This is a genomic window from Streptomyces macrolidinus (assembly GCF_023887685.1).
GTDB lineage: Bacteria > Actinomycetota > Actinomycetes > Streptomycetales > Streptomycetaceae > Streptomyces > Streptomyces macrolidinus.
In genome coordinates, this window is sequence record NZ_JAMWMR010000003.1 from 114,699 (window position 1) to 172,369 (window position 57,671).

Below are 57,671 nucleotides of genomic sequence, written 5' to 3' on the forward strand. Positions count from 1 at the left end.
GCTGCTCGATCTCCTCCCGGAGGGGCGCGGGCACGTGCTGATCACCACGTACCGCACCGACTGGGGCGCCCACGCCGAGACCGTCACCATCCCGGTGTTCGAGCGCCAGGAGAGCGTCGCGTTCGTGGGGCGTCGCACCGCGCGGCTGACCGACGAGCAGGCCGAGCGGCTCGCCGAGGCCGTCGAGGACATGCCGCTGCTGCTCGACCAGACCGCCACCTGGCTGGACCTGAACCCCGCCGTGCCCGTGGACGCGTATCTCCGGGACATCCGGGACGGCCGACCCGACCGGTTCGGGGTCATGGCCTCCGGCCAGTACCCGCAGAGCTTCGAGGTCGCCTGGGCCAAGCTGGTCAACAGCCTGCGCGAAGGGGCCGAATCCGCCTGGCAGTTGCTCAACCTGCTGGTCTGCTTCTCCCCGGACGTCGTCCCCGTGCGGCTGCTGCAGACGGCCCGGCACGGCGATCTGCCGCCCGAACTGGCCGAGTTGGTCGCCGAGCCCAGTAGCTGGAACACCGCCCTGCGCAAGCTGTCCGAGATCACCTCCATGCGCATCGAGTACGAGCAGAACCCTCGGATGGACACGCAGACCGTCGGCACGCTGCGCATGCACCGCCTCTTCCACCGGTTCGTGCGCTCCATCCAGTCGCCCGACGACGTCGCGCGCTACTCGGCCGCCGCCCGCAGGGTCCTGGTCTCCGCCGACCCGCGCGACCCCGCCTCGGCCGCCAACGGGGCCCGGTACGCGGCGCTCATCCCGCATCTGGAACCGTCCCGGGCCCTGGAGTCGACCGACGACGACCTCCGCGAACTCGTCCTCAACTGCATCGAACACCTGCGGATGCGGGGCGAGTACCACGACGGCTGGTGGCTGAGCCGCATGGCCGTGGAGAACTGGAGCGCCACCGCCGCGCCCACCGACCGCCACGTCCTCGTCGCCGTCCACCAACTCGCCAACATGCTCCGCAGACTGGGGAAGTACGCGGAGGCCGAGAGCGTCGGCCGCGACATCCTCGGGCGGCTGGAGACCGCCGGGAACACCCGCCCCATCGAGCTGATCCGCGCCAAGGACGGCCTCGGCGGCACGCTCATGGCGCTCGCCCGGTACGACGAGGCGGGCGCCCTGTTCGAGGAGGCCGCCGCGATCGCCGCCGCCGAACTCGGCGACGAGCAGGTGCCGCGCACCCTCGCCCTCCGCAGCAACCTCGCGGTCGCCCTCGGCCTCCAGGGCCACTACGCCGACTCGCTCTCCCTGCATCTGAAGGTCTTCGAGGCCCGTGTGGAGGTCCTCGGCGGCAAGCATCCGCTCACCCTCAACTCCGCGCTGGGCACGGCCTGGATGCTGCGGCTGCTCGGCGACTACCGCGAGGCACTGGCCATCCAGGGCCACAACTCCCGCGCCCACAGCCAGGCGTTGGGCCGCAACCACAGCCAGACCCTGCTCGCCGAGCACAACCTCGCCCTGTGCGCCCGCCGCGTCGGCGACCTCCAGTTCGCGGAGGCCATGATGGGCGCGGCCCGGCGCAGGCTGCTGGGCCGCCGCGGCCCCCAGCACCCCGAGTCCCTGATGGTCACCTGCGACTACGCGATGCTGCTGCGCGACCTGGGCCGTATCGAAGAGGCCCGGGAACTGGCCGAGTTCAGCGCCGGCCAGTACGCGGCCCAGCTCGGCGACCATCATCCGTACGCGATCGGGGCGCGGGACAACGTCGCCGTCCTGCTGCGCGAGGCGGGTGAGAGCCAGGAGGCGCTCGAACTGTCCCGCGATGTCCGCGCCCGGATGGAGCGGGCGGTGGGCGCCGACCATCCCTGGGCCATCGGCTGCGCCAAGAACCAGGTCGCCGCGCTCGCCGCCGACGGCGACACCGAGGCCGCGGTCGCCCTGGGCCGCGAGACCGCCGAGCGGGCCGCGCGCACCCTGACCGACGCGCACATCCTCACCATCAGCCTGCGGGCCGGACTCGCGGTCGACCTGGCCGGGCTGGGTGAGCACGCGGAGGCCGAGGCGCTGCGCCGGGACGCGGCCACCCGGCTCACCTGGCTCCTCGGCGCCGATCACCCGCACATCCGCCGCATCCTCGAACGCCACCGCCCGCACTGGGACTTCGAGCCCCAGCCGATCTGAGCGGCGACGGCCGCCGAGCACGCCGAGCACGCCGAACGGTCGAACATGCCGAAGGGCCCGGTCCCGGGAAGAACTCCCGGGACCGGGCCCTGTCGTCAGCCGTGCTCAGTGGCTCAGGCCTCGAACACCTCGCGCACGAGCTGCTCCTGCTCCGCCTGGTGCCGCTTCGCGGAACCGACGGCCGGGGAGGAGCCGTGCGGACGGGAGATACGGCGCAGCCGCTCGCCCGCCGGGATGTCGGCGCCGACCGCCAGGTCCAGGTGGTCGATGAGGTTCAGGGCGATGAACGGCCATGCGCCCTGGTTCGCCGGCTCTTCCTGGGCCCACAGGTATTTCTCGGCGTTCGGGTACTTCGCGATCTCCGCCTGGAGCTCGGCACCCGGCAGCGGGTACAGGCGCTCGAGCCGGATGATCGCCGTGTCCGTCACACCGCGCTTGCGGCGCTCGGCGTCGAGGTCGTAGTAGACCTTGCCCGCCGTGAAGACGACCTTGCGGACGGCGGCCGGGTCCACCGAGGCGTCCCCGATGACCGGACGGAACTGGCCCGTGGTGAACTCCTCCGCCTTGGACGCGGCGGCCTTGAGGCGCAGCATCGACTTCGGCGTGAAGACCACCAGCGGCTTGTGGTGCGGGTTGTGCACCTGCCACCGCAGGAGGTGGAAGTAGTTCGACGGGAGCGTGGGCATGGCCACCGTCATGTTGTTCTGGGCGCAGAGCTGGAGGAACCGCTCCGGGCGGGCCGAGGAGTGGTCCGGGCCCTGGCCCTCGTAGCCGTGCGGGAGCAGGAGCGTGACGCCGGACGTCTGGCCCCACTTCTGCTCGGCCGAGGAGATGAACTCGTCCACGACGGTCTGCGCACCGTTGACGAAGTCACCGAACTGCGCCTCCCACATCACGAGCGCGTTCGAGCGGGCCAGCGAGTAGCCGTACTCGAAGCCCATCGCCGCGTACTCGGACAGCAGCGAGTTGTAGACGTTCAGCCGCGCCTGGTCCTCGGCCAGGTACTGCAGCGGCGTGTACTCCTCGCCGGACTCGCGGTCGATGATGACCGCGTGGCGCTGGCCGAAGGTGCCGCGCTGGGAGTCCTGGCCGGACAGCCGGACCGGGACGCCCTCGAGGAGCAGCGAGCCGATGGCGAGGGTCTCGCCCATGCCCCAGTCGATCGTGCCGTCCTCGACCATCACCGCACGGCGCTGGAGCTGCGGCAGCAGACGCGGGTGGACGGTGATGTGGTCGGGGATGTTGACCTGGGACTCGGCGATCCGCTTGACGACCTCGGCGGACACGGCCGTGTCGACCGCCACCGGGAAGCCGTCCAGCGGGCCGGGCGCGGCGGCCTCGGCGGGCTGCGAGGTGGCCTCGCGGACCTCCGTGAAGACCTTCTCGAGCTGGCCCTGGTAGTCCTGGAGGGCCTGCTCGGCCTCTTCCAGGGTGATGTCGCCCCGGCCGATCAGCGACTCGGTGTACAGCTTGCGTACCGAGCGCTTCTTGTCGATCAGGTCGTACATCAGCGGCTGCGTGAAGGCCGGGTTGTCCGACTCGTTGTGACCGCGGCGGCGGTAGCAGATGAGGTCGATCACCACGTCCTTGTTGAACGCCTGGCGGAACTCGAAGGCCAGGCGCGCGACGCGCACGACCGCCTCCGGGTCGTCGCCGTTCACGTGGAAGATCGGGGCCTCGATCATGCGGGCCACGTCCGTGGCGTACATCGAGGAGCGGGACGACTCCGGGGCCGCCGTGAAGCCGACCTGGTTGTTGATGACGATGTGGACCGTGCCGCCCGTGCGGTAACCGCGGAGCTGCGACATGTTCAGGGTCTCGGCCACCACGCCCTGGCCCGCGAAGGCCGCGTCGCCGTGGATCGCCACCGGCATGACCGTGAAGTCCGTGCCGCCCTTGTTGATGATGTCCTGCTTGGCGCGGGAGACACCCTCGAGGACCGGGTCCACCGCCTCCAGGTGCGAGGGGTTCGCGACCAGGGAGACCTTGATCTGCTCGCCGTCCAGGCCCGTGAAGGTGCCCTCGGCGCCCAGGTGGTACTTGACGTCGCCGGAGCCGTGCATCGACTTCGGGTCGAGGTTGCCCTCGAACTCACGGAAGATCTGCGCGTACGACTTGCCGACGATGTTGGCCAGCACGTTCAGCCGGCCGCGGTGGGCCATGCCGATGACGACCTCGTCCAGACGCGACTCGGCAGCGCTGTCGATCACCGCGTCCAGCAGCGGGATGACGGACTCGCCGCCCTCCAGGGAGAAGCGCTTCTGGCCGACGTACTTGGTCTGCAGGAACGTCTCGAAGGCCTCGGCGGCGTTCAGGCGGCGCAGGATGCGGAGCTGCTCCTCGCGCTCCGGCTTGGAGTGCGGGCGCTCCACCCGGTCCTGGATCCACTTGCGCTGCTTGGGGTCCTGGATGTGCATGTACTCGATGCCGGTGGTGCGGCAGTACGAGTCGCGCAGCACACCGAGGATGTCGCGCAGCTTCATCATCGACTTGCCGGCGAAGCCGCCGACGGCGAACTCGCGCTCCAGGTCCCACAGGGTGAGGCCGTGCTCGGTGATGTCCAGGTCGGGGTGCTTGCGCTGCTGGTACTCCAGCGGGTCGGTGTCGGCCATGACATGGCCGCGGACCCGGTAGGAGTGGATCAGCTCGAAGACCCGCGCGGCCTTGGTGACGTCGTCGTCGTGCGAGGCGTCGATGTCCTTGAGCCAGCGGACCGGCTCGTAGGGGATGCGCAGGGCCTTGAAGATCTCGTCGTAGAAGCCCTTCTCACCGAGGAGGAGGTTCGCGACGACGCGCAGGAACTCGCCGGAGGCGGCGCCCTGGATCACCCGGTGGTCGTAGGTCGACGTGAGCGTCATGACCTTCGAGATGCCGAGCTTGTTCAGGGTGTCCTGGGAGGTGCCCTGGAACTCCGCCGGGTAGTCCATGGAGCCGACGCCCATGATCACGGACTGGCCGGGCATCAGGCGCGGCACGGAGTGGACGGTGCCGAGGCCGCCGGGGTTGGTGAGGGAGACCGTCACGCCGGTGAAGTCGTCCATCGTCAGCTTGCCGTCGCGGGCACGGCGGACGATGTCCTCGTAGGCCTGCCAGAACTCGAAGAAGTTCAGGCTCTCGGCCTTCTTGATCGCCGCGACGACGAGCTGCCGGTCACCGTTCGGCTTCACCAGGTCGATGGCGAGGCCGAGGTTGATGTGCTCCGGCTTGACCAGGGTCGGCTTGCCGTCCTTCTGCGCGAACGACCAGTTCATCGACGGCATGGCCTTGATGGCCTGCACCATCGCGTAGCCGATCAGGTGCGTGAAGGAGATCTTCCCGCCCCGGGCGCGCTTGAGGTGGTTGTTGATGACGATGCGGTTGTCGAAGAGCAGCTTCACCGGGACCGCGCGCACGGACGTGGCCGTGGGCAGCTCCAGGGAGGCGTTCATGTTCTTCGCGACGGCGGCGGCGGGGCCGCGCAGCGTCAGCAGTTCGGGGCCAGCGGGGGCCTCGGCCACGGACTCGTCCTTCTTCGGCTTGGCGGGTGCCGCGGGCTGCGCGGCGACGGGCTTGACGGGCGCAGGCGCGGCGGGCTGCGGGGCAGCCGGCGCCGGGGCGGCCGGGGCCTGCGGCACTGCGGGGGTCGCAGGGGCGGCGGGGGCCGCCGCGGTGGACGCGGCCGGGGCCGTCGTGGTGGCAGTGCTCGCCGGAGCCGCGGAGGCGGCGGCAGCCGCTCCCGGCTTGTAGTCGGCGAAGAAGTCCCACCAGGCACGGTCTACCGAATTCGGGTCCTGGAGGTACTGCTGATAGATCTCGTCGACGAGCCACTCGTTCGGACCGAACGCGGCTGCCGGGTTCTTCCCGGTTTGGTCGTCGGTCGAGACGCTCGAGTTACTGGGGGACTGTGGCGACACGGCGGCAACCGCCCTCTTCCGCTTCTTCGCAAGGTGATGGACAGCGGGGATTAAGGCTACGCCTCCCTGACCGGGAAGGTCAGGCCGGACCGTGTCATCGTCGTGTATGTCACATCGGAGAGCGCGTTTCGGGGGTGTAAATGGCGGGAAACAAGCGAGGTTCCGGTCTGTGACGGGTACGGCGACGCCGACCCGACGCGCAGAGTGCGCGGGCCACTGCCTGATCAACCAGGGTGTCCGTCCCCGGGGCGGACAAGGATCTTGTTCTTCCCTTTCGAACTTTACGTCAACTTGGGACGGAAGGCTCTCCCGGAAGGGTGACCCGAATCCGGCATCCGCGTGCGGATTCGGCCACGCCGATCCGGCCACCGTGCAGGTCCACCGCCCAGCGGGCGATCGCGAGGCCGAGACCCGTACCGCCGTCGCTGCCCGGCCCGTGCGGCCGGCTCACCGCGCCGCGGTTGAAACGCTCGAAGACCCGGTGCCACTCCGACTGCGGGATGCCGGGGCCCTCGTCCACGACCTCCAGCACCAGCGACTCCTTGGCGGGGCCGCTCCGGGCCTTCACGGTCACCCGGCCGTGCGGGGGGCTGTGCTTGACCGCGTTGTCCACCAGATTGGCGACGACCTGGTGCAGACGTTCGGGGTCCGCGCGCGCCGTCAGCTCCGGCGGGGAGACGTCGAGGCGCAGATGGACGTCCGTACGTGTGTGACTGCCGGAGCCGGAGGCGAGGCCCGCGCGCGCGGAGGACACCATCTGGGCCTCCTTGAGCACGCCCGAGAGATACGGCCACACCTCGAAACGGCGCCTGGTCAGCGGGACCACGCCGTTGTCCAGCCGGGAGAGGTCCAGCAGCGTCTCCACCAAGCGCCCGAGGCGCTCCGTCTGCTTCAGCGCCGTGCGCATGGTCTCGGGGTCGGCCTGCGTGACCCCGTCCACGATGTTCTCCAGCACCGCGCGCAGAGCCGCGGTGGGCGTGCGCAGCTCGTGCGAGACGTTGGCCACCAGCTCCTTGCGCTGGCGGTCCTGGGCCTCCAGCTCGTCGGCCATGAGGTTGATCGTGTGGGCCAGATCGCCCAGCTCGTCCCGGCGGTGGTCACGGACCCGGCGCGAGTAGTCGCCGTGCGAGATGGAGCGCGCCACGGCGTTCATCTCGTCCAGCGGCGCGGTCAGCGAGTGCGCCACGAACTGCGTGATCAGCAGGGTCGCGATCATCGAGAACACCGTGATGAAGCGCAGCTCGGTCGCCGTGCGCACCGCGATCAGCAGCAGACCCGTGGTGATCAGCACCGAGATGACGACCAGCGCACCCAGCTTGGTCTTGATCGAGAACGGGCGGACACGGCCCCAGGAGTCCTCGGGGCTCTTGCGTCGGTCCGGCCCGCCGCTCATGGCGTCGGTGTCTCCAGCGCGTAGCCGACGCCGTGCACGGTACGGATGCGCTCCGCGCCGATCTTCCGCCGCAGGGCCTTGATATGGCTGTCCACGGTGCGGGTGCCGGAGGCGTCCGCCCAGTCCCACACCTCCGCGAGGAGCTGCTCGCGCGAGAGCACGGCGCGCGGGGTGTTGGCCAGGCACACCAGCAGATCGAACTCGGTGGGCGTCAGATGGACGTCCTCGCTGCGCACCCGGACCCGGCGCTGCGCGTGGTCGATCTCCAGCTCGCCGAGGCGCAGCATGCCGCTGCGCGGCGTCGCGGCGGCCAGCGCGGCCCGCTCCATCCGGCGCAGCAGCACATGCACCCGCGCCGCCAACTCCCGCATGGAGAACGGCTTGGTCATGTAGTCGTCGGCGCCGACGCCGAGCCCGACCAGCATGTCCGTCTCGTCGTCGCGCGCGGTGAGCATCAGCACCGGTACCGGGCGCTGCGCCTGCACCCGGCGGCAGACCTCCAGGCCGTCGAAGCCCGGCAGCATGATGTCGAGGATCAGCAGGTCGGGCTGCCAGGCCTCGGCCGTGTCCACGGCCGCCGGACCGTCCCCCGCCGTTTGCACGAGGAATCCCTCCGCGCGCAGGCGGGCGGCGATGGCGTCGACGATCGTCGGGTCGTCCTCGACCACGAGGACCCGCCGTTGGGCGCCCGGGGTCGCCGTCGTGCCGTTGTGCGAGGTGTGTGTCTGCTCCATCGCCCGCCCCTGAGTGTGCTTTCCGGAATCCGTGGGGTGATCCCATGACTGCGCCTGACGCATGAGTGATCCGCGTCAGGGAAGCAGCGTACGGGGAGTCACCGCGAGTCGGCTATCCAGGTCTGACCGCCAGGTGCACGACGTCGGGAACGCCCCGGGCAACGCGGACCTCTTCGGTACGCACCTGCTGGAACCCGGCATTCCGTAGGGTTCCTTCGAATTCCGGAGAGGGCTGCGCGGACCACACCGCGAGGACGCCACCAGGCCTCAACACCCTTGCACAGCTTGCCAGTCCGGTCCCCGAGTACAGGCTGTCGTTGTCCTGGGTGACCGTCCAGTCGGGCCCGTTGTCGATGTCGAGGCACAGGGCGTCGTACGTGTCCGAAGTCTCATGGAGATGGCGGACGAGATCGGCTTCGAGGATGTCCGTACGGGGGTCGGCGAGGGCCTCGGCGGAGAGCGCGGACAGCGGTCCGTCGAGGTGCCAGTCGATGATGGCGCGCTCGCGTTCGACCACGGTGATCCGGCCCCAGCGCGGGTCGGCGGCGGCGTGTGCGAGCGAGAACCCGACTCCGAGGCCGCCGATCAGCACGTGGGGCCGCGGGCGCCCGGCGAGGGCGTCGCAGGCGAGGTCGACGAGCAGCCGCTCCGAGCGTCCGTCGGACGTGTCCATCAGGAAGCAGCCGTTCGCGATGATCTGGAGCAGTTCGCCGTGGCGGCGCAGCACGACTTCGCCGTGCGGGCCCTCGCGGCGGTCCAGGATCCGGGGGGCGTCGTAGGTGTGGTCCGGATGAGGCATGGGTCCCATTGTGGTCAAGCGGGACGCGACGGGACCACCGCAGGGGGAAGGCCCGGGGCTCCGCGAGGGAGCCCCGGGCCTTCGCCGTCTGTCGTGGGTCAGCCGTTCGCCAGGGCCTGGACCCGGTCCAGCGCGCCGTTGAACTTGTCGTGGTCACCGACCGTCGGGCCGGACGACGTGTACTGCCACATCGTGTAGTACGACCACCCGGCCGGGAGCGTGCCCGGGTCGGAGGCGTAACGGGCGATCCACAGCGGGTTCTTGGCGGCGAAGCCGCTGTAGTTGCCGGTGCACTGGGTCCACCAGCTCGTGGCCGTGTAGATCACGGCGTCCCGACTGGTGCGCGCCTTGTAGGTGTTCAGGAAGTCGGTGATCCAACTGACCATCGCGCTCGCCGACTTGCCGTAGCAGGCGTCGCCGTACGGGTTCCACTCGATGTCGAGCACGCCGGGCAGGGTCTTGCCGTCCTTGGACCAGCCGCCCCCGTGGTCCACGAAGTAGTTGGCCTGGGTGGCGCCGCTGGTGGTGTCCGGGGTCGCGAAGTGGTACGAGCCGCGGATCATCCCGACGTTGTAGGAGCCGTTGTACTGCTGGGCGAAGTAGGGGTTCGTGTAGTACGTCCCCTCGCTGGCCTTGGTGTAGGCCCACTTGACCCCGCTGCCCCACAGGGTCGACCAGGCCACGTTGCCCTGGTAGCCCGCGACGTCGACGCCTTCGGTCTGGGTGGCGTCGGCGCCGCTGGGCCTGCCGTCCTGGCCGTCGTGCGCCAGGACGCCCATCCCCATGGTGGCGGAGCCGCGCGCGGGCGTGTCGGCGGCGTGGGCCGGCAGGGAGAACAGGAGGGAGAACGCTGCGAGCAGGGTTCCGGCCGCGAACAAGCGCGGGCGCCGGACCGGTCCGGGTCTGTGCACGGGCATGACGTGCCTCCGAGTCGCTCGGTGGGAGCTCGGTGGAGCTCGGTGGGGGGAATGCTCGGTGCGGCGGCACACCCGCGCCGGACGCGGGGAGGGTCGGGGTCCTCCGCGCTCCGTGATGGCGTGGGCATGCCAGTGTCTGACAAGGAAGCTGACACGTGGAGCGCGGGCTTGAGAAGAGGGGCCGGGGTCTGCCGTTGGTCTAATCCTGCGAAATACTGGCCTAGCTGCGGCAACGGCGATGCCCGGCGGAAACTTTCAGGATCGGGAAACCAGGGCAGGGGTGCTGACGTGCGCGAGGACGGAAACGGCGAGGAGCGTCCGGTGCCCTCCGGCGAGCCCGGCGACGGCAGTGGTCACGGCTGCGGTCGCGACAGCGGTCACGGTGTCGGCCACGGCGTCGCCGACCAGGAATTCCTGTCCCTGGAGCGCGAGTTGACGGTGTTCCTGCGCCGGGCGCGGGCCAGCCAGGGCGAGATGGCCCGCGAGGTCCACCCCGATCTGGAGTCGGCCGCCTACGGACTCCTGGTCCGCCTCGACGAGTGCGGCGGGCAGCGCGCGACCGACCTCGCGGCCTATGTCGGCGTCGGCAAGGCGACCATGTCCCGCCAACTGCGCGCCCTGGAGGAGCTGGGCCTCGTGGCCCGCGAACCCGACCCGGCGGACGGCCGGGCCTGGCTGGTCCACCTCACCGAGGAGGGCAGCGACCGCGTGGGAAGCGTGCGCGAGGCGCGCCGCGCGCGGTACGTGCGCCAGCTCTCCGACTGGGACCGGCACGAGGTGGCCGAACTGGCGCGCCTGATCCGCCAGTTGAACCTCGTCATGGAGAAGTAGGGCAGGCGGCGCGGTCCGCCGCTCAGGGCTCCACGTACACCACTGTCGCGTCGTCGTGCGTCTTGCTGCGGCCCAGATGGACCCGCGCCGTACGGTCGGCCGTCTCCAGCGCGCGGACGCGCGCCACCAGTGCCGCCGCGCCCTCCGCGCGGACGACGCGGAGCAGATCCCCCCAGTCGCCCGCGCGGAACTTCTCCGTCCAGCGGGCCGCGCCGTCCGTCAGCGCCGCGAGCGAGCGCACCGCGGCGCGCGGCACCTCGCCCGCCACCGCGCGGTCCGCCACGGCGGGGTCCGCGGCGGCCGTGAAGAAGCCGCCCTCCTTGTTGCGCACCGTGGCGTCGACGAGCGCGTCCGTCGCCAGGCTCGCGCGCGGCAGGCGGGCCAGCCGGTCGTCCACGAAGGCCGTGACCGTGCCGTCCGGAGCCTCGCAGAGCAGGGCCGAGTCGGCGAGGACCAGGTACTCCACCACGGTCGCGGACCAGCGGGCGAGGGCCACTGTCGCCTGAGGGGTTCGCGGGTGAGAAAGGTCACAGGTGAACGCGTGGGAGTCGGCGGTACGGAGGATGGCGTGGGAAAGGACCTCTCGAAGCGTCAGATCCCTGCGGGAACCGGACAGTTCGGTCAGCGCGCCGCCGAGGCGTGCACAGAACCAGGGGACGGAGTGCACACAGCCGCCGTTGTCCTCGGGGGGCGTCACCCCGTCCAGGACCACCAGCGCTCCGCCCTGTCCTGAGGCCGGAAGCGCGAGTGCGGCGAAGTCCTCGTCGGGGCGCGCCGGGTCGCCGGGCTCGGAGATGAGTTCCGTACGCATCCGGCCAGTCTGCACGACCTCTTCACCGGCCCACAACGGCCTGCATCGATCGCCGCCACAGCGCGACCGGGCAGGTCAGGTGACTGATTTGGGACGGAATGATCAATTCCAGGGAAGCGTGGCGGCGAATCCTGCCAAAGTGTGCCGCCGACGTCCAACCGGCCCGCCGCGCAAGGCCCTGGCATGGGCCACAGGGACTTGCCCGCCAACTCCCCGCCGAGGTTCACTCCTTCGGGTGGCGGGACAGGGGAAGCGGGATCGCCGCCCACCGGCACTGGGAGGGTCGGAAACCGTCGTACCGGGGAGGCGGCCCAGTTGACGGCCCCTCACCCCGGCCCATGGGTACACGAGTCAGGATGGCGAGCACCGGTGCAGAAGATGCGGCCTCGGCGCGCAGACAGGAAGACGGCTCCCGCACAGGGCGCCCCGTCGAAGTCCACGGGCAGCGGCCGGACCGCCCATGTCCGCAACCGTCTGATCGTCGCGGTGGCCGTGGTCGCCGCCGCGGTCGCCGGGGCCGGGGCGCCGACCGTCATCGCCGCCTCGGGGCAGCTCAACGACTCCCAGAACCTCGTGACGCTCGCCGAGCAGACCCGTGACGCGCTGGTGCTCGCCCACGCGCTGGCCGACGAACGCGACGGGGTCACCTCGTACGTGGCCGCCGGGCGCCCCAAGTCCAAGGCACCCGCCGAGCAGCAGAGCGCCCGGGTCGACCGGCAGATCGAGGACCTGCGCGCCCGTACGGACCTGCCCGCCGGGCTGCGCAAGGGACTTGAGGACGTGGCCACCGCCCGCAGAGCGGCGCTCACCGGGAAGAGCACCGCTCTGGAGGCTCATCGCGAGTACTCCTCCGCCATCGCCGAACTCCACGCCGTCGCCGTGGACCTGGCCGAGCAGATGCCGCCCCGCGCGGGCGCGGGCGCCCATGCCCTCGCCGAACTCGACAGCGCCGTCCAGCAGTCGGCCGCCGCCCGCGGACTGCTCCTCGCCGCCCTGAACGTCCCGCGCGTCACCCAGACCACCTACGACCCGGTCACCGGCCTGCCGACCACCACCAACAGCGCCTCGGAGGCCGACGCCAAGCGCCGCGACGCCCTCACCGCCGCCGCCCAGCAGGCCGCCGTCCGCTCCGACGCGGCGATCGCCGCCTTCCGCGAGACCGCGCCCACGGCCGCCCGGAACTCCTACGACTCCACGGTCACCGGCCCCGAGGTCACCTCCGCCGAGAAGTACCTCGCGGACCTCACCGACCAGCCCACGCTCTCCGACGCCGAACTCGGCTACAGCACCGAGAAGGTGGGGGCGGCCCTGTCCGCCCGCGTCGACCAGATGCGCGGCGCCGAGTCCTCGCTCTACGAGGCCCGCAGCAAGCAGCTCGCGCAGCTCCGCGACGACGACGTCACCGCGCTGGAGATCCGGGTCGCCGCCCTCGGCGTCCTCCTGCTCGTCGCCCTCGGCATCGCCACGGCGATGGCCCGCAGCCTCACCCGTCCGCTCGCCGTCCTGCGCCTCGGCTCGGCCCGCGTGGCCGCCTCCCCGGCCACCGAGGAACCGGTGAAGTTCACCGGCCGCAACGACGAGTTCGCCCAGGTCGTCCGCTCCGTCAACGCCCTGCACGCGCACGCCGTCGCGCTCCAGGAGCGGCTGTCCACCCTGGAGTCCGACCGCAAGCATCTCGTCGGCCAGCGTCAGACCATGGCCGACGAGCGCGAGAAGCTGCGCACCGAACTGGCCGACGCCTCCGCCAACCTGGGGCAGGTCCAGCACAGCATCCACGCCACCTTCGTCAACCTCGCCCTGCGCACCGTGGGCCTGGTCGACCGCCAACTGGCCCTCATCGAAGGCCTGGAGGAGCGCGAGCAGGACCCCGAGCGACTCTCCACGCTCTTCCGCCTCGACCACTTCGCCACGGTCATGCGCCGCCACAGCGAGAACCTCCTCGTCCTGGCCGGTGCCGAGCATGTGCAGCAGCACGCGGGGCCCGTACCGCTCGTCGACGTCGTGCGCGCCGCGGTCAGCGAGATCGAGCGGTACGAGCGCGTGCGCGTCGGCGCGCTGCCGCCGCACGCGCAGGTGGTGGGCTTCGCCGCCGACGACCTCTCGCATCTGCTGGCCGAACTCCTGGAGAACGCCACGTCGTTCTCGCCGCCGGAGTCCGCCGTCGAGATCTCCGGCTGGCTCCGGGAGAACGGCGAGCTGATGCTCTCCGTCCACGACGAGGGCATCGGCATGTCCGGGAAGCGGATGAGCCGGCTCAACGCCCGCCTCGCCGACTTCGATCCGAGCGCGCCGTACGACCAGGACGGCGGCGAGGGGCTCGGGCTCGGCCTGTACGTGGTCGCCCGCCTCGCCCACCGGCACGGCATCCGCGTCCAGTTGCGCAAGCAGAAGGAGGGCGGTGTCGCGGCGGTCGTCACCCTGACGAAGTCGCTGCTCGCCGCCGCCCCGAAGTCGGCCGCCCCGAGCGGGGGTTCGCCGTCCCTGCCCGGCGCCGACGCCGAGGTCAACTCGAACGTCCTCAAGGCCCGCACCCGGATCACCATCCAGGAACCGCGCGGCGACGAGGACCCGTTGATCGCGGCGGCGGAACAGGCGCTGCGGGAGCACGCGGCCACCGCGGACTCCGAGGACGGCCCGGACGCGCCGGAGACCGGCACCGAGGCGCCGGAGACCGGCACCGAGGCGCCGGAGACCGGCACCGAGGCCCCCGAGGAGGCTCCCGCGGAGCCCGAGGTGTCCCCCGAGACCACCATGGAGCTCTTCGCCCCGGTACTGGACGCGGACCCCGCGCCCGCCACCGAGGACAAGGACTCCGAGGGCAATGACTCCGAGGGCAATGACTCCGAGGACAAGGACTCCGAGGACAAGAACCCCGCCGCACACGCGGACACGGACACGGACCACGCCCCCCTGACCGAGGACGAGGCCCCCGCCGCCCGTATCCCCGCCCAGAGCACCACCGACCCCGACCCGTACGCGATCGGCCCCGACACGCACGAACGCACCCCCGACGAGAGCGCGTCGCGGCCCACCGCACCGGACCTTCGCCCCGAGGAGCCCCCGACCTCCCAGCAGCCCGAGACCCCCCGGCGCACCGCCAAGGGTCTCCCCAAGCGCACCCCCAGGATCTCCGCGCCCACGCAGACCCCCCGGCCCCGCGCCGGCGGCGTGGACGCCGAGGCACTGCGCCGCAGGCTCGGCGGGTTCCACCGGGGCGCCACGGAGGGCTACCGCCACGTCGAGGCGGAGAACGCCGAGAGGACGGGGGAGACGGAGGCAGTCCCGCCCCGGTCCACGACCCCACCGTCCACCGCCGCACCAGGGACCCCAGCAGACGCAGAAGCATCGGGGGGCACCGTCGAGGAGGCAAGCAGTTGACCGCGCCCAGTACCTATGGACTGAGCAGTGAGGCACGCAACCTGCACTGGCTGCTGACCAACCTCGTCGAGGAGGTGCCGGGACTGCTGTCGGTCGCGGTGGTCTCCTCCGACGGCCTGCTCCTGCTGTCGTCCGACCCTGGCCGCAACGCCGAGGCCCGCTCCGGTCAGCGCGGACCGCGCGGCCCCAAGGGGTCCTCGGCCGACCTCGCCACCATCGTCTCCGGCATCGGCAGCCTCACCGTCGGCGCCGCGAAGCTGATGGAGTTCGGCGGGGTCAAGCACACGATGGTCGCGATGGACGAGGGCAGCCTGTTCGTCATGTCCATCAGCGACGGCTCACTGCTGGGCGTGCACGGCTCCGCGGACTGCGACATGAGCGTGGTGGCGTACCACATGGCGCTCTTCGTCGGCCGCGCCGGACACGTCCTGACCCCCGAACTGCGCAGCGAGCTACGCCGGTCCCTGGAGACAGAGGCAGCGGGGAGCGCGCGATGAGCGGAACGCCGAAGAAGCTTCCGGTGCGCGGCAGTGACCGCAAACCGGCCCGAGTGCGCCCCTACTCCCTCACCGGCGGGCGCACCCGCTTCGGCCATGTCCTCCTCGTCGAGACCTTCGTGGCGGCCCTGGAGGCCCCGGAGGAACGCCGCGAACTGACGAACCGCCCGTCCGGCGCCCGGGTCATGCCCGAGGCGCAGGCCATTGTCGAACTCTGCCGCCGTATGCGCACGGTGGCGGAGATCGCCGGACTGCTGCGTATGCCGCTCGGGGTGGTCCGCGTCCTCCTGAGCGACCTCGCGGACCAAGGAAAGATCCGTGTGTACGGAACCGGGCACGGCCCCGGACAGCCGGACCGCGCTCTGCTGGAAAGGGTGCTGAGTGGACTCCGCCGTCTCTGACGTCTCCCGGGACGTCTCCCCGCTTGCCGTCGACCCGGAACAGCAGGAGGACCTGCGGGCCTGGGAGACGGACCGCACCCGCCCCCCGATCGCGACGAAGATCGTCGTGGCCGGCGGCTTCGGCGTCGGCAAGACCACCCTGGTGAGCGCCGTCTCGGAGATCAAGCCTCTCCAGACGGAGGCGATGATGACCGCGGCCAGCGAGGGCACCGACGACCTCACCGAGACGCCGGACAAGCTCACCACGACCGTGGCCATGGACTTCGGCCGCATCACGCTCGACAACGACCTGGTGCTCTATCTGTTCGGCACGCCGGGCCAGCAGCGGTTCTGGTTCATGTGGGACGACCTGGTCCGCGGCGCGATCGGCGCGATCGTGCTGGCCGACACCCGGCGGCTTGAGGACTGCTTCCCGGCGCTCGACTACTTCGAGAGCAGCGGGATGCCGTACGTGGTCGCGGTCAACCACTTCGACGGCACCGAGCGGTTCGAGCCCGAGGACGTGCGCGACGCGCTCACGATATCCGAGGACATACCTGTCATGATCATGGACGCGCGCCGCCGGATGTCGGCGGTCGAGACGCTGCTGGCCCTCGTCGGCCACGCACTCGACGTCACCCCCGAGTGAAGGGGGCGCGTACGGGGCAGGCGGGACTCTCGAAGCACGCCCGTGATGTCCGCGCGCAACCATGGGCCCGCACCTCGCCCTGTTAGGAGCACCACCCCCCCATGCGGAAGATACTCGTCGTCGGAGCCGGTCAGTCCGGACTCCAGCTCGCCCTCGGCCTCCAGTCGCACGGGTACGAGGTCACATTGATGTCCAACCGGACCGCGGACGAGGTCCGCACCGGCCGGGTCATGTCGACGCAGGTTATGTTCCACACCGCCCTCCAGCACGAGCGTGACCTCCGGCTGAACTTCTGGGAGTCGCAGGCCCCGAGGATCGAGGGGCTCGGCGTGTCCGTCACGGGACCGGAGTCGCGGCGCGCCGTCGACTGGGTGGGCATGTTCGAGGGCGGGTACGCGCAGTCCGTGGACCAGCGCGTGAAGATGGCCGGCTGGCTGGAGACGTTCACCCAGCGCGGCGGCCAGTTGGTCATCCACGGCGCGGCGGTCTCCGACCTCGACTACTTCTCCCGCGCCTACGATCTGGTGCTGGTGTCGGCGGGCAAGGGCGAGCTGGTGTCGATGTTCGCCCGTGACGCCGCGCGCTCCCCGTACCGCGAGCCGCAGCGCGCCCTCGCGGTCGCCTACGTCCACGGCCTCGGCCCCCGCCCGGAGCACCCGGACTTCGACGCCGTGCGCTGCAACCTCGTCCCGGGCGTCGGCGAGCTGTTCGTCATGCCGACGCTGACCCTCTCGGGGCGCGCGGACATCCTGTTCTGGGAGGGCGTGCCCGGCGGCCCGGTCGACGCCTTCCGGGGGATCAGGGACCCCGAGGAGCACCTGGCGCTGACGCTCGCGCTCATGGAGCGGTACACGCCGTGGGAGCACGCGCGCGCATCCGAGGTGGAGCTGACCGACGCGGGCGGCACGCTCTCGGGGCGGTACGCGCCCACCGTCCGTCAGCCGATCGGGCGGCTGCCCGGCGGGGGACTGGTGCTGGGCGTGGCCGACGTCGTCGTCACCAACGACCCGATCACCGGCCAGGGCTCCAACTCGGCGTCCAAGTGCGCCGCTTCGTACCTCGCCTCGATCCTCGAACACGGTGAGAAGGAGTTCGACGAGGCCTGGATGCGGCAGACCTTCGACCGCTACTGGGACACGGCCCGGCACGTCACCAAGTGGACGAACGCGATGCTCGACGTGCCGCCGGACCACGTGCTGAAGCTGATCGGCTCGGGCGGCGCCTACCAGCCGGTCGCCGACCGCTTCGCCAACGGCTTCGACGACCCGTCCGACTTCGAGAACTTCTTCTACGAGCCCGAGAAGACCGAGGCGTATCTGGCGGCGGTCGCCGCGCGGTGACCCGCCTCTGACCGGGCGGTCCACCGCCCGAGACGATCCGCCCCGGACGAGCCGAGCACGGCGCGTCCGGGGCGGATCGCGTTCCTGCCGCGGGGCAGGCCCCGCGGGCTCAGCTCTTGAGCTGCCGGTCGTCCAGCGCCGACCTGACGTCCGGCTGCGTCGGGATCGCCGAGAGCGTGCGGACGGCCATGGCCGCCCGGTGCGCGTCGGCCTTCGTGCACAGCGCGCGGGCCGCCTCGTTGAAGCGGACGACGGACGGCGGGTCGGAGGGGCCCAGCAGATGGCGCTTCAGCTCGGCGCGCGCCTCGACGTAGGTGTCCTTCGCGGGGTCGCGCACCGACTCCAGCAGGGCCGGGATGCCGGAGGCGTCCGGAGTGAGCACGGCGCCCGCGCGGACCGTGGGGAAGGCCTCGCGGAAGTCCTGCTCCAGCAGGCCGCTGGTGTTGGTGACGGCGTAGGGCTTCTCGCTCGCCAGGTAGTCCGAGATGACGCTGGAGACGTCGCTGAGCAGCAGGTCGGCGGCGTTGAAGCAGGCGTAGACGTTCGGCCGGGCCCCGGTGACGATCTGGTGCTCCCACGCGGGGAACGAGGCCCAGTACGCACTCTCCCAGGCGGCGGTCGCGGCGGCCACGGCCTCGGCACGGCCGGGCTCCGGGGTCGTCTGGAGCAGCATCCGCTCCGTGTCGTCCGCGTTCGCCCGGAACGAGGACGTGGTGAGCCGCTCGAGTTCGGCGGTCGTGCGGGCCAGCTCCGCCGCGGCGGCGGGCGCGGGCCGTCCGTCGGTGCGCTCCGCGGCACGGGCGGCGTTCGCGGCGCGGATCATCTCCTGGATCCGGAGGTTCGCGGCGCCCGCCTGGGGCACGACCGAGCCGGTCAGCGGGTGCGGCTTGTACAGCAGCCGGACCAACGGATCGGCCAGCAGGGTACGGACGATGTTCTCGCCCGCCTCGATGATCGAGGTGTTGCCCGGGTTGCCGTCCCAGCCCTCCCAGGTGGGGGCGTAGAGCACCGTGGTGTACGGGCCCGCGGGCGCGCCGGCGTACGGCGTGATGGCGTCGAGCTGCGGGCGCCCGATCTCCACGATGTCCTTGTCCTCGATGCCGACGTCCGCCAGGGCGTAGCGCTCACGCGCCGCGGGCCCGGCCACCCACACCTCGTCGTACGCCTTCGCGTACGGGTTGCAGCTCGACAGCTTGTCGCTCTCGCCGTGGTTGACGAACGCGTGCTTGATGGTGGGGATCCGCAGCACCTGCGAGGTCTTGCCCGAGTTCGAGGGGTGGATCAGCATCTTCAGCGTGGAGTGCTCGAGACGCATCAGATCGGCGACCTTGGGCAGGCACACGATCGGGATGTCGGTGGACGTGATGTGCTTCACCATGAAGCGCTCGCGCAGCACGATCAGCGGGCGGCCCTCCAGCTTCGCCAGCGGCTCCAGCCACATGTTCGCCTGGTAGGCGGAGGAGGTGCCGCCGGAGAAGTACATGCCGACCGTCGGCCGGTACTCCGTGAGCCACTCCTCGAACCACTCCAGCGCCTGCTCGCTCGTGACCGGCCGGCGGCCGGGCAGCAGCCGCAGCAGCAGCATGGCGACGGACACGACCGCGAGGGCGGCGGACAGGGCGATCCCCGCGACGGCCCACCAGGCCGAGCCGGTCACCGCGGTGGCCAGCAGACCGGCCGTCGAGGGCAGGCTGAAGACCAGGAGCCGCTGCCCGGTGCGATGCGTCAGCAGCGCGGGGAGCGCGGGGCTCAGCCGCAGCGCGGAGGCGTCGATGTTCCGGGTGAGCACGGGCAGGGTGCGGGTGCGGCGCACGAGGATGGCGACCGCCCGGCATGCGAAGTGCAGGCCGTAGAAGACCAACAGGCCGCAGACGAAGGCCAGATACCTCGTCTCGTGGCTCTTGTCCTCGAGGCGGACCAGACCGATCACCAGCAACAGGTCCCGGACGACCTGACGGACCGTCACGGTCGCGTGCAGTCTCCCGAATTTGGCGACCGTCTTCCGCTGCCAGCGGTGCAGGGCGATGTCCGCCGCCAGCCCGACGGCGGTGGCGGCCACCAGCAGCGGGACGCTGGGGAGGAAGGCGCCTACCGCCTGACCGGCGAACGACAGGACGATCACCGTGGGTAGCAGGAGACGTGCCGCGGCGGTACGCAACCGAGCGGGCAGGGGCGATGCTGACACTTCGCGGGCTCCAGGCAACTCAAACATCTCGGGTACGGCCGTGCTGACGGTCGCGGTCAGAAGCCGCGGGCCGAAGCCGGAGCGTACAGATGTTCTCTCATGATGCAGTGGTCGGACTTTACCTGGTTGCCGGTCGCTTGTTACCTGGCGGGTGGCCGCAGGTCACGCGCGCGGAGCGTATGTCGACGGGCCTGTCAGGCGCCGCCCGCGGGCGCGGCGGCGGAGTAGCCCGTGTCCGAGCCCTGCGAGGCCCCGTGAGGGAGCGGCGGCGGCGCGTAGGAGCGCAGGGGCCGGCCGCCGGGGTCCGGGCGTACGGCGCCGAGGACGGGGTTGGCCGCGATCGGGGAGACCTTGATACGGGTGCCGGGGCGGGGGGCCTGGACGACCATGCCGTCGCCCAGGTAGAGGGCGACATGGGTGGCCTCGGGGAAGTAGATGACGAGGTCGCCGGGGCGGAGCTGCCGCAGCGGGACGTGCGGCAGGCGGGCCCACTGCTCCTGGCTGGTGCGCGGGATGGCCCGGCCCGCGTGCACCCAGGCCTGCGAGGTCAGCCCCGAACAGTCGTACGACCTCGGGCCCGCGCCGCCCCACTGGTACGGCTTGCCGATCTGATCGACGGCATAGCGCACGGCCCGGTCGCCGCGCTCGGTGGGGGGACGGGTGTCGCTGAGGGCGCCGGACGCCAGGAACCTCTTCTGCGCCGCGGCGACGCCGTCGCGTTCCAGCTCGGCCAGCTCGGCGCGCCGCCCGGCACTGAGCGAGGCGAGCAGCGCCTCCACGTCCTTCAGCCGCCGCTGGACGTCGTCCCGCTGCCGCTTCTGCCGCCCGGTGAGAGCGATCTGCTCGGCGAGGGCCCGGCGCGCCGTACGGGCCAGCGTGTCCGCGCGCCGCTCGGCGCCGGTCAGCCGGGCCACGCTCTCGGCCCGCTCACGCGCGAGCTGCTCGATGACCTGGCTCTGGTCGAGCGCGTGCTCCGGATCGGGGGAGAGCAGCAGGCGGACGTACGGGGACAGCTCCGTGCTGCCCTGGTACTGCTGCCGGGCCAGCCGCCCGACCGCGCTGCGGCTGCCGGCCAGGGCGCGCCGGGCCCGTACGAGCTGCCGGTCGAGCCGGGCGACCTCGGCGCGCTGCCGCTTCAGCTTCTCGGCGGTGCCGTTGTAGGCCTCGGTGGCCTGCTCCGCCTGCCGGTACAGGGTCTGGAGGTCCCGCAGCAACTGGGGGACCGAGCGGGTGTCCACCGGCTTCGCCGAGGCGCTGCTCGGGGCCGTGGCGGCGACGGCGGGGGCGGGGACGAGGACGGCCGAGGCGGTCACCGCCGCCGTGCAGACCAGGCGGAGCAGCACGTCCGACATACATCACCTCCGTGCGGCGGGTGGTCCGTCCACCTCGCACCGGAATGATGAACGGACCGAGCCCCGACGCCTCGCCGAGTGGTCGGGTCGGCCCAAGGACCTCACTCGTCGGCGGAGTCCTGCGCGCCCCCCGGCGTGGCGCCTGGCGTCCGGCGCGGCTTGGACCACGGCCACCGCGGGCCGCCGCTGTCCCCCTCGGGGTCGTACTCGTACCGCCAGCCCAGATGGAGGCCGAGCCGCCTGCTCCGGCCCGCCTCGACGCGCCGGTAGACGAGGACGGTGGGCGGGCCGCCGGCCGCGTCGGGGACCGGGACGCGGTAGGTCTTCGGCGGGTGGCCGGTCGGGCCGACCAGGACCGGCAGCACCCGCCCGTCCAGGGGCCCGCCGACGAACGGGGTGTCTTCGCTCTTCACGGCAGCAGTGTCTCCCGCACCGGCTCGGCGGCGTCGGGGAGTGGCAGCCGGTCGTGCGCGCCGGGCACCGGCAGGACGCGCGCCAGCAGCGCGCCGAACGCCTCGCCGCTCTCCAGGCCCAGCGCGTCGCGGACCACCGCGGCGGTCTGCGGGTCGCGCCCGGCGGTGGCCACCAGACCGGCCGTGAACTGGTCCACGAGCCAGTCCCGCAGGTCGTCCACCGGCGGCTGCTTGTCCTCGTCGAGCCAGATCAGGGAGGCGGCCTCGACAGCGGTGATCCAGGTCCGCACGGTCATCCGCAGCCGCGGGCCCGGCTCCTCGACGCCGAGATGGCCGAGGATGTGCGCGGCGGCGGCCCGGCGCACCCCGTCCACGATGGCCGTGGTGCGGGACGTCTCGACCACGCTGCCGCCCCGCAGCAGCGCGCTGAAGCCGGCATCGTGCCGGGCGACGAAGGCGAGATAGCGGTCCAGGGCCCGGCTCAGCCGCCCGGCGAGCGGCCCGCGCGCGGGTTCGGCGAAGCACTGCCGCAGCTCGTCGGCGGCGGAGCGCAGCGCGGCCTCGTACAACTGCTGCTTGCCGCCCGGGAAGTAGCGGTACACCAGCGGTCGGGAGACCCCGGCCGTCTCGGCCACGTCGTCCAGCGAGACCTCCTCCGGGGCGCGGTGCGCGAAGAGGGACAGGGCGGTGTCGAGGAGCTGGCGGCGCCGCTCCTCGACACTGAGCCTGCGGTACGAGCGGGTGGGCGCCTCGGGGGTCATGCTCCGCAGCGTAATCGCGCCGCCGCGGACACGGGCACCCGGCGCCGGGGCCCCTAGGGCCTTTCGTTTGGATCATGCCGGGCTCGCGGGGTCTGGCACCGTGCCTCGCCGCGTTGTCGTCGGTTGGCAGGGCTCCGCCCTGCCGCCCTCCTCCGCCTTGCGATCCACGGCACCAGACCCCGCTCCCTGATCCGGCCTGATCCAAACGAAAGGCCCTAGCTCACGCCAGCAACCCCGACGACTGCCACAGCCGGCGGCCGGCACCCCTGAGCACCCCTATGTCGTCCAGGAAGTCCGTCAGCTTCTTCGCGCCCGACTGCATGACCTCCCGGCGGTGGCCGCTCGCCTTCACCTGCGCCATGGCCTCCCGCTTGTCCAGGCCCACGTGCGCGTAGACCTCGGGGCTCACGAAGGCGACCGAGAAGACCCGGGCGAACTCGCCGGAGGTGATGCGCGTGAACTCCCGCGACCAGCGCGGCGCGGTCAGCATCTGGCGGCGCAACTCCTCGCGGGCGTACCGGACATGGCGGGACTCCTCGATCACATGGATCCGGGTGACCCCGCGGATCAGCGGCTGCACGCGCTCGTCGGGGAACGTCAACCGCTGCATCCAGTCCAGCACCTCCTCGCCGAGGAGCGTGGCCGTGAAGGAACCGGGCGTGGTCGAGATCGTCTTGAAGAGGCGGCCCAGGTGCTGATGGGTCCGGCTCACCGGGTACCAGGGCGTCCCGCCGTGCGCGATCAGCCGCGCGAACATCTTCGAGTGGCGGCACTCGTCCTCGATCTCGGTCAGCGCGTACCGCACGTGCGCGCTCGTCGCCGCCTTGTCGTACACGTGCCGGACCAGCAGTTGCATCAGGATCAGCTCGAACCAGATGCCGAGCGAGGCGAGCGCCGCGGCCTCGTGCCGGGAGAGCAGGATGCGCTGTTCCTCGCTCATCCGCCGCCACAGCGGGGTGTCGTAGAGCGACACCAGCTCCGGCGGCCAGAACCACTTGCCGTCCTCGTACGGCGCCTCCCAGTCCAGCTCCTTGTCCGGGTCGAAGGAGTGCTTGGCGGAAGCGTCGAGCAGTCGCTCGGCCACCTGCTCCCGGTCCTTGAGCAGACCGAGCGCGTCGCGCAGCACATCGGCTTCCGTCACGGTCGTCATCGCTGTCCCCACCTTGTCGAACGGGACGCCGGTCACCGGCGGTCACCCGTTATGAGACTGCCTGTCAGTAAGCGCGTCAAGAGCCCCTGCGCGACTTGTTGACGGGGCGTCTACCTCGTGTGAGCGTGGCTGTATGCCGAGCTACGAGCTGTATGCCGATGACCCGGGAAGCCCCGGCTGGCAGGTGCCCGCGACCGGTGCGGCACGGTTGAGCTGGGAGTACGACGACGGACGCGACCGACTGCTCGCCCTCTACCAGAAGGGCAAGGACAAGCAGTGGGACGGACAGAAGCGGATCGACTGGGACCTGGAGGTCGATCCGTACGACCCCCTCGGCACCCCGGACGAGTCGCTGGCCCTCCACGACACCCCGTACTGGGCGAAGATGACCGACCGCGACAAGGGCGAGCTGCGCCGCCACTTCGCCTCCTGGCAGTTCAGCCAGTTCCTGCACGGCGAGCAGGGCGCGATGGTGTGCGCGGCGCGGATCGTGGAGTCCGTCCCCGACCTGGACGCGAAGTTCTACTCCGCGACCCAGACCATGGACGAGGCGCGGCACGCGGAGATCTACGCCCGCTTCCTGCACGACAAGGTCGGGATGCTCTACCCGATCGACGACAACCTGAGCGCGCTCCTCGGCGACACCCTCCGCGACAGCCGCTGGGACATGCCCTACCTCGGGATGCAGGTGCTCATCGAGGGCCTGGCGCTGGCGGCGTTCGGCATGATCCGCGACACCACGGACAAGCCGCTGCCGAAGCAGATCCTGGCGTACGTCATGCAGGACGAGGCCCGGCACGTGGCGTTCGGCCGCATGGCCCTGCGCGACCACTACCGGCAGCTCACGGACGCGGAACTGCGCGAACGCGAGGAGTTCGTGATCGAGGGCTGCTATCTGATGCGGGACCGGCTGCGCGGGGAGGCGGTGCTGGAGAACTTCGGCATCCCCCGGGCGGAGGCCGAGGAGCTGTGCGAACGCTCGCCCTTCCTCCGGCTGTTCCGGCAGTTGCTGTTCAGCCGCATCGTCCCGTGCGTGAAGGACATCGGCCTGTGGGGCGAGCGCCTGCAGCGGGCGTACGTCGACATGGGCGTCTTCGAGTTGGGCGACTCGAACCTGGACCTGCTGATGGCCCAGGACGAGGAGCTGGCCGAGACGCTGGACGCGGAGCGCTTCGCCGCGGAGGAGAGGGCGCGCGTCGCGGAGGTGACCGAGGCGATCGAGGCCGGGGGAGCGGGCTGAGGGCCGCAGGAGGCGCCGGCTCAGCGGGCGAACGCGCCGCCCCAGCAGGCGGGTTCGGAGCAGTGGCGCGGGTGCTGGGGTGAATTGAGCGGATGGGGCCGGGAGTTCAGGACCGCCTCCATCACTGCCCGCGCGATCGGCGCCGCGTTCCCGCCCCCGCTGATCTCGCCGCGCTCGCCCGCCGCGTCCTCCACCACCACCGCGACCGCCACCGCGGGCTGCGGCGCGTCGTCCGCCTGTGCCCAGGAGACGAACCAGGCGTACGGCTTCCCGGAGTTGCCGACCCCGTGCTGGGCCGTGCCCGTCTTGCCGCCCACCGTGGCGCCGTCGATCGCCGCGTTGCGGCCCGTGCCCTCCTCCACCACGTTCCGCATCAGCTCCCGCAGCCGGGCCGCGGTCCCCGCGCTCATCGCCCGGTGCAGGGCGCGGGGTTCGGCCGTCGAGACCGTCCGGCCGCTCCGGGTCGTCGTCCGCTCCACGAGGTACGGCGCCATGATCGTGCCGTCGCCCGCCACCGCCGACGCGACCATCGCCATCTGCAGCGGTGTCGCCCGCGTGTCGAACTGCCCGATGGAGGACAGCGCGAGCTGGGACGCGTCCGGCTTCCGGGCGAAGGTGCTCGGCGCCACCGCGAACGGGATGCGCAGCGCCGGGTCGTCGAAGCCGAAGGCCGTCGCCGCGACCCTCATGTTCCGCAGCCCGATGTCCACGCCGAGCTTCGCGAACACCGTGTTGCACGACCAGGTGAAGGCATAGCGCAAGGACGCGTCCGCGCAGCCGGAGGCCTCGTTCGTCAGCCGGGTCCGCGTGCCCGGCAGCAGATAGGGGTCCGCGGACGACGTCGCGTCGTCGGGATCCGTCACCACCCCCGAGTCCAGCGCCGCCGCGGCCGTCACCACCTTGAACGTCGAACCGGGCGGATACGTCTCCCGGATCGCCCGGTTGAGCATCGGCCGCGCGGCGTCCGCGTTCAGCCGGGCCCAGGCCCGGGTCACGGACGCGCTCGTGCCGGACAGCTCCCCGGGGTCGTACGACGGCGCGGACACCAGCGCCAGGATCCGCCCCGTGGCAGGCTCGATCGCGGCGACTGCGCCCGTGCGCCCCGCCAGGCCCTGGTAGGCCGCCCGCTGCGCCGCCCCGTCGAGGGTGGTGACGACAGCGCCGCCGGGACTGCGCCCCCGTACGGCGTCGTTCCACGCGGGCATGGGCGCGAGCTGCGGGGCGGTGCCCGCGAGCACGCCGTCCTGCGCCGCCTCCAGCAGCGTCGTCCCGTACACCTGCGAGGCGAAGCCGGTGACGGGCGCGTACAACGGGCCGTCGCGGTACGTGCGTTCGTAGCGCAGCAGCCCACCGGTGTCCCGGGAGCCGGTCACCGCCCGGCCGTCGACGAGGATGTCACCGCGCGGCTGGCCGTACCGGGCGATCATCGGGCGGCGGTTGGCGGGATTGTCCCCGTAGCGCGAGGACTCGACGATCTGCACCCGCGCCGCGTTCACCAGCAGGGCGATCAGCAGCAGGGCGTACAGGGCCGCCGCCCGGCGGATGGCGCGGGTCCCCTTGCGCCGGGCGAAGCCGAGGTCGCGGGGCAGGCTCATGGGGCCGCGCTCCCGTCGTACTGGCTGCGCGCGACGTCGCTGATCCGGATCAGCAGCGCCACGATGATCCAGTTGGTGACGAGCGAGGAGCCGCCCTGCGCGAGGAACGGCATCGCGAGGCCCGTCATCGGGATCAGGCCCGTCACCCCGCCCGCGATCACGAACACCTGCAGCGCGACGATCGACGCCAGCCCGATGGCCAGCAGCCGCCCGAACGGGTCGCGCAGCGCGAGGCCCGCCCGGTAGCCGCGCTCCACCAGCAGGGCGTACACCAGGAAGAGCGCGGACAGCCCCGCCAGGCCCAGCTCCTCGCCCGCCGTCGCCAGGATGAAGTCCGACTTGGCGGCGAACCCGATGAGGATCGAGTGCCCGAGGCCGAGCCCGGTGCCGAGGGCGCCCCCGGCGGCGAACGCGAAGAGGGACTGGGCGATCTGGCCCGCCCCCTGGCCCGCGTCGATCGAGGCGAAGGGGTGCAGCCACTCATGGACCCGGCTGTGCACATGCGGTTCCAGCCGGGCGACGGCGAGCGCGCCGAGGGACGCGAGCAGCAGCCCGACCGCGATCCAGCCGGTGCGGCCCGTGGCGATGTACAGCAACACGATGAACAGGCCGAAGAACAGCAGCGAGGTGCCGAGGTCCCGCTCCAGCACCAGCACGGCGACGCTCAGCAGCCAGATCGCGACGACCGGGCCGAGGACGCGCCCCGCGGGCAGTTGCAGCGGCCCGATCCGGCGGCCCGAGAACGCCAGCGCATGGCGGTTGGCGGCCAGATACCCGGCGTAGAAGACGGCGAGGAGCACCTTCGCGAACTCGCCCGGCTGGATGGAGAAGTCACCGATCCTCAGCCAGAGCCGGGCCCCGTTCAGCGGCGGGAAGAAGATCGGCAGGACGAGCAGGACCAGGGCCGCGACCCCGCAGACGTAGGTGTAGCGCTGGAGCAGCCGAGGGGCGCGCAGCAGCACCACGACGGCGACGAAGAGCGCCACCCCGACCGTGGACCAGTAGAGCTGGGCCGGGGCCTCCCTCTCGCCGGGGGTCTCCAGGTCCAGGCGGTAGATCAGCACCAGGCCCACGCCGTTGAGCAGCACGGCGATCGGCAGCAGCAGCGGGTCCGCGTACGGGGCGCGCAGCCGCACCGCGCCGTGCGCCAGCAGCGCGAGCAGGCCGAGCCCGGCGCCGTAGTGGACGGCACCGGGCGGCAGGGTGCCGTGCTGGGCGAGGCCGACCGCGCAGTAGCCGTACACGGAGATCAGCACGGCGAGCAGGATGAGCGTGAACTCGATGCCACGGCGCCGGGGCAGCCGCGGGGCGGGAGCGGGGGTCTCCGCCGCCGTGCTCGTCCCTGGCGTTCCGGGCTGGATCATGTGCGGAACGTAACAAGCGCCCGACCGTGATGCCCCGTTATGAGCGACAATCGGGTCGCGGGCGAGGGCTCGCCCGAGGCCGCGGGCGAGGGACCTCGGAGCCGTCGTCGGCCGCGGACCGTACGCGCTCGGGGAGCGTCAGCACGGCCACCGCGCCACCGCCCGGTGCGTTGGCGAACTCCAGCCGGGCGCCCAGCACCTCCGACTGGCCGAGCGCGATCGTCAGGCCGAGCCCGTGCCCCTTCCCGCCGCTCTCGGTACGGAAGCGCTGCGGCCCGTGCGCCAGCAGGTAGTCCGGGTAGCCGTCCCCGTGATCCCGTACGGTCACCCGCGGACCGTCGACCGTCAGCATCACCGGGCCGCGCCCGTGCCGGTGCGCGTTCGCCACGAGATTGCCGAGCACGCGCTCCAGGCGCCGCCGGTCGGTCTCCACGCGGGTGTCGCGCACGACCCGCACCTCGGTCCGCGCGCCGCAGGCCCGCACCACCCGCTCGGCCAGCGGCACCAGCCGCTCACTGCCCAGCTCCAGCCGCTCCCGCCGGGTGTCCAGCCGGGAGATCTCCAGCAGGTCCTCGGTGAGCGTGCGCAGCGCGGCCACGCGGTCGCGCACCAGCTCGGTCGGGCGTCCGGGCGGCAGCAGTTCGGCCGCCGCGTGCAGCCCGGTCAGCGGGGTGCGCAGCTCGTGCGCCACGTCCGCCGTGAACCGCTGTTCGGTCAGCAGCTTGCCCTGCAAGGTCGCCGCCATCGTGTCCAGGGCACCGGCGACCGCCGCCACCTCGTCCTGCGGGCGCGCCCGGTCCGCCGCGCGCGGGTCCGCCACACGCGCGTCCAGGTCGCCCGCGCTGATCCGCCGGGCCACCTGCGCGGTGTCCTGCAGCCGCCGGGTCACCCGGGTCACCGCGAACGTCCCGACGAACAGGGTCGCGCCGATCGCCAGGGCCGAGGACCACAGGATCGCCCGGTCGAGCCCGGCGATGATGTCGGCCCCCTGGGCGTAGTCGACCTGCGCGGCCAGCGCCCGTCCGCCGTCGGCGGGGCCCGCCGCCCACATCGCGGGCCGCGGGCCGGCGGTGCCGACCATCGTGCCGCGCTGCCCGTCCTCGGCCAGCTCCCGCAGCCGCTCCGGCAGCCCCGGCAGATCCACCCCCGTACGCCGCGGCAGCCGCGCACCCGCCTCGTACGCCCGGGTCGCCTGGGTGAGCCGGGCGAGCGCACGGCTGCGGGCCGCGCCGACGGTCTGGTCGGTGACCTGGACATGGACGAGCATGCCGAGCACCGCGGCCAGGCCGCAGCACATCACGGTGATGAAGGCCGCCGCCTTCCAGGTGAGCGTGGCGGTCCAGCGGGACAGCCGCCCCAGCGTCTGCCACGGCGGGGTCACCGAGGACGCTCCTCGGGGGCGGGCGCGGGCGAGTCCGGGCGCCCGCGGAGCGCGGTGCGCACCCGCAGGATCTCCTCCCGGCCGGCCAGTATCGCGTGCTGGTGCGCGTCCCAGGTCCACACCGTGCGGAACTCGTAGCCGGGAAGCGTCGACGGCGAGCGGATGATCACGTCCCGGCCCGCCAGCTCCACACTGATCACACTGTCCGCGGTGCCCATGACCTGCACCAGCCGATGAGCCTCGAACGTGTAGACGCGGACCGCGAGTTGGTTGCCGGGGAAGCGCATGCCGAGCACCATGTCGTCCTTGCCGTCGCCGGTGAGGTCCCGGTAGTACGCCCGCAGCAGCGGGCACTTCGCGCCGCGCGCCCCCCGCCTGCCGCAGTCCGCGAGCTGATCGTGCGTCTGCCCGTACACCGCGTGCGGGTCCGAGTACACGTCCGGGTGAGCGGCGACCTCGGCCCGTACGACATCCAGCGGGTCCACGCGGTGGATGTCGTCGTCCTCGGCGGTGATGCCCTTGACGGTCTCGTGGGCCGCCATGCCGAAGTCGAGTGCGGGGGTGGCGGCGGGCGGCAGTTGGGGCCACAGCTTCACCGGGCCGACGGCGGTGGCGGTCGGACCCGCGCTGCGCAGGGCACCGGAGTCACCGCAGCCCGTCAGCAGCAAGGCGGTGGCGGCGAGGGCGAGGGTTGCGCGCGCACGGCGGCTGGGGAACACGGCCACGTCCTTGGGGTCACCTGAGGGCAGGTTGCTCACTCTATGACCGAGGTGACCGAGTTGTTCGCTGTTGTTCGCTTCCGGGCAGATGAGGCACACGGACGGTGACGCGGGGCCGGGCGGCGACGCGAGGTGGGTGGCGACACGAGGCCAGGTGACGAGGCGGGGCCGGGCGGCGGACGGTCACTCCGCGAGTTCCTCCAGCAGCCGGGCCGTGTCCAGACCGGCCCGCAGATACTCCACGAACAACTCGTTGTGCAGCGCCCAGGGCCCGCGCCGGGAGCGGATCATCCCGATCGCCTCGTCGGCGGTGTGACCGGCCCGGATCAGCGCGTGGGCGACGACCAGGCCCGAGCGGTTGTAGCCGTGGAAGCAGCGCACGAGGACCCGGCGACCCTCCTCCAGAGCGTCGTCGGCGGCCTGCGCGAGCCGCATCACCCCGGCGAGCTGCGTGCCGTCGAGCGGCCCGTCGGGTATCGGCCACACATGGTGCTCGACGCCGTCGTCCGGCCCGTGCCCCGGCAGCCGCAACAGTGTCAGCACCAGGTCGAACTCACGTCGTACGACGGCGAATTCCGGCTCTCCGGCATGCCGCACGAACTCATGGCCGCCCATCCACAGGCCGGGCACGATCTCGCTCCACGGACTGTCCGGAGCGGGCACATCGGGTGGTGTTCCGCGGGTTCGCAACGAGGCCTCCCACTGACGTCCCAGGCGCTCACCAAGGTAACCGGGTTCTTGCCCGTACAGCACCCTCCCTGTTCCCATGGTCGAGGGGGTATTGCCATATGAGCGGAATGAGCGCACTGCGCGTCGTACCGACCCGGCGGCAGGGACAGGAACACCTGTACGTGTGCGGCACCGACGGATCCACCGTCGCCTGGTACGACCGCGAGGCGGGCCGGGTCAACCTGATCCGCGAGGACCGGCGGCAGGAGGTGCTCGACGCGCTCCAGCCGTTCCTGACCGGCCCGGTGGCGGTGGGCCCGCCGCCCGTCCCCACCCCGGCCGAGCTGGCGCGGCTCTCCCTGCACCCGGACGACGACCTGGCGCCGAACCGGCCCGGCGAGGCCCTGCTGATCGCCCTGGACCGCGCCCCGGCGCCCGCCCACCGGCTGCGCCCCGACCCGCGCCGCCGCGCGCTCGCCGCCGAGCAGGCGGTCGGCGAGGCGCTGGACCGGCTGGAGGGCGCGGGCTGGCACACCCTGCACTCGGTGCCGCTGCCCGGCGGGGACCGCGTCCACCACCTGGTGATCGGCCCCGGCGGCCTGTTCGCGGTGCGCTCGCTGCCCGCGCGCGGACAGCGGGTCGTGCTCGCCGACCCGATGGTGCGGGTGGGCCGCCAGGAGCCGCAACCGCTGCTGCGCCGGGTACGGGCCGACGCGGGCCGGGCCTCGTACGCGCTGACGGCCGAGATCCACCCGGTGCTGGTCCTGGTGGACCCCGCCCGCGTGGAGACCACGACCGCGCCCCGCGAGGTCCGCGTCCACACCGTCACGGACCTCGCGGACCTCGCCCGCCTGGGTGGCGTGCTCAAACCGGCGGACGTGGAGGCGCTGCACGCGATGGCACGGGATCGGCATACGTGGGCGAGGGTGTGACTCCGGGCCTCGCACTACGTGACGTCCGCCCCCGCCCTATGTGACCCCGCCCCCGCCTATGTGATCCCGGACCCGCCCTATGTGACCCCGGACCCCGCCCTACGGATGCCGGACGACGGCCTCGGTGGTCAGGGCAGCGACCCGGCGTGGGCGGGGTCGAGGAGCGGGGCCAGGAGATCGCCGTACGCCTCCAGGCGGGGCGCGAGGTCCGGGGCGCGGAAGACGAGCGCGTCGGGTGAGGCGCAGTCGGCGACCTCCTCCCAGGTCACCGGTGTCGACACGGTGGGTTCGGTGCGGGCCCGCAGCGTGTAGGGCGCCGCGGTCGTCTTGCGGGCGGCGTTCTGGCTCCAGTCCACGAAGACCTTCCCGGGGCGCAGGCTGCGGGTCATGCGATGGACGACGAGCCGGGGCAGCGCCTTCTCCGCCTCCACGGCCAGGAGCTTGGCGTACTCCGTGGTCCGCCGCGCGGGCGTCCGCTCCACCGCGGCCAGCAGATGCAGCCCCTTCGAGCCGGACGTCTTCGTGTACGCCTCGATGCCGTCGGCGGCCAGCCGCTCGCGCAGCCACACCGCGACCTTGCAGCACTCGACGACCGTGGCGGGCGGGCCAGGGTCGAGATCGAAGACCAGCCGGTCGGCCTCGTCGGGCGCGTCGACGCGCCACTGCGGGGTGTGGAACTCGGTGACGAGGTTGGCCGCCCACATCAGGCTCGCCAGATCCTGGATCACCACCATGCGCGCGGTGCCCTCCGAGCGCGGCACATGCGCCGTGGTGACCCAGGTGGGCGTACCCGGCGGCACGTTCTTGGCGAAGAAGACCTGGCGGTCCGGGCCGTCCGGATACCGCAGGAAGGACAGCGGGCGGTCGTGGAGGTGGGGCAGCAGGGCGTCCGCGGTGGTCGCGTAGTAGTGCAGCAGCTCGCCCTTGGTGAAGCCGGTCGCGGGATGGACGACCTTCTCCAGGTTGCTGAGCGCGAGCCGTCGCCCCTCCACCTCTGTGATCGGCGTCATACGATGAGAATCCCACGAAACGCGTAGGTATCAGTGGGTACTGGTCGAAACCGGTCTGAAAGGGGCGGCACGTGCGATCCATCTGGAACGGCACCATCTCGTTCGGCCTGGTCAGCATCCCGATCAAGTTGGTGAACGCGACCGAGAGCCACTCGATCTCCTTCCGGCAGATCCATCTGGAGGACGGCGGCCGGATCCGCTACCACAAGTACTGCGAGCTGGAGGACCGCGAGGTCGCGTACGAGGAGATCGGCAAGGGGTACGAGGACGCGGACGGCTCGATCATCCCGATCACCGACGAGGAGCTGTCCCATCTGCCGATCCCGACGGCCCGCACGATCGAGATCGTGGCCTTCGTACCGGCCGACCGGATCGACCCGCTCCATATGGAGAGCGCCTACTACCTGGCGGCGAGCGGCGCCCCGGCCGCCAAGCCGTACACCCTGCTGCGCGAGGCCCTCAAGCGCAGCAACAAGGTCGCCATCGCGAAGTTCGCGCTGCGCGGCCGTGAACGGCTGGGCATGCTGCGGGTGATGGAGGACGCCATCGTCCTGCACGGGCTGCTGTGGCCCGACGAGGTCCGCGCCCCCGAGGGCGTCGCCCCGGACACCAAGGTCACGGTGAACGACAAGGAACTCGACCTGGCGCACACCCTCATGGACACGCTCGGCGAGGTCGACCTCGACGACCTGCACGACGAATACCGCGCGGCCGTCGAGGAGTTGATCGCCGCGAAGGCCGCAGGCGAGGCACCCCCCGAGGCTCCCGAACCGGCCAAGGGCGGCAGGGTCCTCGACCTGATGGCCGCCCTGGAGAACAGCGTGCGCGCGGCGAAGGAGTCGAGGGGCGAGGAAGCCGCCGAGGAAGGGGAGAAGGGTGCGGAGGCCGAGGTCAGACGGCTGCCGACCCGTAAGAAGAGCACCCGGCGGGCGCCGAAGGAGGGCGAGGGCCGGAAGACGGCGCCGGCCGGGCGGAAGTCCACGGCCAAGAAGACCGCGTCGAAGAAGACGGCAGCGAAGTCGGGGTCCACGGCGGGGAAGTCGGGGACCAAGAAGACGGCGTCGTCGAACGGGAAGAAGACAGCGGCACGCAAGCGCACGGCGTGAGCGGCGGGCTGTCGTCCAACCTCCCTTCCCTGCCAACGGATTGAAGCCCCTGGCCTGCAAGCATGGCCCCATGCTGCTAGCTCCCGAGAACACTCTGTTCGTCTGCGGTGCCACGCCCGTACTCCTGCTGGCCGACGCGCCCGTCCATGCCGTCCTGCCGCCCCTGATCGCGCCCGACGGTGCGGTGCCGTTGTGCGAGGGGTGGAGCGTCGTGCCCCGGCTCACCCTGTGCGTCGTGGACGGGCCGGGCGAACAGGGCGTCGTGGTACCGGCGTTGGCCGCGCCCGTGCTCGGCGCCGCGGCATCGGACGACGGCGGTACGACATCGGCCGACATGGCCGACTGGTGCACGGCGGCCGAGCAGGCCGGTGGAGCCGTGGTCCTGTCCGTCGACCGACTGCCCAAGTCCCTCGACTGGTCTGCCCTGTTGACGTCGGGCGTCGCGCACGGCGGCTTCATGCGCGCGGTGGCGTGAGCGGCCCTTCGCCGAACATCCATGACGGCCGATGAGGCTCGAACTCCTGTCTGTCCAAGGCGACTTGGAACGCCACGGCTCCGACATCCCGGACTCCGCGACCTGCGACGGCATGCGAGAGTGGGCCCATGACGGTGCCAGAAGCCACGGTCGTGGCCCTTGAGGAGGTCGAGCAACTCGCGCTGGACGGACTGCGGTGGCTGACCGCGGCGGCGCGGGACACTCCGGGCGGAGGGCTCGCCTGGCCGGCCAGACTCTCGGACGACGAGTCGGAGCCCATGCTCTACAGCGGCACGGCCGGAGTCGTTCCCGTACTCCTGGAGGCCTGGCGTCACTTCGGCGACGACACGTACGCCGACGCGGCCCTGCGCGCGGGCCGCAGCCTCGTGGACGCCGTCGACAGCACCGAGGACGACTCCCTCTACTTCGGCCGCACCGGCATGGCGCTCGTCCTGCGGACCCTGCGCGAAGAACTCGGCGACGAGGCCGCGGGCGCCGCCGCCGACCGCGCGCTGGACCTCGTACGGTCACACTTCGACGGCACCCGCTGGGGCGAACTGTTCGAACTGCTGGGCGGCAACGCGGGGATCGGCCTCGGGGCACTCCTGATCGGCGACCCGGGTCTGGCCGTCCTCGCCATGGAGCCGTATCTGCGCACGGCGGAGCGGACCCCGGCGGGTGTCCACTGGCCCCATCGCACGGACGTCGGCGAGGCCCGTATGCACCACATCTCGCACGGCACGCTCGGCATCGTCCTGGCGCTCGCGCGGGTCGGCCGCGCCACCGGCCGTACGGACCTGGTCGAGCTGGGACTGGCCGGTGCCGCGGACGTCCTGGCGCGGGACGAAGGGGGGCCGGAAGGCTTCCTGGTGCGCCACTCCACCCCGCAGTACTTCCCGGATCTGATCGAGCCCGTCAACTACGGCTGGTGCCACGGGCCGACCGGCGACGCCCAGGTCTTCCGGACGCTGCGGGACGTCACGGGCGACCCCGCCTGGTCCGCCCTCGCCGACCGCTGCTGGCACACGGTCACCCACTCCGGCCTGCCCCAGCGGCTGCGCCCCGGCTTCTGGGACAACAACGGCCGCTGCTGCGGCACCGCGGGCGTCCTCGCCCTGGCCTGCGACCGCATCGCCGAGCAGCAGGACCCGTACGACTTCGCCCACGTCCTCGTAGCGGACCTCGTCGCCCGCGCGATCCGGGACACCGACGGCGCGCGCTGGTCCAACGTCGAGTACCGGGCCGACCCGACCGACCTCGAACCGTGCGTCGGCTGGGGCATGGGCAACGCGGGCATCGTCCGCGAACTCCTGCGCTTCGTACGTCTGAGCCGCGGCGGCGACCCCCGCTATGCGTTCCCGATGCCGGACCAGCCCCCGGTGGCGCGGCCCGCGCGCACCTGATTCACGCGAGGCGGTGGACGGCGGCGGTGAAGAGCGCCGGGAAGCGGGCGGCGACGGGAACGATGTGCTGCCCGAGCGGCCGGTGCGTACGCAGCCACAGCAGCGACGCCGTCAGCAGACGGTAGCGCCGGGAGACCCTGCGCCAGGCCAGGTCGTAGTCCTGCGGCCGGTCCTGGCGTAGACACCGTACGAGTTCGGCCGCGGCGTGGAACGCGATCGCCAGGCCCTCGCCGGTCAGGGCGTCGGTGTACCCGGCGGCGTCACCGACCAGCAGAACACGGCCCGCGACCGGGGTACGGACCCGCTGACGCAGGGGCCCCGCCCCACGAGCGCCGGTCGCCGCGGCCACGGGAAGGCGGGCGGCCAGTTCCCGGAACGGGGCCAGCAGCGTCTCGAAGGGGGCGCGGTCCTCGGTGAGGACGGAGATGCCGACGAGGTTCGCGCCGACCGGGGTGACGTACGCCTCCGCCCGCGCCGTCCAGTGCACCTCGACGTAGTCCGTCCAGGGCGCCACGGCGAAGTGACGGCGCTGCCCGTACCGTGCCGCCCGGCCGCCGGGGTGCAGCCCGAGGCCGAGTTCGCGCCGGATCCGCGAGTGCAGGCCGTCCGCCGCGGCGAGGTAACGCGCGGTGATCCCGGCCGCGGTGACGCTCCGGCCGTCCTGACGCAGCCCGTCGACCCGGGCGGTGACCACCGGGATGCCGAGGTCGGCGGCGCGACGGGACAGCGCGCGGTGGAGTTCGGTGCGCCGTACCCCCTGGCCGGGGGCAGTGGGGAAGGGCGCCTCGACACTGTGACCGGCGTCGAGATAGCGAATGCCACGCAGGGGACGGCCGTCCGCGGTGACGCCGAGTTCGGCGAGCGCCCGCGCGGCCGTGGGCATGAGCCCCTCACCGCAGGCCTTGTCGACCGGCCCCGGCCGCGGTTCGACGATCACCACGTCCAGACCGGCCAGCGCGGCGTTGACGGCGGTGGCCAGCCCCGCCGGGCCGCCGCCCGCGACCAGGAGGTCGATCATGCGCTGGGACATGGGCGGCCTACCAGCGCAGCAGGACGAGTTCGGAGCTGAAGCCCGGCCCCATCGCGAGCACCACTCCCGGTGTCCCGGCCAGCGGGCGCCGCGAGCGCAGGGTGTCGCTCAGGATGTGCAGGACCGAGGCGGAGGAGAGGTTGCCCACGGCGGCGAGCGAGCGCCACGTCGATTCCAGGGCGCGCGCGGGAAGTTCGAGGGACTCCTGTACGGCCTCGATCACCCGGGGCCCGCCGGGATGGCAGACCCAGGCCGCCACCTCCTGCGGCTTCACACCATGTTCGTCAAGGAACTCCCGTACCTGGCGGCCCAGTTGGCTGCGTACCAGGTCGGGCAGGTCACCGCTCAGTACGATCCGGAACCCCTGGTCCCTGATGTGCCAGCCGAGGAGTTCCTCGGTGTCCGGGTAGAGATGGCTGCGGCCCGCCTCGACGGTGGGCGCCTCGTCCGACCCCGCCGGGTGGTCGCGGCCGACGGCGACGACCGCGGCGGCCCCGTCGCCGAACAGCGACCCGGCGACCAGGTTCGCGGCGGAGCCGTCCGTCCGCTGCAGGGTCAGCGAGCACAGCTCGACCGACAGCAGAACGGCCACGCCCTCGGGTCGGCCCTCCAGATAGTCATGCAGCCGGGACAGCCCCGCGGCCCCCGCCGCACAGCCCAGACCGAACATCGGCACCCGCTTGACGTCGCGGCGCATACCGAGCCGCCATGCCAGCCGGGCCTCGATCGAGGGCACCGCGAGACCGGTCACCGAGGTGGAGACGATCAGGTCCACGTCCTGCGGGCCGAGCCCCGCCTCGTCCAGCGCCGACGTGATCGCCCGCTCGCCCAGCTCCATGGCCCCCTCGATGAACGCGTCGTTGGCCGCACCGAGGCCGTTCAGGGCGGCGTAGCGGTCCAGCGGCAGGACAAGGGAACGCGTACGCACCGTCGACGCGGCATGCAGCCGCTCGTGCACCGCGACCTCCCTCTCTCCCGCGACCCCCATGGCCACGAGCGCGTCCCGGATCTCGTCCTGCTCGTAGCGGTACGGAGGCAGCACCGCGCGCACGGCAGCGATTCGCGTCATCGCCGCAGCATAGGTTCACACCGGGACGAAAGTGTCTATACGGGCGTGTCGGGCGGCGCGACGAGGCGAACGTCGCATGCCGGGGCACTAGCATCGGCGCGTGCCTGGTACCGGAGCCCCCGCGGCCGGACGCCATGACGTCCCCGTCCCCCCTCCCGAGGAAGCGGAGCCGCGCCGGTCCGCCTCCTCGACGGCCGGTCTGGCACGGGCGAGCCACCCCGAACCCGCCGTGACGGTCACGGCACTGGCGACCGCGCTGGCGGCGACGTCGGGGCGCGGCCCGACGGGCTGTGCGCTGGTGGCCGCCGCGGTGCTGACCGGTCAGTTGTCGGTGGGCTGGAGCAACGACTGGATCGACCGCGCACGGGACGCCGCAGCGGACCGCCGGGACAAGCCCCTGGTGGCGGGTGCGTCGCGGCCGAGGGCGGTGGCGGTGGCGGCGGGCTGGGCGCTCGGCCTCTGTGTCCCCCTCTCGCTGGCGAGCGGACCGGCGGCCGGAGCCGCGCATCTGACCTGTGTGGCCGCCGCCTGGGCCTACAACCTCGGCGTCAAACGGACCGTACTGTCCTGGCTGCCGTACGCCGTGGCCTTCGGACTGCTGCCCGCGTTCGTCACGCTGGGGCTGCCCGGCCGACCGTGGCCACCGGTCTGGGCCGTCACCGCGGGCGCCCTGCTCGGAGTGGGCGCCCACCTCACCAACGTACTGCCGGACATCGACGCGGACTTGGCGGCGGGCGTCCGCGGCCTGCCGCAACGCCTGGGCCGCTGCAGAACGCGCTACCTCGCCCCCGTACCCCTGTTCGCCGCCTCGACGGTACTGGTGTTCGGCCCCCCGGAACGATCGGCCATCTCCAACACGGCGACACTGACGGTAACCGGCGCCCTGGCCGTCACCACGGCCCTGCTCCCCGACAAGGGCCCCCGAGGCCGCATCCCGTTCCTCACCACCCTCGCGCTGGCGGTGACGGCGGTGTCTCTGCTTCTGGTGCGGGGGCGGGCGTTGGTCTGATGCACAATCAGTGTCCGCCGACGCGGGCCGGTGTTCAGTTCAGCCGTGGGAGGCCAGGGTCCGTTGCAGCCGCCCGAACCTTCCTGCGGTCCGATCTCCACCGCGCTGTCGTCGGCACTGAGTTCGACGAAGCCCAACACCTCGCACCAGAACGCCGTCAGCCGCAGCGGATGCTGGGAAGAGGAGTGTTCGAGCGATGCTACCGGCGAAGCGTCTGCAGCTTTAGGGCGTCGAGAATGCCGTCCGTGTCCGGCTGACGGAGCCAGTCGTCATCCTTCGCCCACAGGGTGGCGATGCTGGCACGGCTCTGCTCATCGAGCCCGCCCAGTAGGTCAGAAACAGCCTTACGTGAGGTATCGCCGAGCGCCAGGACGATCAGCTTACGAATGGCCTCCGGCGCTGTCTGGAGGGCATTTATGAGCTCGACGACGAGACCGCGCTTAGCCAGCAGGTGCGCAGCCGTAGCGGCCCGGCGCAGGTCATCAGTACGAAGCCAGTCGAGGAGCTCCTCCAGACACTCGTGGGGCAGGTCCGATGGCATGACCGCGGCTGCGTGCGTCGCGACAAGCGTGCTGGGATCGTTGACGAGGTGCATCAGCTTGGCGGGTGCCTTGCGAGCCCCAGTCCCGAGCCCCCAGGCGGCAGATGCACGCACTTCTTCCGGAATCGCTGGCTCGGTGCTGCTGGCGACCGAGTACAGCGCCTCCATGGCTTCCTGGGTGTCTATCTCCGACAAGGAGAACACCGCCTCCATGCGCACCTCGCTGGTCGAGTCAGCGCCTTCAGCGAGAACGAGTAGCGCAGCGACGGACGCTGGGCGCGTGGGGGCGAGGCTAGCGTGTGCTTCGAGGCGTAGGCGCCAGTCATTGGCCTCGCTGTCCGCTATGCCGATGAGGACGTCCTCGACTTGCTTAGCGTCGAGGAACCGGGCCGCCTTGACTGCCGGGAATTGAATGTCTTCGTCGGTCGACAGGAGGTCCTCCTGCCAGCTCCAGGACCCCTCGCCAGCGCAGGCGACCGAGTCAGCCATGCGGAAGCAGAACGCGACCGGCTGGCCGGCCTGGAATGCCGTTCCTGCTGCCAGCGTGTGGAACGTACCCCAACGGTTACCGCTCCCGTAGAGATACGTGCTGGCGCCCTTCGTGACGCGAACCTTTTTGAGGTCATCGTCGACGGTGACGACCTCACCGGCATAGCTCGGGGCCCACATCGGCCATCGACGGTCCATTTCCGATCCTTCGGACACGGACTTTCGATTGCCCTCCTTGGAGGACTCCAGAGCATCCTCCAAGCTCTGCCGAGTGACGTAGACAAGATTGGACACGCTCACGGGGCTCGTCTTCATGTCGACACGCGCGAAGGCGAAGACGTCGTTCAGGCGCATGCCTCCGTCGCGCCAGGCGCGGCCGGGCAACGTGGAGTCGGACAGCTTGATCTCAAGCTTCGTTTTGCCCTTGGACTCGAAGCGGCGCCCACAGCTAACACACATGAGGTCGGGTAAGCGCATACGCTTGACCTTCGTCTGCCACACCTTGTTGGCCTTGGCGTACCGCTCGAGCTCGATAATGCGGTGCCCATGATTGTGCTCGAGGTCTTGGGTAATCGCGTCGGCGGCGTAGACTCCCATGCTCAGGAACCGAGCAAAATCAGCGTCTTCTTTGAAACCCATCAAATACCTTCGAATAGTTGTGCAGCATCGACCTTGAGCGCACGCGCGAGGGCAATGATGTTGTCAAGGCTTACGTTGCGCTGACCTCGTTCCAACGAAGAGACGTAGGTGCGGTGGATCCCCGCAGCTTCCGCGAGCTCTTCTTGCGAGAGGCCTGCTGAGAGACGGTGTTCCCGCACACGGTGGCCGAACGCCTCACGTTGCCGCTGGATGCGGAGCTTGTCGGAGGCTTGCGTCATGATGCCTAAGGACGCTAGGACGGTGCAGACGATGGGTCTACAGACTATGAGTAACATTGGCGGCATGGCTGAGGAGATCGTGGTGGGTCGTGGTGACCCTGTCTATCTCGCGCATGCCTACCTGACGAAGGTCCCCGTGCCCGCGATCACGCCGTTCATTGAGGCTTACTGTCCGCCCGACGGCTCCGTGGTCGACCCGTTCGCCGGGTCTGGCATGACGGGGGTCGCGGCGCGGATCACCGGGCGTCAGGCGCGTCTGTCGGACATCTCGGTTCTGGGGCGTCACATCGGATCCAACTACCTGAATATGGTCGACGGGGACGAGTTCAGTCGGGTCACGCAGGCGGTCATCAAGCGGGCCAAGGATGCTGTCGGCAAGATCTACGAGGTCCCCTGCAGTGGGTGTGGTGGAACCGGCCAGCTTGCGAAGACCGTCTGGAGTGTACTGGTGAGGTGCGCGGGCTGTGAGAAGCCCGTGAACTACTACCACTCGCTCGAGGCCGCGGAGTGGTCGAAGCCGGAGATGGTCTGTCCCGATTGTTCGGCTCACATTTCGAGCAAGCTCGAGCGGGTGGGTGAGCAGCCCGTGGTCGACTACGTCAACTGCGCTTGCTCGCCGAGGCAGCGTGAGCAGCCAGCGGCCGTCACGCCGAGCATCGATGTCGACGGCTTGGGCTTCCCCCACGTTGAGATTACGCCTGACCGGGAGATGTACCGGGCGTCTGCGCTGGGCAAGAGCGGCTACACGACCGTGGCCTCGTTCTATTCGCCGCGTAACCTGCGAACTCTGGTGGCCCTGCGCGATGAGATCCGCGGGCTTGAGGACCGCGCCCTGAGTCAAAAGCTACTGTTTGCGTTCACTGCGACGTTGACTCGGGCGAGCAAGCGGTACCAGTGGTCGCACAAACGCCCGCTGAACGCCGCGAACCAGAACTACTACATCGCGCCGGTCTTCTATGAGTGGAACGTCTTCGAGCTCTTTGAGCGCAAGACGACCGCCGTGCTAAAGGCCGATGACTGGATCCGGACGCAGGCGTTCGCGCACAACGTGGACGCGGACACGGTGCCCGCAGAGTACGTCACGGAGAGCGCTGCGGAGCTGTCTCTGCCGGACGCGAGCGTGGACTACGTGTTCACGGACCCGCCGTTCGGTTCGAACCTCTTCTATGCGGATATGGCCCTGTTCCAGGAGGGTTGGCTGGATGGTTTCACAGACGTCGGCAAGGAGGCGGTGATCGATCGCTCCACTGGCACGAAGCGCACGGCGGACCGCTACGAGACGCTGCTGACGGAGTCGCTCAAGCAGTGCCGTCGCATCCTGAAGCCTGGCGGGCGCATCTCGATGGTCTTCGGCAACTCCTCAGGCAAGATCTGGGCAGTAGTTCAGCGAGCAGTTGCAGCGGCCGGTCTGCGCATCGAGCCGGAGAAGATCACCATCCTGAACAAGGGGCAGCGCTCCGTGAAGGGGCTGGCCTCGGGCTTCGAGCACGTGGCCACGCTCGACCTTGTCCTGACGATGGTTCCGCAGGCCAATGCCGAGGCTTCGTTCAAGCAGCCGACGGCTGAGGCGGTTGCTGCGGCGACGCGCGAGCTGGCTGGTGCTGCCGGCCCTGCCTCTCCGAGCCACCTGTATCTCGAGCTTCTCCGCCGCGCGCTTCGGGAGGGGTGGAGCGTTGCGGACCTCAACTTGCAGACGGCGACGGCAACGTTGCTGGGTGACGGCTGGAGTATCGATCAGAAGACGGGCCTACTGGTCGAGCCCGAGTAGGCGCTTCGAGAGTGGCTGTCAAAGCCGGGAGATTAGGCCTGCCTGGGGCGTGCGGGGGGCGTGACGAGCTGCCTTGAAGCAGCAGAGATAGTTGTTGCTCAGGCTTCCGCAGGGATGTGCCATAAGGGTGCGGCGCATTGCTTCGGGCGGCTGTCGAGGAGTAGTTGGCGAAGCGCGTCGAGTTGTGAGTTGTTGAGGTTCAGGGCCTCCGCGATGCGGCGGAATGTCGTGTGGCTGACTCCTCGCTTGCGTGCTTCGGCCTGGAACTGGTCGAGCTTGGCCAGGATTGTTGCCCGGTTCGGCACCGCGTGAGGCTGTTCCTTCAGCCAGGCCGCCTTGTTGCGCTCGTAGTCGATCTCCGAGTAGCCACAGACTTCGCGGCTGTGCTGCTCGACCTGGTCGAGGCTTTCGCTCGCCATGACGGCGCGGGCGAGCTGGTTGCGGCTGACGGCGTCGTCCAGGTCGACTTCATGGACCCTCGGGCTCTCATCCGTGAGCGGCACGAGAAGTCCCGAGTCACGGATCTCGCAGGTGCCGCGTACGCCCCGTGCCGTGGCCGCGAGCATCCCGGTCGCCTCTGACGGGTGCCACTCGAGGACAGAGCTGATCGGCTGCACGTCGGTCGGGGTGAAGGTGTGGACGATGGGGCCGAGCATGCCACGCAAGTCGTCGAAGGGCAGCTCGCCGTCCAAACCCGGGCCCGCCACCAGGAGCCGGATGGGGGAGCCCACCTGGCAGCACGCGGCGAGCGTGAGGGCGTCGGCGAGAGGACTCTTGAGAGTCGGCTCATCGCCGCGAGCGAGGATGTCCCCGCCCACATCGAGGAGATCGATCGACTCGGGCGCCAAGTGGTCGACCAGTTCCTCAAGTTGACGCGTGATGCCCCTGGCACCCTGGTAGGGGTCGATCAACGCAAAGGAGTGCGGGAGTTCCGCGGCCAGTCGGGGAAGGGTGGAGCCTGCGGGAGCGAGGGGGCTGGCACCCGGTGGTACTGCTCGTACCGCCGGGGTGATCTGTTCAAGGCCGGTGAAGTCGGCTGCTCCCCGTGGGCCCGGTACCGGGTCCACGACAAGACGCTCCCACGCGTACGTGAGGATCACCGCCTGGCCCTCGTTGCCGTACAGGGCGGCGTGGAGCATCGCGCAAGCGACCGCGTCGCCCCCTCCGCCCGCTGCGACGATCAACCGCTTCATGCGCTCAGGGTAGGGGTTTGCGGATTGGTCGTTCACTCTATAGTGGCCAGAGGCCATAGCCACTTGGACTGGGAGGGCGGATGCCTCAGATTGCGGAGACTCAGCCGAAGTACCTCCAGATCGCGCACTACATCCGTGATCAGATCCTTCGAGGCGACCTGCGACCGGGAGACGAAGTCCCCTCGGAACGGCAACTCGCCGCAGACTGGAAGGTCTCCCGGCCCACGGCCGCGCGGTCGCTCGAGGCGTTGAGTCATCAGGGCCTGGTCGAGAAGCGGCAGGGTTCGGGCACGTATGTGCGGAGTCTGGAGGTAAACCGGCGTGCACGTGAGCTGTACGGACGGGCACGGCAGACCGGGAAGATCTACGCGCCCGGCGAGTATGCGGTGATCACTTCCGCCGGTTGGCTGGAAGCGCCGGATCATGTGGCTGAGGCGCTGGGGCTGGCCAAGGACCGTCGAGCTGTGCACCGCCGGCGCGTGACGAACAACCAGAACGGCCCGATCGCCCTGTCCATCTCATGGTTTGCTCCGGACGTCGGTCAGCGTGCTCCGCGGCTGATGGACCCTGAGCGGATTCAGGAGGGGACTCTGATGTACGTCGAGACGATGACTGGGCGTCAAGGGGGCTATGCGGAGGACCGCATGTGCGCTCGGGTCGCCACAGATGAAGAAGTGGCCGATCTCTGCCTGGAACCTGGTTCTGCAGTCCTGATCGTTCATCACGTCGTTTTCGACCTTCAGGACCGGCCGCTCGAGTTCGCCGAAGCGACCTATCCCCCGCATCGCTGGGCCTTCGAGCAGGGCTATCCCCTCACCTGACAGGGCGACAGTTCCGTTGAAGCGCTTGCGAAGGCCGAGTGGCTAATGCCACTATCCAGCAAGTGGCTAATGCCACTTGAGCGGAACGGGCACGTCGCAACGAATCGGTGGTCGGATCGGGGGCTCGCTTATGCCGGGAAGTGTCGAGGCGCGATTGGAAGAGTGCTTCGGTTCCTGCACGGTGCTGGCGCTCTTCGCGGCCGACGGCGACGCCGTGCCCCGTCGAAGCGACGCCGCCTCGACGGCGGCGGCAGCGGCAAGGAGTGAGCGCGGATGACCTACACCATCGACCACTACAACGGCCAAAGTTCAGCACGGCTCGGAGCGATGACCTTGCAACCGGCGCCAGAGTCCGTACCCCGGGCTCGGCGCTGGTTCCGGAGGTTCATCGCTCCCCACAACCCGTCCTGCTCGGTGGATGATTGCGCGTTGATGATCTCGGAGCTGGTGACGAACGCCATCCTGTACGGGCGGTCGGACGAAGCTTGGCTGGTGCGCGTGGAATGGTACCGAGACGGAACCTCGTTGCGGGTCGAGGTGCACAATCCCGGGTTCCCCGCGAGCGTACGTATGCGGCACCCGGAGGCGAACGACGCTCACGGGCGAGGACTGCTCCTGGTCGGCTCCATCGCCGACTCCTGGCACTCCGGGCCCAGTCGCTTTGGTGGAACGGTGGTCTCGTTCGTCGTGGCTGAGGCCTGGCCGTCCTGAGGGAGGGTCGCTTCTGCTTGGGCGCCTGTCTCCGATCGAGCGCGTACCAGTTCGGCAGCGCCCTGTGATCTTCGGAGGCCTTATGGGCTTGCTGTTTGTCCCTCGATGGAGCCGGGACCGCCCGCAAAGCTCCTCTGGGAGGAACAGAGCTGGAACGTGATCTTCGTCAGGAAGCCCAAGAGGAGATCTCGATCAGCCGCTCAGGGCTGGGTCGCCACGGGTCGGGCATGGTGCGGTGTCTGCGTCCTCGCTTCGATGAGTGGATGTAGTGCGAGGGCGTGCAGGCGGGTGACTTCGGATCTTGGTGTCTGAGGTGCAACGATGCCTCGTGGACGCGCAGAGCGCGGCGCATGCCTGTTCATGAATGGCCCACGGACCCCGGCATTCGCCTGGTCAGAGCACGTCTGCACATACGCGAAGACCCCGGCCTCAGCGTTTCCGCTGGTGACGGGGTCTTTGGGCACCTCATGAAGGGTGCCCCCGGCAGGATTCGAACCTGCGCACACGGCTCCGGAGGCCGTTGCTCTATCCCCTGAGCTACGGGGGCGTGTCTGCTGCTTTCTGCGGCGACGGGTAGAACCCTACCAGCTCTTTCCGGGTCGTCAGGAACGGGTTGTCGGGCGGTTGCGTGGGGAGGGCCCCGGACGGGGTGGAAGTGGGGAAAACCCGGACGCGGTGCCGTCGGTCGACCTACTCTCGAGTTGTGTCAGGCGCGTCCGGCCGGGTTCTTGTTGTGGACGACAACAAGGTCATCCGGCAACTGATCAGGGTCAACCTCGAGCTGGAGGGGCTTGAGGTCGTGACCGCGGCTGACGGCGCCGAGTGTCTGGACGTCGTCCATCAGGTGCGGCCCGATGTCGTCACCCTCGACGTGGTCATGCCCCGGCTGGACGGGCTGCGGGCCGCCGCGCGGCTCCGTTCCGATCCCCGTACGCGCGAGCTGCCCCTCGTCATCGTCAGCGCCTGTACGCAGCACGAAGTCGCCGGCGGTCTCGGTGTCGGCGTGGACGCCTTCCTCGCCAAGCCCTTCGATCCGGCCGAACTTGTTCAAGTCGTACGGGAGTTGATGGGGCGTCATCGTCGTCGGGATGTTCAATGGGACCAGCCGCGTTTCGAGTCCGCCCAACATGCCGAACGCTCTGAGTACGTCAAGCACGTCAAGCGTCCCGGGCTCCCTGGTGGTGCCGGGCATACGGGGCATGTGAGCGGTTGAGTGGGTGGGTGCCTTGGTCGCCTTGGTCGCCTTGGCCGCCTGCTGGTCTGCGTCCCCTGCCCAGCCTCGGTCGACTGCAGGCCTCCCCCTCTGCCCCGCCCGAACCGACTCGCAAACCCACCCCTCTCCTCCCCTACCCTTGTCCCGTGACCCCCGTCGAGCTCTCCCGTACCGTGCTGTGCGCGGTGCGTTGTGCTGTGGACGCGGGGGAGCTGCGGGTGGCCGTGCCCCCGCGGGTCGTTGTCGCTCCGCCCCGGCCCGGTGGGCGTGGTGACTACGCCACCAACATCGCCCTCCAGCTCGCCCGGCCCGCCGGGCAGCCGCCGCTTCGGGTCGCCGAGATCCTGCGGTCCCGTATCAGCAGTGCCCCCGGTATCGCCGACGTCGAGATCACCGGGCCCGGGTTCCTCAACATCCATCTGGAACCCGCCACCGCGACCGCCGCCCTCGTCCGCGAGATTCTCCACCGCCGCTCACCGGCCACACCGACCAGCGGCGACGACTCCCTCACCCTCCGCATCCCCCACGACCCCCGCGCCCTCGCCGTCGCCGACGCCCTCGTCCGTATCCTCGCCACGCAGGGCAGCCGCGCCGATGTCCGGTACGCGCGTCCCGGTGAGCCGTGCGAGGTGCGGCCCGTTCCCGCCGCCGGGGACCCCACCCCTCTCGGTCCCGACGCCGCTCGCTGGGCGCTGCTGTATCCCGCCGCGCACGACCGGCCCCGGATCGGCGGTGAGCATCTGGTGCAGCGCGAGAGCAACCCTCTCTTCCGTGTGCGCTACGCCCACTCCCGCGCCCGTGCGCTCGTCCGCAACGCCGAGCGGCTGGGATTCGACAGCGTTCCCGGTGAGGTGGGTGATGTACCCGAGGCCGGGCCGCTCGTCCGCACCCTCGCCGAGTACCCCAACGCCCTGACCCAGGCGGCAGCCCACCGCGCGCCCGATCGGCTCGCCCGGCATCTGGTCGCCGTCGCCGATGCCCTGCTCGCCTTCCAGCACACCGTGCTTCCGCTCGGCGACGAGAAACCCTCGGCCGCCCACCGGGCCCGGCTCGCGCTCGCCGAAGCCGCCGGGACGGTGCTCGCCGGCGGCCTGTCCCTGCTCGGCATCAGCGCCCCTGACTACCTCTGACCTGCGAGAAAGCCCCAGATCGACATGAGCCGTTCCGCACATCCCGCCGGGCCCCGCCACGCCGACGTCCTCCCCGAGGGCCACTACTCCGCCCCGCCCGCCGACCTCAACGCCCTCGACCCCAAGGTGTGGGCCCGGACCGTACGCCGTGACGCCGACGGCGTCATGACCGTCGGCGGTGTCGACGTCAAGACGCTCGCCGAGCGGTTCGGCACCCCCGCCTACTTCATCGACGAGGCCGACTTCCGGGCGCGGGCGCGGGCCTGGCGCACCGCCTTCGGGCCCGCCGCCGACGTGTTCTACGCGGGCAAGGCGTTCCTCTCCCGCGCCGTCGTGCGCTGGCTGTACGAGGAGGGGCTCAACCTCGACGTCTGCTCCGGCGGCGAACTCACCACCGCCCTCCTCGCGGGCATGCCCGCCGACCGCATCGCCTTCCACGGCAACAACAAGTCCACCGAGGAGATCACCAAGGCCGTCGAGAGCGGCGTCGGGCGGATCGTCCTCGACTCCTTCCAGGAGATCGCGCGGGTCGCACACATCGCCTCCTCGCTCGGCAAGCGGCAGCGCGTGCTGATCCGTATCACCGTCGGCGTCGAGGCCCACACCCACGAGTTCATCGCCACCGCGCACGAGGACCAGAAGTTCGGGATCCCGCTCGCCGACGGACAGGCCGCCGAGGCCGTACGCCGCACCCTGCGGCTCGACGGGCTCGAACTCATCGGTATCCACAGCCACATCGGCTCGCAGATCTTCGACATGTCGGGCTTCGAGGTGGCCGCCCACCGCGTCGTGGGGCTGCTCAGGGACCTGCGCGACGAGCACGGCGTCGAGCTTCCCGAGATCGACCTCGGCGGTGGCCTCGGCATCGCCTACACCAGCGACGACGACCCGCGCGAACCCCACGAGATCGCCAAGGCGCTGACCGAGATCGTCACCCGCGAGTGCGAGGCCGCCCGCCTGAGCACCCCCCGCATCTCCGTCGAACCCGGGCGCGCCATCGTCGGCCCCACCGCGTTCACGCTGTACGAGGTCGGCACCATCAAGCCGCTGGAGCGGCTGCGTACGTACGTCTCCGTCGACGGCGGCATGTCCGACAACATCCGCACCGCGCTGTACGACGCCGAGTACAGCGTCGCGCTCGCCTCCCGCGCCTCCGACGCCGAGCCCATGCTGGTCCGGGTCGTCGGCAAGCACTGCGAGAGCGGGGACATCGTGGTGCGGGACGCCTTCCTGCCCGCCGACCTGGCCCCCGGCGACCTGCTCGCCGTGCCCGCCACGGGTGCGTACTGCCGCTCCATGGCCAGCAACTACAACCACGCGCTCCGCCCGCCCGTCGTCGCCGTGAGCGAGGGCGAGGCCCGGGTGATCGTCCGCCGCGAGACCGAGGAGGACCTGCTGCGTCTCGACGTCGGGTGACGCGCGGAGCCCTCACGCCTCCGCGCGTCCGTCCCCACCCCGGGTGTCCCGGACGTCCGGGTGAGCGGCGTGGCGCCGCGGCGACAACCGGAGCCCCCGCACAGTGGGCTCCGGGCCTTCTGGCGTCCGGTGGCTGTCGGAAGCCCTCGCGACACGGGATCCGGGTCTCCAGGCGTCCGGCGGCTGCGGAGCCCCGCGCACGGGCTCTGGGCCCCCGGCCTCCGGAGGCCTCCAGGCTCCCCGCGCCACGGGCTCCGATGCTCCAGGCATCCGGAAGCTGTCGGAGCGCCCCCCGCCCCCCGGCTCCGGAAGATCTCCGCTCGGCGGGTGTCGGAAAACGAAAGAAATGTCTCACGATCCGGACCAGGGGCGGAAAGTGTCGTCCGGTGAGTGAGACTGGTCAAAACACTGGTCAAGGAACCGGACCGCATGAGGAAACGAGGTCGGATGATGCGTACGCGTCCGCTGAAGGTGGCGCTGCTGGGCTGTGGGGTTGTCGGCTCAGAGGTGGCGCGCATCATGACGACGCACGCCGACGACCTCACGGCCCGCATCGGCGCCCCCGTCGAGCTCGCGGGTGTCGCGGTCCGGCGGCCCTCCAAGGTGCGTGAGGGCATCGACCCCGCCCTCGTCACCACCGACGCCACCGCCCTCGTCAAACGCGGCGACATCGACGTGGTGGTCGAGGTCATCGGCGGTATCGAGCCCGCGCGGACCCTCATCACCACCGCCTTCGAACACGGCGCGTCGGTGGTCTCTGCCAACAAGGCCCTCCTGGCCCAGGACGGCGCCGCCCTCCATGCCGCCGCCGAGGAGCACGGCAAGGACCTGTACTACGAGGCCGCCGTCGCCGGTGCCATCCCGCTGATCCGGCCGCTGCGCGAGTCCCTCGCCGGGGACAAGGTCAACCGCGTCCTCGGGATCGTCAACGGCACGACCAACTTCATCCTCGACAAGATGGACACCACGGGCGCCGGCTACCAGGAGGCCCTGGACGAGGCCACCGCTCTCGGGTACGCGGAGGCCGACCCCACCGCCGACGTCGAGGGGTTCGACGCCGCAGCCAAGGCCGCCATCCTCGCCGGTATCGCCTTCCACACGCGCGTACGTCTCGACGACGTCTACCGCGAGGGGATGACCGAGGTCACCGCCGCCGACTTCGCCTCCGCCAAACAGATGGGCTGCACGATCAAGCTGCTCGCCATCTGCGAGCGCGCCGCCGACGGGGGCTCGGTCACCGCCCGCGTGCACCCCGCCATGATTCCGCTGACCCACCCGCTCGCCTCCGTACGGGGCGCGTACAACGCGGTCTTCGTGGAGTCGGACGCCGCGGGCCAGCTCATGTTCTACGGGCCCGGCGCGGGCGGTTCGCCGACCGCGTCCGCCGTCCTCGGCGATCTCGTGGCCGTCTGCCGCAACCGGCTCGGCAACACCACCGGACCCGGCGAGTCCGCGTACGCGGCCCTGCCCGTCTCGCCCATGGGCGACGTCGTCACGCGCTACCACATCAGCCTCGACGTCGCCGACAAGCCGGGTGTCCTCGCCCAGGTCGCCACCGTCTTCGCCGAGCACGACGTCTCGATCGACACGGTGCGGCAGAAGGGCAGGAATCAGGGCAGCGGCGACGAAGTCGCCGTCGATCAGGGTGGTGGCGGGCGACGGGAGGGAGAGGCCTCCCTCGTCGTCGTCACCCATCGTGCGTCCGACGCCGCGCTGCGCGGGACCGTCGAGGCGCTGCGCAAGCTCGACACCGTGCGGGGTGTCGCCAGCACCATGCGGGTTGAAGGAGAGTAACCAGCAATGACTCACCAGTGGCGCGGAATCATCGAGGAGTACCGGGACCGGCTTCCGGTGTCCGACAGCACGCCCGTCGTGACGCTCCGCGAGGGCGGTACGCCGCTCGTGCCCGCGCAGGTGCTCTCCGAGCGCACGGGCTGCGAGGTCCACCTCAAGGTGGAGGGAGCCAACCCCACCGGGTCCTTCAAGGACCGCGGCATGACCATGGCCATCTCCAAGGCCAAGGAGGAGGGCGCCAAGGCGGTCATCTGCGCCTCCACCGGCAACACCTCCGCGTCGGCCGCCGCCTACGCCGTACGCGCGGGCATGGTCTCGGCGGTGCTCGTGCCGCAGGGCAAGATCGCGCTCGGCAAGATGGGCCAGGCCCTCGTGCACGGCGCCAAGATCCTCCAGGTCGACGGCAACTTCGACGACTGTCTGGACCTCGCCCGCGCGCTGTCCGACAACTACCCGGTGGCGCTGGTCAATTCGGTCAACCCGGTGCGCATCGAGGGCCAGAAGACCGCGGCCTTCGAGATCGTCGACATGCTCGGCGACGCGCCCGACATCCATGTCCTCCCGGTCGGCAATGCGGGCAACATCACCGCTTACTGGAAGGGCTACAAGGAGTACGCCGCCGACGGCATCGCGCGGCACACTCCGCGGATGTGGGGCTTCCAGGCCTCCGGTTCGGCGCCCATCGTGCGCGGCGAGGTCGTCAAGGACCCCTCGACCATCGCCACCGCGATCCGGATCGGCAACCCCGCCTCCTGGAAGTTCGCGCTGGCGGCCCGGGACGAGTCGGGCGGCCTCATCGACGAGGTGACGGACCGTGAGATCCTGCGCGCCTACCGGCTGTTGGCCTCCCAGGAGGGCGTCTTCGTCGAGCCCGCGTCCGCCGCGTCCGTCGCCGGTCTGCTGAAGGCGGCCGAGCAGGGCAAGGTCGACCCGGGCCAGCGGATCGTGTGTACGGTCACCGGCAACGGGCTCAAGGACCCCGACTGGGCCGTCGCGGGCGCCCCGCAGCCGGTCACGGTCCCGGTCGACGCGGCAACCGCGGCCGAGCGGCTCGGACTGGCGTAATCGGGGCGCTTGCGGGGGACGACCCCGCACGCCGCCCGACAGCGGATGCACAGGGGGCTTACGACACGCATCGTGCGCCTCCTGTGCGCCCTATGTCGCCACAGAACCTTCCTTCGATAGGCTGTACTCAACCCGCCCGCCGCATATGCCGCGGTGCCGCGCCGTCCCTGCGGCCTTCGGGTCTTCCGTACGCATCGAGTGTCATTCGACCATCACGCAGCTCAAGGAGAGTCAACGAGCGATGGCCGGTCCAGCGTTCCGCGCCGCCGCCGTCCGGGTGCGCGTCCCCGCCACCAGCGCCAACCTCGGGCCGGGCTTCGACGCCCTCGGCCTCGCGCTGGGGCTCTACGACGACGTGGTCGTCCGGGTGGCCGACTCCGGGCTGCACATCGACATCGCGGGTGAGGGCAGCCGGACGCTGCCGCGCGACGAGAGCCACCTCCTCGTACGATCCCTGCGCGCCGCCTTCGCCGCCCTCGGCGGGCAGCCGCGCGGCCTGGAGATCGTCTGCGCCAACCGCATTCCGCACGGCCGCGGCCTCGGCTCCTCCTCCGCCGCCATCTGCGCCGGCATAGTCGCCGCCCGCGCCGTGACGATAGGCGGCGACAGTCGGCTCGACGACGCCGCGCTGCTCGAACTCGCCACCGAGATCGAGGGCCACCCCGACAACGTCGCGGCCTGTCTGCTCGGCGGGTTCACGCTCTCCTGGATGGACCGCGGCGCCGCGCGCGCGATCCGCCTGGACCCCGCCCGTTCCATCGTTCCGGTGGTTTTCGTGCCCGGGAAGCCCGTGCTGACCGAGACCGCGCGCGGACTGCTCCCGCGCGCCGTGCCGCACGTCGACGCTGCCGTCAACGCGGGCCGCGCCGCACTGCTCGTCGAGGCCCTGACCCGGCGCCCCGAGCTGCTGCTGCCCGCCACCGAGGACCGCCTCCACCAGGAATACCGGGCTCCGGCCATGCCGGAGAGCGCCGCGCTGGTGGAACGGCTGCGGGCGGACGGCATCCCCGCAGTGATCTCCGGCGCCGGACCCACGGTCCTGGCGCTGGCCGACGGCGACAGCGCCGACAAGGTGGCCGACCTGGCAGGTGAGGGATGGGCCGCCAACCGGCTTGACCTGGACAGTCAGGGAGCGTGCGTACTGCCGCTCGCGCCCTGACACACGGTTGCCGGTTTCGAGAGGGGGAATGTTTGTTGGATCCGGTAGTGTTAATCTCAAGTCAGCACCCGACCCAGCCATGGCGTGGTGCTTCGTGTCCCCGTCCGGGACAACCCTTCTTCCGGGAGCCTCCCAAGTCGCATTGTGTTCCGTATTCCGTACGTGAGCGGTACGTCGTATACGGGACTGGGCGAATTGCCGAGCATGCTCCGGAATCGGTGTGACCGAGCCGCGCGACACAGACCCGGGTGTCACGGCTCCGGGAAGCGCCAGTCACCAGATGTTTCTTCCGCCGCTTATGGCGGACCACCGCCCCGGCACGGTCCATACAGACGAGGACCGAAGCCGGACAGCACAACCGGTCGCCGAGCCAGACAGGCCGACGTCCGCTCCAGGGAAGGACCCTTCGTGAGCGACACCACCGATCTGATGGGCGCACGTGTCGAGGAGACCGCTGCCGCGCCCGCCACGGACGCCTCCGCGCCTGCCACCGGTGCCGGCTCCCGGCGGCGCCGCGGTACCGGCCTCGAGGGCATGGTGCTGGCCGAGCTTCAGCAGGTCGCATCCGGCCTCGGTATCAGGGGCACGGCGCGCATGCGCAAGAGCCAGTTGATCGAGGTCATCAAGGAGGCGCAGGCCGGGGGTGGCTCCCAGGCGGCTTCGGGCGCCGGGGCCAAGACCGCCGCTTCCACCGGGGACGCCACCGAGACCAAGCCGAAGCGCCGGGCCACCTCCCGGACGCGTACCGGTGACGCGGAGGCCAAGGCCGAGAAGTCGGCCGAGGCTCCGAAGCAGATCGAGATCCCCGGCCAGGGCGCCGGGGACGACACTCCGGCCGAGCGCCGTCGGCGCCGTGCCACCGCCGAGGCCGGCAGCCCCGAGACGGCCACCGCCGAGGCGAAGAGCGAGCCGAAGGCCGAGGCACCCGCCCAGGCGCAGACGCAGTCGCAGGGCGAGAGCCGTGGCGAAGCCGGTGAGGGCGGCGAGGGCCGCCGCCGTGACCGCCGCGACCGTGGGCGCGACCGCGACCGCGACCGCGATCGGGATCGCGACCGCGACCGTCGTGGCAAGGGTGACGACCAGCAGCAGGGCCAGCAGCGTCAGCAGCAGGGCGGCGGCGGTCGGCAGGACCGTCAGGACGACGGCTTCGACGACGACGGTGGCCGCCGGGGCCGTCGCGGGCGCTACCGCGACCGCCGGGGCCGTCGGGGCCGCGACGAGATCGCCGAGCCGCAGGTCGCCGAGGACGACGTCCTGATCCCCGTCGCGGGCATCCTGGACATCCTCGACAACTACGCCTTCATTCGCACCTCGGGCTACCTGCCCGGTCCGAACGACGTGTACGTCTCCCTCGCCCAGGTCCGCAAGAACGGCCTGCGCAAGGGCGACCACATCACGGGTGCGGTCCGTCAGCCCCGTGACGGCGAGCGCCGCGAGAAGTTCAACGCGCTGGTCCGCCTCGACTCCGTCAACGGCATGGCGCCCGAACACGGCCGTGGCCGCCCGGAGTTCAACAAGCTGACGCCGCTGTACCCGCAGGACCGGCTGCGCCTGGAGACCGACCCGGGCGTGCTGACCACCCGCATCATCGACCTGGTGTCGCCGATCGGCAAGGGCCAGCGTGGTCTGATCGTGGCCCCGCCGAAGACCGGCAAGACCATGATCATGCAGGCGGTCGCCAACGCGATCACGCACAACAACCCCGAGTGCCACCTGATGGTCGTCCTGGTCGACGAGCGTCCGGAAGAGGTCACCGACATGCAGCGGTCGGTCAAGGGCGAGGTCATCTCCTCGACCTTCGACCGCCCGGCCGAGGACCACACCACGGTCGCCGAGCTGGCCATCGAGCGCGCCAAGCGCCTGGTGGAGCTGGGCCACGACGTCGTCGTGCTGCTCGACTCGATCACGCGTCTGGGCCGTGCGTACAACCTCGCCGCGCCCGCCTCCGGCCGCATCCTGTCCGGTGGTGTCGACTCGACCGCGCTCTACCCGCCGAAGCGCTTCTTCGGTGCCGCGCGCAACATCGAGGACGGCGGCTCCCTCACGATCCTCGCCACCGCGCTGGTCGACACCGGCTCGCGCATGGACGAGGTCATCTTCGAGGAGTTCAAGGGCACCGGCAACATGGAGCTCAAGCTCGACCGGAAGCTCGCCGACAAGCGCATCTTCCCCGCGGTGGACGTGGACGCGTCCGGCACGCGTAAGGAGGAAATCCTGCTCGGCGCCGAGGAGTTGAACGTCGTCTGGAAGCTGCGCCGGGTGCTGCACGCGCTCGACCAGCAGCAGGCGATCGAGCTGCTCCTCGACAAGATGAAGCAGACCAAGTCGAACGTCGAGTTCCTGATGCAGATCCAGAAGACGACGCCTTCGCCCGGCAACGGCGACTGAGTCGACAGCGACCGAGTCGACGGCGACCGATCGCGTCCGACCGATCACGTTCGACTGCGGGGCCGCTCCCTCGGCCGGTGCCCAGCACCGGCCGGCGGGGCGGCCCTGTGCGTTGTCCGGGGCCTTGTCCGGGATGCCGTTGTCCGGGCATGTCCGAGATCTATCTCATAAGCGGTGGTCTTGGTTGCTGTGCAACCCTTGCTCCGGTTACTCCGTCTGACCGTACGGGGTGACGATGGAACAGCGGGGGCCACAAGGACCGAGGAGCACATGCCTGCCGAGCGCGAGCCGAACCCCGGCATAGCCGACAAGGCCACGACCAGCGGCCCGCGCCACCGCGCGAAGGGCCATCGGCACCGGCACCGCGGCGGCAGACGCCGCAGGGCTCTCCTCGTCACCGCCTGGACGGCCGCGGGCGTCCTGCTGCTCGGCGGTACCGGCCTCGGCGTCGTGTACTTCAAGCTCAACGGCAACATCCACAGCGTCGACCTCAACCAGATGCTCGGCGGCCACCGGCCCGCGAAGGTCGACGACGGCTCCCAGAACATCCTGGTCCTGGGCTCGGACAGCCGCTCGGGCGGCAACGACAAGCTGGGCGGCGGCGCCGACGACGGCACGGCCCGCTCCGACACCGCGATGATCGTCCACGTCTACAAGGGCCACAAGCGGGCCAGTGTCGTCTCGATCCCGCGTGACACCCTCGTCGACCGCCCCGAGTGCACCGACAGCAAGGGCACCGCGCAGCCCGCGGCCTCCGGCGTGATGTTCAACTCCGCGTATGCGACCGGGGGCGCGGCCTGCGCCGTGAAGACCGTCGAGTCGATCACCGGTATCCGTATGGACCACTTCGTGGAGGTCGACTTCACGGGCTTCCAGAAGCTGATCGACGACCTCGGCGGCGTCCGGGTGACCACCACCAGGGACATCCACGACCCCGACAGCCATCTCGATCTGAAGGCCGGGGCCCACACCCTCGACGGCGAGCAGGCGCTCGGCCTGGTCCGCACCCGGCACGGCGTCGGCGACGGCTCAGACCTCGGCCGTATCCAGCTCCAACAGGCCTTCATGAAGGCCCTGGTCGACCAGGTGGGGCAGGTCGGCGTGCTGACCAGCCCGAGCAAGCTGTACGACCTCGCCGACACCGGGACCAAGGCCGTCACGACCGACTCCGACCTGGCCTCCGTGAAGAAGCTCGTCTCCTTCGCCGGCGGGCTCAAGGGGATCGACTCCTCCCGGATGAACATGGTGACGATGCCGGTCCGCTACGACCCGTCGAACCCCAACCGGGTCCTGCTGGAGAAGGACAAGGCGCAGCTCGTGTGGGACGCCCTGAAGAACGACCGGCCGATCCCGGCGAGCGCGACCGAGGGCGCCGACACGGGCCAGGCCGACGGCGTGGTCACCGGTTGATCCCCGGAACCCCTTGAGCCCCTGAGCGGCCCGGCCGGGGCCGGTCAGGGCCTTCCTGGAGCCGATCCGGTGCCGATCCGGGGCCTTCGGGGACCTGGCAGGGGACCTGGCGGAATAGATCGCTTGATCCCCCGGTTTTGGGTGATGCGGCCAGTCCTGGCAGACTGGTACGTCGGCTCCGGTTCACGCACCCGCATCCCGCGGCTGCGACCCGGCGCCCTCCCGGAACCTAGGAGACACCTTGAAGCGCGACATTCACCCCGCGTACGTCGAGACGCAGGTCAGCTGCACCTGCGGCGCGTCGTTCACCACTCGTAGCACCATCGACTCCGGCACCATCCGTGCCGAGGTCTGCTCCGAGTGCCACCCGTTCTACACGGGCAAGCAGAAGATCCTCGACACCGGTGGCCGTGTGGCCCGCTTCGAGGCCCGCTTCGGCAAGGCTGCCGCTGCCAAGAAGTAGCGAGCCCATCGCGCCGGTCTCCGGTGCTCCCGTACCGGGGGCGTCGGGACCGGCGCTTTGCGGTGCAGCCCCTGTCAGTCGTACCTACGTCCCCCACGCCCCGGCCGGGCGGGGGACACCCCATGGGAGCCGGAGATGTTCGAGGCGGTCGAGGAACTGGTCGGTGAACACGCCGATCTGGAGAAGAAGCTCGCCGATCCATCGGTCCACGCCGATCAGGCCAACGCGCGCAAGCTGAACAAGCGCTACGCGGAGCTGACCCCGATCATCGCCACGTACCGCTCCTGGAAGCAGTCCGGCGACGACATCGAGACCGCGCGCGAACTGGCCGCGGACGACCCGGACTTCGCCGCCGAGGTCAAGGACCTGGAGAAGCAGCGCGAGGAACTGACCGAGAAGCTGCGCTTCCTGCTCATCCCGCGTGACCCCAACGACGACAAGGACGTCATCCTCGAGATCAAGGCGGGCGCGGGCGGCGACGAGTCGGCCCTGTTCGCCGGTGATCTGCTGCGGATGTATCTGCGCTACGCCGAGCGCGTCGGCTGGAAGACCGAGATCATCGACTCCACCGAGTCCGAGCTGGGCGGCTACAAGGACGTCCAGGTCGCGGTGAAGGCCCGCG

The 57,671-nt window shown here is 70.9% G+C and carries 48 protein-coding genes and 1 tRNA gene (2 of these 49 cut by a window edge); 26 read left to right on the plus strand and 23 right to left on the minus strand.

Features of this window, described 5'->3' with window-relative positions:
* Positions 1-2,125, plus strand: the 3' portion of a protein-coding gene (gene fxsT, locus NGF19_RS04580) for an FxSxx-COOH system tetratricopeptide repeat protein (RefSeq protein ID WP_252422340.1). The gene continues 878 nt to the left of window position 1, outside the view; only the last 2,125 of its 3,003 coding nucleotides appear in the window; its start codon lies off the left edge, out of view; it ends in the stop codon at positions 2,123-2,125.
* Between the two features lie 113 nt (positions 2,126-2,238).
* On the opposite strand, the gene NGF19_RS04585 is transcribed toward fxsT, so the two are convergent.
* From NGF19_RS04585 to NGF19_RS04605, 5 genes are all read right to left on the minus strand, one after another.
* The gene (locus NGF19_RS04585; protein WP_252422341.1) at positions 2,239-6,018 is read right to left on the minus strand and encodes a multifunctional oxoglutarate decarboxylase/oxoglutarate dehydrogenase thiamine pyrophosphate-binding subunit/dihydrolipoyllysine-residue succinyltransferase subunit; all 3,780 of its coding nucleotides are present in this window, start codon (positions 6,016-6,018) and stop codon (positions 2,239-2,241) included.
* Between the two features lie 286 nt (positions 6,019-6,304).
* Positions 6,305-7,411, minus strand: a complete 1,107-nt coding sequence (locus tag NGF19_RS04590; protein WP_252422342.1) for a sensor histidine kinase — start codon at positions 7,409-7,411, stop codon at positions 6,305-6,307.
* Positions 7,408-8,145 (minus strand): response regulator transcription factor, encoded by a 738-nt coding sequence (locus NGF19_RS04595; protein WP_252422343.1) that lies wholly within the window; start codon positions 8,143-8,145, stop codon positions 7,408-7,410. The genes NGF19_RS04590 and NGF19_RS04595 overlap by 4 nt, the downstream gene beginning before the upstream one ends.
* Positions 8,146-8,257: 112 nt before the next feature.
* Positions 8,258-8,944 carry a spermidine synthase family protein gene (locus tag NGF19_RS04600; RefSeq protein ID WP_252422344.1) on the minus strand — a complete coding sequence of 229 codons (687 nt, stop codon included), beginning with the start codon at positions 8,942-8,944 and terminating at the stop codon, positions 8,258-8,260.
* A gap of 98 nt (positions 8,945-9,042) precedes the next feature.
* Positions 9,043-9,861 (minus strand): lysozyme, encoded by an 819-nt coding sequence (locus tag NGF19_RS04605; protein WP_252422346.1) that lies wholly within the window; start codon positions 9,859-9,861, stop codon positions 9,043-9,045.
* 288 nt (positions 9,862-10,149) lie between these two features.
* Here NGF19_RS04605 and NGF19_RS04610 point away from each other — a divergent pair, with 288 nt between their 5' ends.
* Positions 10,150-10,692 carry a MarR family winged helix-turn-helix transcriptional regulator gene (locus tag NGF19_RS04610; RefSeq protein ID WP_252422347.1) on the plus strand — a complete coding sequence of 181 codons (543 nt, stop codon included), beginning with the start codon at positions 10,150-10,152 and terminating at the stop codon, positions 10,690-10,692.
* 22 nt (positions 10,693-10,714) lie between these two features.
* Here the strand turns inward: NGF19_RS04610 and NGF19_RS04615 are convergent, their stop codons facing one another.
* Complete coding sequence (locus NGF19_RS04615; protein WP_252422348.1) at positions 10,715-11,503, minus strand: protein phosphatase 2C domain-containing protein; 789 nt, start codon at positions 11,501-11,503, stop codon at positions 10,715-10,717.
* Between the two features lie 369 nt (positions 11,504-11,872).
* Here NGF19_RS04615 and NGF19_RS04620 point away from each other — a divergent pair, with 369 nt between their 5' ends.
* The 5 genes from NGF19_RS04620 (at position 11,873) to NGF19_RS04640 (ending at position 17,747) form a co-directional block, all read left to right on the plus strand.
* Entirely contained in the window at positions 11,873-14,881 is a 3,009-nt protein-coding gene (locus NGF19_RS04620) for a sensor histidine kinase (protein ID WP_252422349.1), read from the plus strand.
* Entirely contained in the window at positions 14,878-15,378 is a 501-nt protein-coding gene (locus NGF19_RS04625) for a roadblock/LC7 domain-containing protein (RefSeq protein WP_252422350.1), read from the plus strand. Before NGF19_RS04620 ends, NGF19_RS04625 begins: the two co-directional genes overlap by 4 nt.
* Positions 15,375-15,779: a DUF742 domain-containing protein gene (locus tag NGF19_RS04630; RefSeq protein ID WP_252422351.1), complete on the plus strand. Its 405-nt coding sequence runs from the start codon at positions 15,375-15,377 to the stop codon at positions 15,777-15,779. The genes NGF19_RS04625 and NGF19_RS04630 overlap by 4 nt, the downstream gene beginning before the upstream one ends.
* Positions 15,760-16,407 carry a GTP-binding protein gene (locus tag NGF19_RS04635; protein ID WP_252422352.1) on the plus strand — a complete coding sequence of 216 codons (648 nt, stop codon included), beginning with the start codon at positions 15,760-15,762 and terminating at the stop codon, positions 16,405-16,407. Before NGF19_RS04630 ends, NGF19_RS04635 begins: the two co-directional genes overlap by 20 nt.
* A 101-nt stretch (positions 16,408-16,508) precedes the next feature.
* On the plus strand, positions 16,509-17,747 hold the full coding sequence (locus NGF19_RS04640; RefSeq protein ID WP_252422353.1) for a styrene monooxygenase/indole monooxygenase family protein: 1,239 nt from the start codon (positions 16,509-16,511) through the stop codon (positions 17,745-17,747).
* Positions 17,748-17,856: 109 nt separating this feature from the next.
* Here NGF19_RS04640 and NGF19_RS04645 read toward each other — a convergent pair whose 3' ends face one another.
* From NGF19_RS04645 to NGF19_RS04665, 5 genes are all read right to left on the minus strand, one after another.
* On the minus strand, positions 17,857-19,959 hold the full coding sequence (locus NGF19_RS04645; RefSeq protein WP_289734348.1) for a hypothetical protein: 2,103 nt from the start codon (positions 19,957-19,959) through the stop codon (positions 17,857-17,859).
* Between the two features lie 167 nt (positions 19,960-20,126).
* Positions 20,127-21,284 carry an NlpC/P60 family protein gene (locus tag NGF19_RS04650; protein ID WP_252422355.1) on the minus strand — a complete coding sequence of 386 codons (1,158 nt, stop codon included), beginning with the start codon at positions 21,282-21,284 and terminating at the stop codon, positions 20,127-20,129.
* Between the two features lie 101 nt (positions 21,285-21,385).
* Entirely contained in the window at positions 21,386-21,697 is a 312-nt protein-coding gene (locus tag NGF19_RS04655; RefSeq protein ID WP_252422356.1) for a DUF8847 domain-containing protein, read from the minus strand.
* Entirely contained in the window at positions 21,694-22,458 is a 765-nt protein-coding gene (locus tag NGF19_RS04660; RefSeq protein WP_252422357.1) for a TetR/AcrR family transcriptional regulator, read from the minus strand. The genes NGF19_RS04655 and NGF19_RS04660 overlap by 4 nt, the downstream gene beginning before the upstream one ends.
* Before the next feature lie 220 nt (positions 22,459-22,678).
* Entirely contained in the window at positions 22,679-23,608 is a 930-nt protein-coding gene (locus tag NGF19_RS04665; RefSeq protein ID WP_252422358.1) for an AurF N-oxygenase family protein, read from the minus strand.
* Between the two features lie 133 nt (positions 23,609-23,741).
* Here NGF19_RS04665 and NGF19_RS04670 point away from each other — a divergent pair, with 133 nt between their 5' ends.
* Positions 23,742-24,848, plus strand: a complete 1,107-nt coding sequence (locus NGF19_RS04670) for a ferritin-like domain-containing protein (protein ID WP_252422359.1) — start codon at positions 23,742-23,744, stop codon at positions 24,846-24,848.
* A gap of 20 nt (positions 24,849-24,868) precedes the next feature.
* Here the strand turns inward: NGF19_RS04670 and NGF19_RS04675 are convergent, their stop codons facing one another.
* The 5 genes from NGF19_RS04675 to NGF19_RS04695 all read right to left on the minus strand — a co-directional run bounded on the left by NGF19_RS04675 (position 24,869) and on the right by NGF19_RS04695 (position 30,597).
* On the minus strand, positions 24,869-26,443 hold the full coding sequence (locus NGF19_RS04675) for a peptidoglycan D,D-transpeptidase FtsI family protein (protein WP_252422360.1): 1,575 nt from the start codon (positions 26,441-26,443) through the stop codon (positions 24,869-24,871).
* Positions 26,440-27,807, minus strand: a complete 1,368-nt coding sequence (locus NGF19_RS04680) for an FtsW/RodA/SpoVE family cell cycle protein (protein WP_252422361.1) — start codon at positions 27,805-27,807, stop codon at positions 26,440-26,442. Before NGF19_RS04680 ends, NGF19_RS04675 begins: the two co-directional genes overlap by 4 nt.
* Positions 27,808-27,844: 37 nt before the next feature.
* Positions 27,845-29,104 (minus strand): ATP-binding protein, encoded by a 1,260-nt coding sequence (locus NGF19_RS04685; protein WP_252422636.1) that lies wholly within the window; start codon positions 29,102-29,104, stop codon positions 27,845-27,847.
* An 80-nt stretch (positions 29,105-29,184) separates the two neighbouring features.
* On the minus strand, positions 29,185-29,946 hold the full coding sequence (locus NGF19_RS04690) for a hypothetical protein (RefSeq protein ID WP_308288446.1): 762 nt from the start codon (positions 29,944-29,946) through the stop codon (positions 29,185-29,187).
* A 144-nt stretch (positions 29,947-30,090) separates the two neighbouring features.
* Positions 30,091-30,597: a protein-tyrosine phosphatase family protein gene (locus NGF19_RS04695; protein ID WP_252422362.1), complete on the minus strand. Its 507-nt coding sequence runs from the start codon at positions 30,595-30,597 to the stop codon at positions 30,091-30,093.
* A gap of 107 nt (positions 30,598-30,704) precedes the next feature.
* Here NGF19_RS04695 and NGF19_RS04700 point away from each other — a divergent pair, with 107 nt between their 5' ends.
* Positions 30,705-31,508 (plus strand): nuclease-related domain-containing protein, encoded by an 804-nt coding sequence (locus NGF19_RS04700; RefSeq protein ID WP_252422638.1) that lies wholly within the window; start codon positions 30,705-30,707, stop codon positions 31,506-31,508.
* Positions 31,509-31,636: 128 nt separating this feature from the next.
* On the opposite strand, the gene ligD is transcribed toward NGF19_RS04700, so the two are convergent.
* Entirely contained in the window at positions 31,637-32,518 is an 882-nt protein-coding gene (gene ligD, locus NGF19_RS04705) for a non-homologous end-joining DNA ligase (protein WP_252422363.1), read from the minus strand.
* Between the two features lie 71 nt (positions 32,519-32,589).
* Between ligD and ku the strand changes: the two genes are divergently transcribed.
* The 3 genes from ku (at position 32,590) to NGF19_RS04720 (ending at position 35,502) form a co-directional block, all read left to right on the plus strand.
* A complete protein-coding gene (ku, locus tag NGF19_RS04710; protein ID WP_252422364.1) occupies positions 32,590-33,624 on the plus strand; it encodes a non-homologous end joining protein Ku in 1,035 nt (344 codons plus the stop codon).
* Positions 33,625-33,694: 70 nt separating this feature from the next.
* Positions 33,695-34,099, plus strand: a complete 405-nt coding sequence (locus NGF19_RS04715; RefSeq protein ID WP_252422365.1) for a hypothetical protein — start codon at positions 33,695-33,697, stop codon at positions 34,097-34,099.
* Between the two features lie 128 nt (positions 34,100-34,227).
* Positions 34,228-35,502: a lanthionine synthetase LanC family protein gene (locus NGF19_RS04720; protein WP_252422366.1), complete on the plus strand. Its 1,275-nt coding sequence runs from the start codon at positions 34,228-34,230 to the stop codon at positions 35,500-35,502.
* Between the two features lies 1 nt (position 35,503).
* Here NGF19_RS04720 and NGF19_RS04725 read toward each other — a convergent pair whose 3' ends face one another.
* Together NGF19_RS04725 and NGF19_RS04730 are read right to left on the minus strand one after the other, a co-directional pair.
* Positions 35,504-36,520: an NAD(P)/FAD-dependent oxidoreductase gene (locus NGF19_RS04725; protein WP_252422639.1), complete on the minus strand. Its 1,017-nt coding sequence runs from the start codon at positions 36,518-36,520 to the stop codon at positions 35,504-35,506.
* 19 nt (positions 36,521-36,539) lie between these two features.
* Positions 36,540-37,601, minus strand: a complete 1,062-nt coding sequence (locus tag NGF19_RS04730) for a type III polyketide synthase (RefSeq protein WP_252422367.1) — start codon at positions 37,599-37,601, stop codon at positions 36,540-36,542.
* Between the two features lie 100 nt (positions 37,602-37,701).
* Here NGF19_RS04730 and NGF19_RS04735 point away from each other — a divergent pair, with 100 nt between their 5' ends.
* Positions 37,702-38,610 carry a UbiA family prenyltransferase gene (locus tag NGF19_RS04735; RefSeq protein WP_308288447.1) on the plus strand — a complete coding sequence of 303 codons (909 nt, stop codon included), beginning with the start codon at positions 37,702-37,704 and terminating at the stop codon, positions 38,608-38,610.
* Positions 38,611-38,809: 199 nt separating this feature from the next.
* Here the strand turns inward: NGF19_RS04735 and NGF19_RS04740 are convergent, their stop codons facing one another.
* Both NGF19_RS04740 and NGF19_RS04745 read right to left on the minus strand, forming a co-directional pair.
* Entirely contained in the window at positions 38,810-40,279 is a 1,470-nt protein-coding gene (locus tag NGF19_RS04740) for a HEAT repeat domain-containing protein (RefSeq protein ID WP_252422368.1), read from the minus strand.
* Entirely contained in the window at positions 40,279-40,518 is a 240-nt protein-coding gene (locus tag NGF19_RS04745; RefSeq protein ID WP_252422369.1) for a helix-turn-helix domain-containing protein, read from the minus strand. The genes NGF19_RS04740 and NGF19_RS04745 overlap by 1 nt, the downstream gene beginning before the upstream one ends.
* Positions 40,519-40,582: 64 nt before the next feature.
* Here NGF19_RS04745 and NGF19_RS04750 point away from each other — a divergent pair, with 64 nt between their 5' ends.
* Positions 40,583-42,286 (plus strand): DNA methyltransferase, encoded by a 1,704-nt coding sequence (locus NGF19_RS04750; RefSeq protein ID WP_252422370.1) that lies wholly within the window; start codon positions 40,583-40,585, stop codon positions 42,284-42,286.
* A gap of 98 nt (positions 42,287-42,384) precedes the next feature.
* Here NGF19_RS04750 and NGF19_RS04755 read toward each other — a convergent pair whose 3' ends face one another.
* Positions 42,385-43,479: a DUF1152 domain-containing protein gene (locus NGF19_RS04755; protein ID WP_252422372.1), complete on the minus strand. Its 1,095-nt coding sequence runs from the start codon at positions 43,477-43,479 to the stop codon at positions 42,385-42,387.
* Positions 43,480-43,559: 80 nt separating this feature from the next.
* On the opposite strand from NGF19_RS04755, the gene NGF19_RS04760 reads away from it, so the two are divergent.
* Positions 43,560-44,300, plus strand: coding sequence for a GntR family transcriptional regulator (locus NGF19_RS04760; RefSeq protein WP_252422374.1), 741 nt, complete (start codon positions 43,560-43,562; stop codon positions 44,298-44,300).
* A 273-nt stretch (positions 44,301-44,573) separates the two neighbouring features.
* The gene (locus tag NGF19_RS04765; RefSeq protein WP_252422376.1) at positions 44,574-45,011 is read left to right on the plus strand and encodes an ATP-binding protein; all 438 of its coding nucleotides are present in this window, start codon (positions 44,574-44,576) and stop codon (positions 45,009-45,011) included.
* Positions 45,012-45,486: 475 nt separating this feature from the next.
* On the opposite strand, the gene NGF19_RS04770 is transcribed toward NGF19_RS04765, so the two are convergent.
* Positions 45,487-45,558 (minus strand) — tRNA-Arg (locus NGF19_RS04770).
* A gap of 108 nt (positions 45,559-45,666) precedes the next feature.
* Here NGF19_RS04770 and NGF19_RS04775 point away from each other — a divergent pair.
* The 10 genes from NGF19_RS04775 to prfA all read left to right on the plus strand — a co-directional run.
* Positions 45,667-46,224 (plus strand): response regulator, encoded by a 558-nt coding sequence (locus NGF19_RS04775; protein WP_252422378.1) that lies wholly within the window; start codon positions 45,667-45,669, stop codon positions 46,222-46,224.
* Positions 46,225-46,370: 146 nt separating this feature from the next.
* Entirely contained in the window at positions 46,371-47,354 is a 984-nt protein-coding gene (gene nrtL, locus NGF19_RS04780; RefSeq protein ID WP_252422380.1) for an ArgS-related anticodon-binding protein NrtL, read from the plus strand.
* A gap of 24 nt (positions 47,355-47,378) precedes the next feature.
* Positions 47,379-48,770, plus strand: coding sequence for a diaminopimelate decarboxylase (lysA, locus tag NGF19_RS04785; protein WP_252422382.1), 1,392 nt, complete (start codon positions 47,379-47,381; stop codon positions 48,768-48,770).
* A gap of 447 nt (positions 48,771-49,217) precedes the next feature.
* Positions 49,218-50,564 carry a homoserine dehydrogenase gene (locus tag NGF19_RS04790; protein ID WP_252422641.1) on the plus strand — a complete coding sequence of 449 codons (1,347 nt, stop codon included), beginning with the start codon at positions 49,218-49,220 and terminating at the stop codon, positions 50,562-50,564.
* 6 nt (positions 50,565-50,570) lie between these two features.
* Positions 50,571-51,629 carry a threonine synthase gene (gene thrC, locus NGF19_RS04795; protein WP_252422383.1) on the plus strand — a complete coding sequence of 353 codons (1,059 nt, stop codon included), beginning with the start codon at positions 50,571-50,573 and terminating at the stop codon, positions 51,627-51,629.
* Between the two features lie 241 nt (positions 51,630-51,870).
* Positions 51,871-52,788 (plus strand): homoserine kinase, encoded by a 918-nt coding sequence (thrB, locus tag NGF19_RS04800; protein WP_252422384.1) that lies wholly within the window; start codon positions 51,871-51,873, stop codon positions 52,786-52,788.
* Positions 52,789-53,196: 408 nt separating this feature from the next.
* On the plus strand, positions 53,197-55,176 hold the full coding sequence (rho, locus tag NGF19_RS04805) for a transcription termination factor Rho (RefSeq protein WP_252422385.1): 1,980 nt from the start codon (positions 53,197-53,199) through the stop codon (positions 55,174-55,176).
* A 270-nt stretch (positions 55,177-55,446) separates the two neighbouring features.
* Entirely contained in the window at positions 55,447-56,586 is a 1,140-nt protein-coding gene (locus NGF19_RS04810) for an LCP family protein (RefSeq protein WP_252422386.1), read from the plus strand.
* 241 nt (positions 56,587-56,827) lie between these two features.
* Positions 56,828-57,049, plus strand: coding sequence for a 50S ribosomal protein L31 (rpmE, locus tag NGF19_RS04815; RefSeq protein ID WP_252422387.1), 222 nt, complete (start codon positions 56,828-56,830; stop codon positions 57,047-57,049).
* Positions 57,050-57,184: 135 nt separating this feature from the next.
* On the plus strand, positions 57,185-57,671 hold the beginning of the coding sequence (gene prfA / locus NGF19_RS04820) for a peptide chain release factor 1 (RefSeq protein WP_252422388.1). It continues 581 nt past the right edge of the window; only the first 487 of its 1,068 coding nucleotides appear in the window; it begins with the start codon at positions 57,185-57,187; the stop codon falls past the right edge of the window.

What these genes read in the sequence shown, in the direction of transcription:
- NGF19_RS04590 (WP_252422342.1), bottom strand. Translation starts at nt 7,411, where the DNA reads ATGAGCGGCGGGCCGGACCGACGCAAGAGCCCCGAGGACTCCTGGGGC.
- NGF19_RS04595 (WP_252422343.1), bottom strand. Translation starts at nt 8,145, where the DNA reads ATGGAGCAGACACACACCTCGCACAACGGCACGACGGCGACCCCGGGC.
- NGF19_RS04600 (WP_252422344.1), bottom strand. Translation starts at nt 8,944, where the DNA reads ATGCCTCATCCGGACCACACCTACGACGCCCCCCGGATCCTGGACCGC.
- NGF19_RS04605 (WP_252422346.1), bottom strand. Translation starts at nt 9,861, where the DNA reads ATGCCCGTGCACAGACCCGGACCGGTCCGGCGCCCGCGCTTGTTCGCG.
- NGF19_RS04615 (WP_252422348.1), bottom strand. Translation starts at nt 11,503, where the DNA reads ATGCGTACGGAACTCATCTCCGAGCCCGGCGACCCGGCGCGCCCCGAC.
- NGF19_RS04630 (WP_252422351.1), top strand. Translation starts at nt 15,375, where the DNA reads ATGAGCGGAACGCCGAAGAAGCTTCCGGTGCGCGGCAGTGACCGCAAA.
- NGF19_RS04640 (WP_252422353.1), top strand. Translation starts at nt 16,509, where the DNA reads ATGCGGAAGATACTCGTCGTCGGAGCCGGTCAGTCCGGACTCCAGCTC.
- NGF19_RS04645 (WP_289734348.1), bottom strand. Translation starts at nt 19,959, where the DNA reads ATGTTTGAGTTGCCTGGAGCCCGCGAAGTGTCAGCATCGCCCCTGCCC.
- NGF19_RS04650 (WP_252422355.1), bottom strand. Translation starts at nt 21,284, where the DNA reads ATGTCGGACGTGCTGCTCCGCCTGGTCTGCACGGCGGCGGTGACCGCC.
- NGF19_RS04660 (WP_252422357.1), bottom strand. Translation starts at nt 22,458, where the DNA reads ATGACCCCCGAGGCGCCCACCCGCTCGTACCGCAGGCTCAGTGTCGAG.
- NGF19_RS04665 (WP_252422358.1), bottom strand. Translation starts at nt 23,608, where the DNA reads ATGACGACCGTGACGGAAGCCGATGTGCTGCGCGACGCGCTCGGTCTG.
- NGF19_RS04670 (WP_252422359.1), top strand. Translation starts at nt 23,742, where the DNA reads ATGCCGAGCTACGAGCTGTATGCCGATGACCCGGGAAGCCCCGGCTGG.
- NGF19_RS04675 (WP_252422360.1), bottom strand. Translation starts at nt 26,443, where the DNA reads ATGAGCCTGCCCCGCGACCTCGGCTTCGCCCGGCGCAAGGGGACCCGC.
- NGF19_RS04680 (WP_252422361.1), bottom strand. Translation starts at nt 27,807, where the DNA reads ATGATCCAGCCCGGAACGCCAGGGACGAGCACGGCGGCGGAGACCCCC.
- NGF19_RS04685 (WP_252422636.1), bottom strand. Translation starts at nt 29,104, where the DNA reads ATGTGCTGCGGCCTGGCCGCGGTGCTCGGCATGCTCGTCCATGTCCAG.
- NGF19_RS04700 (WP_252422638.1), top strand. Translation starts at nt 30,705, where the DNA reads ATGAGCGCACTGCGCGTCGTACCGACCCGGCGGCAGGGACAGGAACAC.
- ligD (WP_252422363.1), bottom strand. Translation starts at nt 32,518, where the DNA reads ATGACGCCGATCACAGAGGTGGAGGGGCGACGGCTCGCGCTCAGCAAC.
- NGF19_RS04715 (WP_252422365.1), top strand. Translation starts at nt 33,695, where the DNA reads ATGCTGCTAGCTCCCGAGAACACTCTGTTCGTCTGCGGTGCCACGCCC.
- NGF19_RS04720 (WP_252422366.1), top strand. Translation starts at nt 34,228, where the DNA reads ATGACGGTGCCAGAAGCCACGGTCGTGGCCCTTGAGGAGGTCGAGCAA.
- NGF19_RS04725 (WP_252422639.1), bottom strand. Translation starts at nt 36,520, where the DNA reads ATGATCGACCTCCTGGTCGCGGGCGGCGGCCCGGCGGGGCTGGCCACC.
- NGF19_RS04730 (WP_252422367.1), bottom strand. Translation starts at nt 37,601, where the DNA reads ATGACGCGAATCGCTGCCGTGCGCGCGGTGCTGCCTCCGTACCGCTAC.
- NGF19_RS04740 (WP_252422368.1), bottom strand. Translation starts at nt 40,279, where the DNA reads ATGGGTTTCAAAGAAGACGCTGATTTTGCTCGGTTCCTGAGCATGGGA.
- NGF19_RS04745 (WP_252422369.1), bottom strand. Translation starts at nt 40,518, where the DNA reads ATGACGCAAGCCTCCGACAAGCTCCGCATCCAGCGGCAACGTGAGGCG.
- NGF19_RS04750 (WP_252422370.1), top strand. Translation starts at nt 40,583, where the DNA reads ATGGCTGAGGAGATCGTGGTGGGTCGTGGTGACCCTGTCTATCTCGCG.
- NGF19_RS04755 (WP_252422372.1), bottom strand. Translation starts at nt 43,479, where the DNA reads ATGAAGCGGTTGATCGTCGCAGCGGGCGGAGGGGGCGACGCGGTCGCT.
- NGF19_RS04760 (WP_252422374.1), top strand. Translation starts at nt 43,560, where the DNA reads ATGCCTCAGATTGCGGAGACTCAGCCGAAGTACCTCCAGATCGCGCAC.
- NGF19_RS04765 (WP_252422376.1), top strand. Translation starts at nt 44,574, where the DNA reads ATGACCTACACCATCGACCACTACAACGGCCAAAGTTCAGCACGGCTC.
- lysA (WP_252422382.1), top strand. Translation starts at nt 47,379, where the DNA reads ATGAGCCGTTCCGCACATCCCGCCGGGCCCCGCCACGCCGACGTCCTC.
- NGF19_RS04790 (WP_252422641.1), top strand. Translation starts at nt 49,218, where the DNA reads ATGATGCGTACGCGTCCGCTGAAGGTGGCGCTGCTGGGCTGTGGGGTT.
- thrC (WP_252422383.1), top strand. Translation starts at nt 50,571, where the DNA reads ATGACTCACCAGTGGCGCGGAATCATCGAGGAGTACCGGGACCGGCTT.
- thrB (WP_252422384.1), top strand. Translation starts at nt 51,871, where the DNA reads ATGGCCGGTCCAGCGTTCCGCGCCGCCGCCGTCCGGGTGCGCGTCCCC.
- NGF19_RS04810 (WP_252422386.1), top strand. Translation starts at nt 55,447, where the DNA reads ATGCCTGCCGAGCGCGAGCCGAACCCCGGCATAGCCGACAAGGCCACG.